Below are 56,027 nucleotides of genomic sequence, written 5' to 3' on the forward strand. Positions count from 1 at the left end.
ATGCGTACGAAGACGCCGTCGTGTACGGGCATCCAGGAGTGTGGGCCGGACTGAGAGAGGCGTGCGTGTTCGGCGGGGTCGGTCACGGTGGTGGCGCGGCCGGTGACGACGACGCTCCAGCCGGAGCGGGTCGCCGCGTCGAACTCGTCGGCCTCGAAGGCGACCACTACGCCGTCGATGGCGTTGACGAGGTCGGAGCCGGCGGAGGTGTGGAGCAGGACGGAGGCGTCGGTGTCCACGGAGAAGTTGACCGGGAGGACGGCGGGCAGCGCCTGCCGGGTGTAGACCACGCGGCCGACCGGCACCTTGGCCAGCAGGCGCAGGCTCTCCTGTCGGTCGAGTGCGCGGAAGGAGGCGTCGTTCTGGAACATCAGTCCATCGTCCCCGCGAGTGCCGGGTGGGGGTAGGGCCGACCGGCCCTACCCCCACGGGCGTGGCGCTCCTCGGCGGCAACACCCCGCGCAAGCCCCGTCAGGCGAGGGGGCGATGCCACGGCCGTTGCCCGCCACCAGCCGTGCCCGCGGCCCGTCGCTGCGGCTGCGGTCGCTCTCCCTCAGGCCGTGGACGGTCGAACGGCGCCCCGGCCCGGGGAATCCCGCGCACACGAGTGAGGGCGGCAAGTGAGGGCGGCAATCCAGGGGCGGGAAGACTCGCCGCACCGGCCGTGCCACGCCCGCTTCCCTGTCGCTGATCGGAATGACCTGTGCGAGACCCGCCTTTCCTCGGCGCCTGGAATCAGTCGCCGATGGACCCGATCACCGTGCAGAAGTTGCCGGTGTTCGACTCGGAGTCGCCGCCGAGGACGGGAGCGTGGACGCCGCCGCCCTCGAAGTCCTGCTGGCATTCAACCTGCTGCGGGTTGTCGACGCTGAAACCGAACGGGTCGTCGCGGTCGTGCCCGCCGTTGGCGCTGGCAACACCGCCGCCGACCATGGCCGCTATGGCCGTGACCTTCTTGAGCGGCCGGTGCGGGGTCGCACAGGCGGGCGCACGCTACGCTCGGGGCATGCGGATCGCCGTCTCCTCCGACATGGACGAACCCGTCGCCCGCCTCCTCGTCGAGGAGTTGCGTCGGCGCGGTCACGAGGTGCGGGCGCACGGTGCGCTGCGGGCCGGTGCGGATCCGCAGTGGGCGGTGTGTTCGGAGACGGCCGCACGGGAGGTGGCCGCCGGGGCGGCGGACCAGGCGGTCGTGTGCTGCTGGACCGGAACGGGCGCCTCTATCGCCGCGAACAAGGTGCCCGGCGTACGGGCCGCCCTGTGCACGGACGCGTACACGGCGGACGGCGCCCGGCGCTGGAACGACGCCAATGTGCTCGCGCTGGGTCTCCGGCTGACCTCCGAGGCGCTCCTGAAGGAGATCCTCGACGCCTGGTTCGGCGCCCGCCCCAGCGAGGATGCCGAGGACCGGGCGAACCTCGCCCATGTGGTGCGGATGGAGGGGAATCCCGTCACTCCCTGACGGGACCCATACGGGTGGACCGCGCTTCCGTGGCGCGTGTCAGTGGGCGCCGAGCCCGCCGCCGCCGAAGGAACCGCTCGACCCGCTGCTCCAGCGCGGCCGGTCCTTCGACTCGCTGGGCCTTGTGTCCTGGTTTCTCAGATCGTACGGGGTGAGGGGGCGGCCGCCCTTCGGTACCACGGGCACCTCCTCGGACTCCCGGTTCTCCCGGACCTCGTGCACGGCGCCGCCGGGTGGCAGGTGCGGCTGCTCCTCCGGGCGCGGACGGGGCGACTCGTTGTACCGGACGCGGGAGGTCAGCCAGAAGCCTCCAGCCAGTACCGCGAGCACGACCACGGCCACAAGGAAGAGGACAAGACTCATGAGGCCGCTCGCGGCGGCCAGCTGCATCGATGCGCTACTCATACCAGGTGAATACCCCTCCATAAAGGGGTGAACCGGACAGATTGCCTGATCTTGTCTTGACGGTGACGGCGCCGTCGGCGACGCGCCGCCCGGGTTTGACCCGGCGGGCCCCGGCTACCCGCCCGGTGTGACACCGACGACGACTTCCCAACAGGAGCTCTACCGGTTCCTGGAGGACCGCTTCGCGTGTGCGCAGGCGTGCACGGAGTGCGCCCGGGCGTGCGCGCTGCGCGCGAGCCTCCTGGACCCGGGCGGAACCGAGGAGCAGGAGAGGGCGCGGCGCCGGGGCATCATGTGCGCCGAGGTGTGCGACGCGACCTGTCGCGTGCTGTCCGAGCAGAACTGCCTGGACGAGACCGGTATCCGTGTCCAGCTGGAGCTGTGCCGAGCGGTCTGCCTGGAGTGCGCGCACGCCTTCGACGCGCAGCACGGCGCCGAGGAGAGCGCGGCGGCCTGCCGGGCGTGCGCGCGGGCCTGCACGGAGTTCATCGCGACGCTGCGCTGAGGGCCGGGTGGCCCGGTGACCCGTACGACTTCCCGGAGGCGATCCATTCCCAATTTCTGAAACACGTTCTACGGTGTGCGCCATCAGGACCGACCCGCCCCCGGGAGCCTGGAGGCCGCCGTGCACCTCGACCACACGCCCGAGCAGCAGCGGCTGCGCAGCGAACTGCGCGCCTACTTCGCCGACCTGGTGCCGGACAACGCCTACGCCCGCTACGCCGACCCCGCCACCCAGAAGCGCTTCTACCGCGAGACGATCCGCCGGCTCGGCACCGACGGCTGGCTCGGCGTGGGCTGGCCGAAGGAGTACGGCGGGCGCGGCATGACCGCCATGGAGCAGTTCATCTTCTTCGACGAGGCCGCGCAGGCCGGCGTCCCCCTGCCCCTCATGGCACTGAACACGGTCGGCCCGACGATCATGCGGTTCGGCACCGACGAGCAGAAGGCGTACTTCCTGCCGCGCGTCCTGTCCGGCGAGATCGACTTCGCCATCGGCTACAGCGAGCCCGACGCGGGCACGGACCTGGCGTCCCTGAAGACGCGCGCGGTACGGGACGGTGAGGCGTACGTCGTCAACGGGCAGAAGATCTGGACGACCAACGGCGACACCGCGGACTGGGTGTGGCTGGCCGTGCGCACCGACCCCGACGCCCCGCCGCACAAGGGCATCACCATGCTCCTGGTGCCGACCTCCGACCCCGGCTACTCCTGCACGGTCATCAACACCCTCGCCTCGCACGACACCACCGCCAGCTACTACGAGAACGTCCGCGTCCCCGTCTCCCGCCGCGTCGGGGCCGAGAACCAGGGCTGGCGGCTGATCACCAACCAGCTCAACCACGAACGCGTCACCCTCGCCGCCCACGGCACCATGGCGATCCGCGCCCTGCACGACGTCCAGCGCTGGGCGATGGAGACCAAGCTCGCCGACGGCCGTCGGGTGGCCGACCTCTCCTGGGTGCGCCGTCTGCTCGCCCGGACCCACACCCGCCTCGACGCCATGAAGCTCCTCAACTGGCAGATGGTCACCGCCGTCCAGGAGGGCACGCTGACTCCCCAGGACGCCTCCGCGGTCAAGGTCTACGGCTCCGAGGCCCGCCGGGACGCCTACGCCTGGCTCATGGAGATCCTCGCCGCCGCCGGGCCGCTGAAGGAGGGGTCGGCGGGCGCGGTCCTGCACGGCGAACTGGAACGCGGCTACCGCTCAGCGGTGATCTTCACCTTCGGCGGCGGCAACAACGAGATCCAGCGCGAGATCATCTCGTGGATCGGCCTGGGGATGCCACGGGTACGGCGCTGAAGCTGTTGTGCTCCGGGTGCTCACACGACCACGCGCCCGAGCCCGGACGGGCACGGCAGGCGGTGCGCAGCGCCCAGTCTGCGGCCTGCAACCGGTCAGGACGGGCGGGATGCTGCGCGAGCAGGGCGACGTCCACCAGGCTGCGCGCTGTGCATCGACGGGGCGGCACAGCGCCGGCGCCGCGCCCGAGCGCCTGACAGTCGAACCCGGGTGCGGGAGATGCTCAACTACCTTGCCGCCGCCCTGCCCGCCGATGTGGGAACTGACACCCGGTTGATCGCCCTGCAGTGCGCATGGACGGTATGTGCCCACCAGACTCCGCTCGCGAGTCGGCGCACCCTGGAAAGGGATGTCTCTTCGGTGGCCCGTGGCCGTCTACTGATCGGCCGGGGTTATGCGACGGCCCGTGAGGCTCGTGGGCCGGATCGACACCCACATCTCGCGTTCACCGCCCGCCCACGGTGTGGTGTGGGCGTGTCGGGCGAGCCTGCGCACGGCCTCGGGGTCGGTCACGACGCTCGCGCGGCCGACGGCGAGCACGCTCCAGCCCCGGCTCAGAGCCTCGTCGACGTGATCGACCTCGAAAGCGACGTCCGTTTCCGCGGCCGCCGCCGCCACGGAGTCGGGCGCGGTCCGGAAGACGATGGCTTCATCGATGACCTCGTAGTTGATCGGGACGACCGCCGGGCGGCCGTCGGACGTCGTCACCGCGATGCGCCCCACCCCATGCGTGGGCGCGAAACTGGAGGCCTGGGAGCGGGCCAAGGCCGAGGGCTCCCGCGCCGAGGAACTGATGTCGCTCCCGCGGTGTGCGCGCGCCCCGAGTGGACTGTGGTCGAGGCCGCTCGCCTCATGGAGGCCCAGCACGTCAAGCGGCTGCCCGTGGTGGACGAGGCGGACCGGCTCCTGGGCATCGTCAGCCGTGGTGACCCGCTACGGGTCTTCCTGCGCCGTGACGACGCCATCCGTGAGGAGATCACGGGGGACGTGTTGCGGCGCACCATGGGCCTCGAACCCCCGGATGTGACGGTCGAGGTGCGCGACGGGCGGGTCGCCCTCGGCGGTTCCGTGGAGTACAGGAGCCTGATCCCAGTCATCGAGCAGCTGTGCCGTGGTGTCGACGGCGTGCTCTCGGTCGCCGCTGACATCGCGTACCGAGCGGACGACGCCCGCCGTTCCTCCACCGGCACCTGACCAGGACCGCCGCCGCGGCTGCTGGGAGGCGCGAGGAAGCCCTGGTTCCATCGGCCTTCGGCTATGGGGCACGGCGCGTGATGCAGTACCGCGTGATTGATCAGGCCCAGTTGCAGACCTCGACGCACGAGGCGCGGGCGGGCACCGACCGACCAGAAGGTCCGCCCCTGATGCGGCTTCCAAGTGTCTGGCGTGCCGGTGCTTCGGTCTTCCAAACCGGGCATCCCGGTGCCTTGTCGACCAGGGCGGAGGCCGCGTCCTCATGCGCCACCTCGCTCGACAGCCGCACGGGGGTGGCGCCCTTTGTGGCACGTGCCGAGGCAGCGCTGATCACGTCGGAGGGTTCATGGTCCCCACCCGCCACGTGCAGGAGGCCCTGTCCACCGGGCCACCGACGGGGCCGAGAAGCGTGGGCCCACCCCGCGCCTGCTGCACGCGTGGCCGCTTCGTCGGCGACCGCGTCTACAAGGTCAAGAAGCAGGTTGATCTTGGGTTCCTGGACTGCACCACGGCATCGGCTCGCCAGGCCGCCTGCGGTCGGCGAGTTCCGCAGCCCTGAACGCGGACCCGGACGTGTGCGCCTGTGCGGAGGGGCTGCCCCATCAACCCGCATCGGCAGGGTTACGGTCGGGCGGGCTCGCGGCCCAGGCGACGGCGTCGTCGAGTTCGGCGTATCCGAACTGCCTTGCCTCGGCTTGGACGAAGTGGTTCGCGATGTGAGGCACGAGGCCGGCGAGCTTGCTGTCGGCCGCCAGCGCGACCCTCCTGACCTTGCGATGATGGTCGCGGACGAAACGTACATGCCGGAACAGGCTTCCGATGTTCTCCCAGCCCGGAAAGTCACGAGAGTGCACCACGACACCGGCCAGTTCGTCGTGGGTCTCGAGCCAGCTGTCGACGGTCTGTGCCAGCGCGTCGAAGTCCTGTGCGCGCAGGGGTTGTTCCACCTCGACCACCAGCACCTTGGACTCGGGCAGGAGCTGGTGGGACACGCCGGGTCCTTCAGGCAGCGAGACGAGCCAGCGCAGGGCCTCATCGCGTTCCTGGCCGCCGAAGACGCGTACCGGACAGGGCATCAGGAATCTCGCGAGCCGGGTCGACTCCCGGATCCAGCCGGTGTCGCTGACGACCGCGCATCCCTCGAACAGGCGCATGGCGCCGAGCCCGACCTTGAGGTCCTCCCACCCGGCTGCAGGGGTGAACGACCGGAACTCCGGGCCGGCTTCCCACAGGAGGCGGATGCGGCGGCCTTCCCTGCGCGCGTCGTCGATGAGCGGCTCGATCACCGCTCTGTAATCGTCCTTCGACACCGTTCCGATCGCCTTCACGGCGTCTACCCCTGGGGGCACGTCCTGGACTCTGTCGAGCATGCCGTTCCTCTCCCGGTGCCGTGCGATGTCGAGCCCCGGCCGACCCGGTCGGTCAGGGGGCTGCGCAGATGACTTCGACGAAATGGCCCACCTGATCCTCGGGGAGGTGACGTGCGAGGTCCGCCTCGCTGATCATGCCGACGAGGCGATGGTTGTCGATCACCGGCAGCCGGCGGATCTTGTGCTCCTCCATGGCCTGAAGGACCCGGCCCGCATCGGCGCCGGCGTCGATCGTGATCGGCTTGCCCTGCTCCAGCTGGCCGGCGGTCATGGTCCCGGGGTCCTTGCCCTTGGCGACACACTTCAGCACGATGTCACGATCCGTGATAATCCCGTGGAGCCGGTCGTCGGGGCCGCAGACCGGGAGAGCTCCGACGTCCAGTTCCTTCATCCTGCGCGCAGCAGCCTCCAGCGTCTCGTTCTCCTGGACGCAGGTCGCACCGGTGTGCATGATCTCTCGGGCAGTGGTCATGGCCATCTCCTTCAGGCGTCGCCGACGGCCGGGAGAGCCATGGAGCCTGGCCCGCCACGGCCGGTACTCCTCAAGACCAGTGTGGATTCATCACCCCCCGTGCGCACGCCGCGGAACAAACGGCCACGTCGCCGCCGGATGTGTCATGGATGCTCTGTGATCCGGCGGGGTTCACAGGGGCCGTCCAGCCGTCTTCTGGGTGCTGAGCCGGGGCGCAGCCATGCCCTGGATGTCGCGCTCCGCGGTCTCCAGCAGCTGGTGAGCGAGGTCGACCATGGCCCTGCCTGCCGCCAGTTCGTCGCCGATCTCCGGCACGTTCGCGTCCGCCGGATGGCAGTGCGCACGTCCGTGGGCGGTGAGCGCCGCGGTACTGGTGTCCAGCACGAGGTGCGCCTTCGTCGTTCCGTCGTCGTCTTCGAAGAGATGGAGACGTACCTTCCATTCAGCCGTGTGCGACATCGATTCCTCCTCACCTCGGTACGGACCGATGGGCTGGTCCCGTCCTTCGACCTGTCGACCAGGAACCGCGTGGCATCCGGCGGCGCGTCGAAAGGCCCAAGGTTGTGTGTGTGCTGCGAGGGCGCCGCGGCGGCGTCCGCCACGAGAGCCGTGACGGTGTTCGTCTCGATGGCTTGTGCGGTCATGGCGGCTTCCCTTCGCTACCGGGGGTGAAAACGACTCACACCCGTGTCGGAACGGCGATGACAGGACAGCGGGCGTGGTGCAGCACACCCTGGCTGACCGACCCCAGAAGCATGCCGGTGAAGCCTCCGCGCCCCCGGGTGCCCACCACCAGGCCCAGCGCGTGGGTCGAGGCCTCGGTGAGGATCTGCACGGGATGGCCGACGACAAGTTCGTGGCGCAGATCCACTTCCGGGTAGCGGGCCTGGCGGCCGGCCACTATTTCGGAGAGCAGCCGGCGGCACTCCTGCTGGGCCGCGTGTTCGTCGAAGATCCTCAACGGTCCGGGCTGCCAGACGTACTGGGCGCGCAGCTCCGCACCGCGCAGGGCGGCCTCCTCGAAGGCCAGGTCGACCGCGGCGGCCGAATGTTCACTGCCGTCGACGCCGACGACGTAGTACTCGGGCTCCTGGGTGACATGCTCCGGTTCCGGCACGACGACCACCGGGCAGTGGGCGTGCGCCATGACGGGCAGGGCTACGGACGCGGAGCTGTACACCTCCTGGGCCCGGCTCAGGTGCTGCGAGCCCAGCACTACGGCCGTGGCCTGGCGGCTCTGCTCGCGCAGCACCCACACGGGGTCGCCCTCGGCGAGCACGGCGTCCACCTCGACCTCGGGATGCCGGGCCGCGACGAAGTCCACGACGTCCGCGAGGACCTGCTTCCCGCCGCGGTGGAGCTGCTCGTTCCACTCCTCCCAGGACGGAGGGACCTCCCGTCCCCGGTAACCCCGGGTCGGTACGCCTTCGGCGCGGACCGGGCGCAGCGGAAGGTGTCGGCGGGCTGCCTCGTCGGCCGCCCAGGCCAGCGCCATCCGCCTGGTCGGGTCGGCCTCGATGCCGACGACGATCGGCCGCCGGTTACTCTGCGTGGACATGGTCGCCTCCAGCCTCCGGCCCACTGGGCGCCGAGAGCGCCTCGGGCGCCGCGTCTTCGTCGGTCCAGCGCACGTCGTAGTGCGGGCTGCCGTCGGGATGGTGGACACCGACGAGTTCACCATCTCGGGTCACGACGCCGGCCGTGGTGCCGCGTACGACGATCTCGTTGCCCGCGCGGGCGTACATCGGGGCGCCGCTCTCCCCGGGACCGGTTCTCGGCGCGGACCGGTTGCTGCGCCGTGACGGCGCGGGCGTGGTCATGATCGTCCTCCTGGCTGCGGTGGCGCGGAGAACACCGCCGCGATCCCATTGCAAGTCCCGGTTCGAACGAGGTGCCAGGGGCCATTGGTCCCGGGGCCAGGCCCGTCGGGCCCACCGTCGACGTGTGCTCGGCGTACGTACGAGCAGTGCGAGGCGCTGGGGGTGGCTCCCGAGAGCATCCGGCGCTCGATGTCCGCGCGCACCCTCGCGGTCAGCTCCTCCAAGGCCTGGGACCGGATGGCCCGGACCGGTACGGGGTCCTCGATCCGGCGTGCCGGGGCCGGCAGGTCGGCGATGTCCTCGCGGAACCGCTCGCGCGCGTGCTGCCAGTGGTCCGGCGGCCCCGTCCGCAGGCCGCCGCGCATCACCGTGTGCAGCAGGTGCCGTGCCGACTGCGGAGGTTCCTCACCGGCCAGGGCGATGACGTCCGGGTGTCCGGTGCGCCGGTGGATCTGCTTGCGGCCGGGGGCCGTGACTTTCGCCGAGGACAGTTTCATCACGGGGCGGCCGTCGTACTCCACGAGCTTGTACGCCGAGTCCAGGTAGGGGGCGTCCGCCGCCACACCCACGCGGGTGCCCACGGCGTACACGTCGATCGGGGCGTCGGCGCGCACCAGCCTGGCCACGCCGTACTCGTCGAGTCCGCCGCTGGCCACGATCCGCACGTCGGCCAGCCCGGCGGCGTCCAGAATGGCGCGTGACCGTCGCGCGAGGGCATCGAGGTCGCCGCTGTCCAGGCGGATTGGCCCATCGCGGGAGAGGGCCCCCGTCATGGCCCGGGAGCCGGGCCGTCCGAAGTCGCTGCCCGCCACCCACACGAACGATGCAATGAGTGCAGCCACCGCGGCGATCAGAACGGTGAGTGGCAGCCAGCGGCCGCGAAGCCGGTTCACCGGGGCCTCGGCCGGTGGGCGGCCAGGTGCTTGAGTGCCTCGTGGTAGGCGTCGGCATCGATCTCGCCGGAGGCGAGGCGGCGGTCGAGGATCTCTTCCGGCGTCTCTCTGGGGGCCCATCCGTGCTCCGTGCCTCCGCCGCGATCGGCGGGGCGCCGGGTGAGGTGGACCACCGCCCACACCACGAGCCCGATCAGCACGATCCACAGCAGCGGCATGAAGGCCATCCAGACCCAGCCGCCGTCCCAGTACATCACCGCAGCTCACCTCCCCAGGAGGCTTCCGGCTTCTCATTGTCCGTGCGTCCCCGGACCGGTGCCAGGGCCGTTCGGCCCTGCCGCAGGACCGAGAGGTGACGGGACGGCGAGCGCGTCGGGGCGGCACCACGGCTCCTCGTCCTGCGTGCGCCCGGTCGAGCCCCTCGGCGCTTGTACGCAGTCCCCCTTCTCGCCATGGTCGAGCGCGGCCATCGCCTGTTCGGTGTTGGTGTGGACGTGCGGCGGTGCCTCATGCGTGCGGCGGCGCCGTGGCTACTGAGGATGCCGTGAGCCGGGAGCCGTCGGCCGACCGGGGCAGGCTCAGGCGCCCAGGTGGATGAACGCTGCCCAGTGACGGGCCTCCGCGTAACAGCGTGTCGCGGGTGGACGGTCCTCGAAGAAGGCGACGGCCGCCTCGAGCCGGTCACGGTGCGGCGGGTCGTCCACCGCGTCCGCGAGGTACCGGCACCACCGGGCGAACTCGGCGGCGGTGGAGTCCCGCAGCCACAGCTGCGCGGACTGCAGGGCCCGGCCGGTGCCGTGGCCGAGCCCGGCGTGGAAACGGGTCGCCAGCAGCATGGTCGCCAGGTCGTCCACGTTCCACAGCGAGGCGATGACCTCGCTCGCCCCTGCCTGCAGCAGGCCGGAGGCCAGCCCGATGGCCTCGTCCGCGACGAACGTGTCGGTGGATGCGGTGCCGCAGGCCGAGGCGAAGACCAGGCGGACACCGCGGAAGGCGCGTTCCGCCATGATGCGGCGCAGCGGCAGACGGCTCCCCGCCGCGAGCACGAAGGCCGACTCCACGGGGTGCGCGGCATCGAAGACGCCGTGGCAGGCGAGGTGGACGTGGGTGGCCCCGCGCAGGTCCGCCTCGAAGACCTCCGGGGTGGCGTCCGCGCCGTGCCGCACCGTCGCGCGGGACCAGGAGCCCAGCGCGGCCGCGGCGGCCACCTCGACCGACGCGTAGCGCAGGTCCGCCGAGGGGTTGCCGACGGCCGCCAGGACCGGAGGGCCGGGCCGGGACGGGTGCCGACGGGCGAGGACGGCCGCCGACGGGGTGAAGGACACCCGGAAGTCGTCCACGAGACAGCGGCCGTCCGAGACCAGGGCGTGCAGCGGCCACCGGCCGACCTGTCCGCAGGCGACGAGTGTGACCTCCTCGGCCGCCAGCTCCCGCAGCCAGGCCGCGAGCGTGCGCGCGAGGTGCTCCTGCAGCGCGGGCACCGCCTCGTCCGCGGCGAGTTCCCGCCCGACGGCGGTGGTGCGGCTCGCCACGTCGAGGCCGCCCTCGCCGTCTCGCCGCACCAGCACCAGGTGGGCTGCCGCGTCGAACACGTACACATAGACCAGCGGACGGTGCGGGGCGACCGCCGCCGACAGTTCGCCGACGCCGGGCGGCTTGAGGAGCTCGGTCACCCCGCTCAGCCGCGCGAGCGCGGCGTCCCGTTCGGCGCGGGCCCGCGCTATCGCCCGCACCAGCGAGAGGTTCAGCCGCTCCACCTCGTGGGGACCGAGACCGGCGACCGGGACCGACCGTTCGGCGCTGCTCAGCGCGGCGAGCCGGTCGGCCGCCGCCCGGAAGGCGGCGAACGTCTCGGGATCCGCCTGCCGCGCCCGGTCGATCCCGTCATGCTCCTGCCCCAGGGCCTCGCCCAACTCCCTGGCACGGCTACGTTCGAGAAGCAGCACCGCGTCGAGCGTGCGGCCCGCCCGGAGCATGACGGTGACGATCTTCGTGAGATCGCGGGACACCGCTCGCTGCTCCATGTGGCGGCTCTCCCGCAGCAGTGCCTCCTGGTAGAGGCTCTCGTGCAGATCGGCCGCCCGCGCGCCGGCGTCGGCGGCGCCCGCCCAGTCCTGCCGTTCGCTCAGCAGCCCTACCTGGACCATCCAGGCCTTGTAGGCATCGCTGCGCCGTCCGTGCTCGGTCAGGACTCTGATCGTTTCCCGGAGGGACACCCGGTCGTCGGCGGGAGCCAGCTGGGCGAGGTTCAACCGCACCGTCGCCCAGTCCCGGGGGCTGTTCTCGAAGCTGAGGACCCGCAGGGCGGCGCGGAAGTGTTCGGCCGCGGCGGTGTGCTGCTCGGCCGGCCCCGACTGCATCCGCATGGCGCCGAGCCACGACTGCGTCAGCGCCCATTCCCAGGGCGAGTCCTCCTCCGTGAACACCTGGAGGCAGGACGTCAGATGGGTGATGGCCTGTCCCGGATCCGGCTGGGCCCGCACCTCGAAGTCGCCCAGGGCCACTCCCAGACCGAACTCGGCGTGCGCCCAGTCGTTGGGATGGTCCCGCAGGGTGAAGACGGACAGGGCCGACATGAACGCGTCGACCGCCAGCCGCTGGGTGGCCTCGACGTCCCTGCCCCGCATCATGCTGTACGCCACGCCCAGGGACGTCTGGGTCATGGCCCAGTCCACGGGCATCGTCTCCTTGGGCTGCGCCACGAGGCACGCCCGGTAGTGCTCGATGGCGCGCCACAGGTTCGCCTCCCGGCCCCCGGCGAGCCGTTCACGGTACAGACGCGCCAAGTTGTGGTGGATGTTCCCTCGTTCCACGGCGTGCCGGACCGGGTCCAGCAGCTCGAGGGCCTGGCGCCCCAAGCCGATCGCCTCCTCGAGGTTCGCCTCCGGGGCTCCGGTCGTCCGCTGGGGCAGCAGCAACGACAGCGAGCCGAGCACACGCGCCCGTGTTCCGGGATCCACGTCCGGGGGCAGGGCGGCCAGGCTGTCGCGGCACAGCGCGATGGCCCGGTCCACCTGCGAGGACTGGCTGCCCCTGCGGTCGTCCCGCACCAGGCGTGCGATGGCGCAGGCCAGGTACGGATGGATGTCGTGACCGGGTTCCACCTCACTGAGGCACTGCTCGAACAGCGCCATGGCTTTGCGCTCGTTCTCCGAGCGATCGCCGGCCCGGCGTCGGCTGTAGGCCATGCCGAGGTTGAACGTCAGCTCCAGCCGGACACGGGACGCGGGGCCGTCGGGCATGTCCAGCGCGGCGCGCAGGGCGGTGATGGCCTCGTCCGTCTCGATCTTCTCGTTGGTGTCCGCCTTGAGGATCTCGTCGGCGAGGGCGACGCACAGCATCACCCAGGCGTCACCCGCCGTTTCGTACGGATTCTGCCGGAGCGCCTCACGGATCCTGCTCACACGCTCCTCGCGGTCGGGAATGTCCGCCAGGCCGTCCACCCACTCGAAGAGGTCGAGCTCTTGCGGTGGACCCGGATCGCTGGGCACGGGGGCGTTCTCGTCGACCCACTCGTGCATCCTGCGGATCCTCCCCGCCAGGTCGATCGCCGTCTGCCGCCTGGGCCCGTCGGGCAGGGCACGGCAGCTCTCGTCGGCGAGCGCCGCGGCACGTGCCGCCACGTCCCGGGAGCCGGCCGGGTCCGTGGGCAGCAGGTTGACGAGTGCGACCGCCAGCGCCAGCCGGAACCAGGCGGTGTCCGAGGCGTCCGAGGCGTCCGACTCCACCAGCAGGCGCTCCAGCACGGTGACGTGCAGCCGCAGCAGGGCGTCGGGCTTGTCACCGGTGTGCCGCTCGACGCGCGCACTCACCCACAGGCACAACGCACGGGCGTCCACCCCGGGTGGCGGCGCGTCCACGAGGCCCCACATCGTGCGACACGCCGTCAGCAGGTCCTCGGCGTCCTGGCTGCGGCGGTACCGGCGTTCCTGCGCCTGGGCCAGGTTGTACCGGCACATGGCCCGCAGCTCGGGGCGCGCGGTGCCGGACAGCCGCACCGCGCTCTCCAGACACGTGAGCGCGCCCGCGAGATCGTCGATCCGGGCATCCGTGTCGTACCTCGCCAGACGTTCGGCACCCAGTTGGGTCAGCGCGTTCCACCGGGCGTCGGGCGGGAGGGCGTCGTAGCCGGGATGCGCCATGACGGCCTCCCAGGCCTCGATGGCGGGGTTCGGATCATCCCCCTGGGACAGCAGGAGGGCGCGTCGGAAGAGCTCGTTCAGCATGGGTCAGCCGCTTTCGGGTGGAGCGAAGGCCTGGTCGGCCCGGCGGGATCCGGCCGTGAGGTACGCGGTGAGGCGCTGGCCCGCGAGGTGCTCGGCGAGCGGGTTCTCCGGCAGCGGCCAGCGCAGGGAGGTGTACAACTGGCGCCGGTACAGGTCGAAGCAGGCCTCGACGAGTTCGGCGTACTGAGCGGCGGCGGACAGCAGGAAACCGCGGTAGGCCGTCACGGCGACCCCCAGGGACAGCGGGATCGCCCAGAGGGACCACACCGACCACACCGCGGACGCCACGGCACACACCCACACCTGGACGCCCAGGTACAGGGACCGGCGGGCGGCGACGACCTCGTTCCTGGCGGTGTCCGGCAGCAGGAACCACAGCCGGGGCCAGCAGACCACGGGATCCAGGCCGTAGTGCGCGCGCACCCGGTCCTCCGAGGCGCGCAGCAGGTTGCCCAGCCGGGTCGGCATTCTGCGGGCGGGATCCAGCGGAGCCGACCGCACCGCGCCGACCAGCCGCCCGCGCACCGCCAGTTCGTCGGCGTCCAGGTCGGAGGCCGGCCGGGCGGCCAGCAGGCGCAGGCGCTCGATGTCCCGCTCGGCGCTTCGGCTCAGCCGCTCACGCAGCAGACGCCTGAGGCTTCGGAAGGTTCCGTAGCCCTCCAGCAGACGTACGGCCAGCCGTGAGAGGAACTGCAGCAGCAGACCGGACAGCGTGAGCAGCACCAAAGAGGCCACCACGGCGAGGCCCTGCACCAGGGCGGGCAGCCCGGTCAGCCCGGCGGTCCAGGTGGTGGCGGCCCCGGTCCAGCCCTTCTCGCGGACCGTGCTCCACCCCGGGCCGTGCAGCCAGGCGAGCGCGCCCGCGCACCAGAAGAGACAGGCGGGCGAGAACAGCGCGGTCAGCCAGCGCTCGGCGAGCTTCCCGCCGAGCCCTTTCCAGAAGTCACCCAGCATGAGGCCGCCAACCGGCCGGGCGGAACTCCAGATCCGCGTGGCACCGCGGGCAGCGGTCCGGCGCGGTCACCGGGTCGCCCACGTCCAGCAGGGGCCACGCGTAATCACCGTGGGGGCACACGACACGGTCGAAGTCGGCGAAGGCGTCACCCGCCAACCCCTCGAACCCACCGGGCCCGGAGCGCTCGGCCCGGTCCCGCTCCTCGTCGTCCTCCGAAGGCCCCAACGACAGTCCCCCCGCCGCGCCGCTCATCTCTCCTTCACGACACTCCCCATACCGGGGCCGGTCCAGCCATGGAATCCGAACTCCCCCACTTCGCACCGAGATCGACCGGCAGAGTCCGGGTTCGATCGCCGAGGATCCTGTGTTGCCCCGGCCATTTACGGAAACGGCCGGTTCGATGTGTGCCATGGTGGTCTCACCGAAGCCTCCGGAGGTGACCCGTGAGCGCGGCCGACCCGGGACTGTTCACCCCGTCCTCCGTGACCTGGCAGATGCACGGCGACCCCATGATGTGGGTCGCCGGGATCCGGGCGCTCTACCTCCAGGCGCTGCACCCGCGCGCGGTGCGCGGTGTCATGCAGAACTCCGACTTCCGGCGGGACGCCTGGGGGCGGCTGATGCGCACCGCGCACTTCGTCGGGACGACGACGTACGGGACGACCGAGGCCGCCGAGCGGGCCGGTGCCCGGGTGCGGAAGATCCACCGGATGCTGACGGCGACGGACCCGGACACGGGAGAGCGGTACGGCGTCGACGAGCCGGAGCTGCTGCTGTGGGTGCACTGCGCGGAGATCGACTCCTACCTGCACGTGCTGCGCCGCTCGGGATTCCCCCTCACCGACGCCCAGGCCGACCGCTACATCGCCGAACACCTGGTCAGCGCACGCCTGGTGGGCCTCGACCCAGGGGCCGTGCCCGCCGACAGCACCGAGATGGCCGCCTACTTCGAGAAGGTGCGACCACACCTGGCGGCGGGAGCCGAGGCACGCGCGGTGGACGACTTCCTGCTCCGCCCCCCGACGCACCCCCTGCTGGTCCCGGTGCGCGAGGTGCTGTGGCGGCGCGTGGCGCATCTGGCGTACGCCTCTCTGCCGCCGTACGCCCACGAGCTGTACGGCAGACCGGCCCCCGCACCCGACACCGTCACCCGGCGGCTGCGCGCCACGGGCACCCTGCTGCGCGGCGTTCCCGCACGTCTGCGCTGGCAACTGCCGCCCAAACACGTCCTGCGCGCCATGGCGAGGCTCGGACCGGACGCGCGTCCGGCACCGTACAAAGTCGGGCGATAGACCGCCATACTGGACGGGCTGGGGGTTGTCACGGATCGGGCCGACTGCGCGCGGCCACACCTTGACGCCATCCCCAGGGGGAGGGCGGGGCGAGCAGCGACGGGGGCGACGGCGCGCGATGGCTGACACCAGGCTGATCCAGGGCCGGTACCGGCTGCTGGACCTGATCGGGCGGGGCGGGATGGGCGAGGTGTGGCGCGCCCGGGACGAGTCCCTCGGCCGGCATGTCGCCGTCAAGTGCCTCAAGCCGCTCGGCCCGCAGCACGACCAGGCCTTCACCCGCGTCCTCAGGGAGCGGTTCCGCCGCGAGGCCCGGGTGGCCGCCGCGCTCTCGCACCGCGGGGTGACCGTCGTCCACGACTTCGGCGAGTCCGGCGGCGTCCTCTACCTGGTGATGGAACTCCTCCAGGGCCGCAACCTCAGCCAGCTCCTGGAGGACAACAGGCATCATCCGCTGCCCGTCGCCGACGTGGTCGACGTCGCCGATCAGGTCGCCGCCGCCCTCGCCTACACCCACGAGCAGGGCATCGTGCACCGGGACCTGAAGCCGGCGAACATCGTGCGGCTGACCGACGGCACGGTGAAGATCTGCGACTTCGGCATCGCCCGCCTCGGCCACGACATCGGCTTCACCTCCCGGCTGACCGGCACCGGCATCGCCATGGGCACCCCGCACTACATGTCCCCGGAACAGATCGGCGGCGACGAGGTCGACCAGCGCAGCGACCTGTACTCGCTGGGCTGCGTGCTGTACGAGCTGGCCACCGGGGCGCCGCCGTTCGACCTCGACGACGCCTGGGCGATCCTGATCGGCCACCGGGACACCCCGCCCCGGCCGCCCCGCGGCCACCGCGCCGAGCTCCCCGTCTACCTGGAGAGGATCATCCTGGACCTGCTGGCCAAGCTGCCCGAGCAACGGCCCCGCGACGCGGGGGAGCTGGGCCGCCGGATCGCCGCGGGCCGCGCCGGGTACGTGCCGACGGTCGTCACCCCCCAGCCGCGGGTGTCCGAGCCGGTCTCCCGCGACACGCGCCTGCCGTCCTGGACCCGGGGCATGACCACCGGCCACAAGGCGGCCGGCGCCGGACTGTCCGGGCCGCCCGCCGACCCCGGGGCCGGGCTCACCGGCGAGTGGACCGCCCGCCCCGTCACCGTCCTCCCGCGGCTCCCTTCCGGCCCGCCCCCTCAGGCTGTCACCGCGCTCGCCGGGCGGCACCGGGCGGGCCTCGGCCTGGGCCGGCTCGGCCGCTGGGCCGAAGCGGGCGACGTGCACCGGACGGTCGCCGCCGAACGCGCGCGGCTGCTCGGCCCGGACCACCCCGACACCCTGGCCAGCCGCTACGAACTGGCCTTCACCCTCAGCCGCACCGGCCGCGCCGCCGACGCGCTGCGCGAGTACACCGAGGTCGCCGGGGCGAGAGAGCGGGTGCTGGGCCCCGACCACCCCGACACCCTCGCCGCCCGCCAGGAGGTGGCGTACGTGCTCGGCCAGCTCGGCCGCCACTTCGACGCCCACCAGGCGTACACGTCCGTCCTGACCGCCCGGGAACGCGTCATGGGCGCCGACCACCCCGACACGCTGCGCTGCCGTCACAACCTCGCCTTCAACCTCAGCAGGCTCGGCCGCCTCGACGACTCCTACCGCATGGCCCGCGAGGTGGCCGCCGCCCGCGCCCGGGTGCTCGGCCCCGACCACCCCGACACCCTGGTCACCCGGTACGAAGTCGCCTACGCCTTGGGCCAGTTGGGCCGCTGGGAGGAGGCCCTGCGGAACTATCGCGAGGTCGCCGAGGCACGCGCCGAGGCCCTCGGCCCCGACCACGCCGACACCCTCGCCGCCCGCTACGAGGTCGGCATCAGCCTCGGCCGCCTCGGCCACAGCGCCGAAGCCCTCCGCCTCTACCGCGACCTGATCGACGACCGCACCCGCGTCCAGGGCCCCGCCCACCCCGAGACCCTGCGCGCCCGGCACGGCCTCGGCGTCAACCTCGGCCGCCTCGGCCGCTGGGAGGAGGCCCTCGCCGAGTCCCGCGACGTGTGCGCCCTGCGTGAGCGTGTCCTCGGCCCCGACCACCCCGACACCCTGGTCAGCCGTCGCGAGGTCGCCGTCGGCCTCGGCTGGCTGGGCCGCTGGTCCGACGCGCTGACCGAGTACCACCGCGTCGCCGCCGCCCGCGAGCGCGTCCTCGGCCCCGACCACCCCGACACCCTCGCCAGCCGCAACGACGAGGCCCACTGCCTGGAACAACTCGGCCGCGGCGCGGAGGCGGTCGAGCTGTACCGACGGGTGGCGGTCCTGCGGCAGCAGCGGGCGTCCGGGGGACAGTGAGCGGACGCGGGGGACCGCGCGGTGAGCACCGAGAACAGGCCCTGCCCGCGCCGGTCCGCCTGACGGCGGTGAACCGCCCGTTCGAGTGCGGCGCCGGGGGTGTGGGTCAGCTCGGTCGGGCAGGCCTGGCGCAGGTTCGGGCGGTCCGGTGCGGCTCGGTCGCCGTGGCTGAGGCGGGGGCGACCCGGAACCGCCCGGCCTGGTGAGTCCGGTTCGGCGCATCGGGCCCGCCTCGACGCACCCCCGCGTGGAGCGCCCGGCACGCCTCTGGCCGTCGTAGATCATCACGTGTTACGAAGAACCCATGCCTGCACGCGAGGAACACCGCACCTACGACGCCGTCATCGTCGGAGGCGGCCACAACGGTCTGGTCGCCGCCGCCTACCTGGCCCGGGCCGGCCGCTCGGTGCTGGTGCTGGAGCGACTGGACCGCACGGGGGGCGCCGCCGTGTCCACGCGGCCGTTCGCCGGGGTCGACGCCCGGCTGTCGCGCTACTCCTACCTGGTCAGCCTGCTGCCGAAGAAGATCGTGCGCGACCTCGGCCTGAACTTCCGTGTCCGGGGGCGCGACATCTCGTCGTACACCCCCGTCGAGCGGGCCGGGCGCTCCACCGGACTGCTGGTCGGCGGCGGCGAGCGGCGCACCCGGGAGGCTTTCGCCCGGCTGACCGGCGGCACCCGCGAGTACGAGGCGTGGCAGCGCTTCTACGGCATGACCGGCCGGCTCGCCGGGCGGGTCTTCCCCACTCTCACCGAACCGCTGCCCACCCGCGAGGAGCTGCGCCGCCGCATCGACGACGAGTCCGCCTGGCGGGCGCTGTTCGAGGAGCCGATCGGAGCCGCGATCGAGGAGCGGTTCACCGACGACCTGGTGCGGGGCGTGGTCCTCACCGACGCCCTGATCGGCACCTTCGCCGACGCCCACGACGCCTCCCTGGCGCAGAACCGCTGTTTCCTCTACCACGTCATCGGCGGCGGCACCGGAGCCTGGGACGTCCCCGTCGGCGGCATGGGCGCCCTGACCGACGCGCTGTCCACCGCCGCGCACCAGGCGGGCGCGGTGCTCGCGACCGGGCACGAGGCGGTGCGCGTCGAGACCGACGGGCACTCCGCCGAGGTCACCTACCGCACGGCCGACGACGAGGGCACCGTCACCGCCCGGCACGTCCTCGTGGGCGCCTCCCCGCAGGAGCTCGCGGTCCTGACCGGCGACCCGGCCCCGACACCCGCCGAGGGCGCCCAGCTGAAGGTGAACATGCTGCTCAAGCGGCTGCCGAGGCTGCGCGACACCGACGTCGACCCGCGTGAGGCCTTCGCAGGCACCTTCCACATCGCCGAGGGCTACGAACAACTGTCCACCGCGCACGCCCAGGCCGCGTCCGGTGAACTCCCCGCGGCGCCGCCCTCGGAGATCTACTGCCACTCCCTCACCGACCCCACCATCCTCGGCCGCGAACTGGTCGAACGGGGCTACCAGACGCTCACCCTCTTCGGCCTGCACACGCCCGCCCGGCTCTTCGCCCGGGACAACGACGCCGTACGCGACGAACTCCTGAAGTCGACCCTCGCGCAGCTCGACGCCCACCTCGCCGAGCCCCTCGCCGACTGCCTGGCGACCGACGCCGACGGCCGGCCCTGTATCGAGGCGAAGACCCCGCTGGACCTGGAGCGCGACCTGCGCCTGCCCGGCGGCAACATCTTCCACCGCGCCCTCGCCTGGCCGTACGCCCAGGAAGACACCGGCCGCTGGGGCGTGGAGACGCGGCACGCCAACGTCCTGCTGTGCGGGGCCGGCGCGGCGCGCGGGGGAGGGGTGAGCGGGGTGCCCGGGCACAACGCGGCGATGGCGGTGCTGGAGCGGGACTGACGAGAGTCCGGCCAGAAAATCTGACGGAGCATCAGAAAGGGCCTTCCGTCCTCCGGGGGACTGCGGCATCCTGCGCCCCATGCAGACGGAGCTGAGCAAGAAACTGGGAGTCGAGCACGCCGTCTTCGGCTTCACGCCGTTCCCCGCCGTCGCCGCGGCCATCAGCCGGGCCGGCGGCTTCGGAGTGCTCGGCGCGGTCCGCTACACCGCCCCCGACGACCTCAAGCGCGACCTCGACTGGATCGAGGCACACGTCGGGGGCAGGCCCTACGGGCTGGACGTCGTCATGCCCGCCAAGAAGGTCGAGGGCGTGAGCGAGGCCGACGTCGAGGCGATGATCCCCGAGGGCCACCGGCAGTTCGTCACGGACACCCTCGCCAAGTACGGCGTGCCCGAACTCGCCGAGGGCGAGGCGTCCGGCTGGCGTATCACCGGCTGGATGGAGCAGGTCGCCCGCACCCAGCTCGACGTCGCCTTCGACTACCCGATCAGACTGCTGGCCAACGCCCTCGGCTCGCCTCCGGCCGATGTCGTCGCCCGCGCCCACGACCAGGACGTCCTGGTCGCCGCGCTCGCGGGCAGCGCCCGGCACGCCCGCAAGCACCGGGACGCGGGGATCGACATCGTCGTGGCGCAGGGCTACGAGGCGGGCGGCCACACCGGCGAGATCGCCTCCATGGTGCTCACACCCGAGGTGGTCGAGGCCGTGGCCCCGCTGCCCGTGCTGGCCGCGGGCGGCATCGGCAGCGGCCGGCAGGCGGCGGCCGCACTGGCCCTCGGCGCCCAGGGTGTGTGGCTGGGCTCCATATGGCTGACCACCACAGAAGCGGATCTCCACTCACCCGCCCTGACCCGCAAGCTCCTTGCGGCCGGGTCCGGCGACACCGTGCGCTCCCGCGCCCTGACCGGAAAGCCCGCACGCCAGCTCCGTACCGAATGGACCGACGCCTGGGACGACCCGGCCGGCCCCGGCACCCTGCCCATGCCGTTGCAGGGTCTGCTGGTCGCCGAGGCGGTCTCCCGCATCCAGAAGTACGAGGTCGACCCGCTGCTCGGCACCCCCGTCGGCCAGATCGTCGGCCGGATGAACAGCGAACGCGGCGTACAGGCCGTCTTCGACGACCTCACCCGCGGCTTCGAGCAGGCCGTCGACCGTCTCAACCGCATCGCCGGAAGGAGCGGCCAGTCATGAGCACACCCCCCACCGGCTTCTGGGCCCAGGCCACCGCCGACCCCGACCGCACGGTCCTCATCGCCCCCGACGGCACGCACTGGAGCGCCGGGCGCCTGCACGCCGCCGCCAACCGCCTCGTCCACGGCCTGCGCGCGGCCGGCCTGGAGCGCGGCGACGCCTTCGCGGTCGTCCTGCCCAACGGAGTCGAGTTCTTCACCGCGTACCTGGCCGCCACCCAGGCCGGGTTCTACCTCGTCCCCGTCAACCACCATCTCGTCGGACCCGAGATCGCCTGGATCGTCTCCGACTCCGGCGCCAAGGTGCTCGTCGCCCACGAGCGGTTCGCCGCCGCCGCCCGCCACGCCGCCGACGAGGCCGGCCTGCCCGCCACGCACCGGTACGCGGTCGGGGCGGTCGAGGGCTTCCGTCCGTACGGCGAACTCCTCGACGGACAACCGGAGTCGGCGCCCGCGGACCGCGAGCTCGGCTGGGTCATGAACTACACCTCGGGTACGACCGGACGCCCCCGCGGCATCCGCCGCCCGCTGCCCGGCAAGCTGCCCGAGGAGGCCTACCTCGGCGGCTTCCTCGGCATCTTCGGCGTCAAGCCGTTCGGCGGCAACGTACATCTCGTCTGCTCGCCGCTCTATCACACCGCCGTGCTGCAGTTCGCGGGGGCGTCCCTGCACATCGGGCACCGCCTGGTGCTGATGGACAAGTGGACGCCCGAGGAGATGCTCCGCCTCATCGACGCACACAAGTGCACCCACACCCATATGGTCCCCACCCAGTTCCACCGGCTGCTGGCCCTCCCCGGGGACGTACGGGCCCGGTACGACGTCTCCTCCATGCGCCACGCCATCCACGGCGCCGCCCCCTGCCCCGACCACGTCAAGCGGGCCATGATCGACTGGTGGGGCGACTGTGTGGAGGAGTACTACGCGGCCAGCGAGGGCGGTGGTGCCTTCGCCACCGCCGAGGACTGGCTGAAGAAGCCCGGCACGGTCGGCAGGGCCTGGCCGATCAGCGAACTCGCCGTCTTCGACGACGACGGCAACCGCCTCCCGCCCGGCGCGCTCGGCACCGTGTACATGAAGATGAGCACCGGCGGTTTCGCGTACCACAAGGACGAGGCCAAGACCCGCAAGAACCGCATCGGCGACTTCTTCACCGTCGGCGACCTCGGCTACCTCGACGAGGACGGCTACCTGTTCCTCCGCGACCGCAAGATCGACATGATCATCTCGGGCGGGGTCAACATCTACCCGGCCGAGATCGAGTCCGTGCTGCTCGCCCACCCGGCCGTCGCCGACGCCGCCGCCTTCGGCATCCCGCACGACGACTGGGGAGAGGAGGTCAAGGCGGTCGTCGAACCGGCCCCCGGCCACGAGCCCGGCCCCGCCCTCGCCGCGGGCCTCCTCGAACACTGCGCCGAGCGGCTCGCGGGCTACAAGCGCCCCAAGAGCGTCGACTTCATCACCGAGATGCCCCGCGACCCCAACGGCAAGCTGTACAAGCGGCGACTGCGCGACCCGTACTGGGAGGGCCGCACGCGACCCGTATGACCGCTGTCACGCCGGACGCCTGTGATCCGCCCCGGTCCTTGACCTCTCTCCCGGGCGGGCCGAGGATCATGTGCCATGACGCAGGGACAGGGCAGCACGGTGGACGGGGTGCTGCGGCGCAGCGCCCGCCGCACCCCGGCGCGCGTGGCCGTGGAGTACGGCGAGCGCGCGTGGACGTACGCGGAACTCGACGACGCCGTCTCCCGCGCGGCGGGCGTGCTCCTCGGGCAGGGCCTCGCCAAGGGCGACCGGGTCGGCGCCTACGGCCACAACTCCGACGCCTATCTGATCGCCTTCCTCGCCTGCGCCCGCGCGGGCCTGGTCCATGTGCCGGTCAACCAGAACCTCACCGGCGACGACCTCGCGTACATCGTCGGCCAGTCGGGCAGCGGCCTGGTGCTCGCCGACCCGGACATCGCCGGGCAACTCCCGGACGGTGTACGGGTGATGCCGCTGCGGGACGCCGACGACTCGCTCCTCGCGCGGCTCGCGGCCACACCGCCGTACGACGGTCCCGAACCGCGCACCGAGGACCTGGTGCAGCTGCTGTACACCTCGGGGACCACGGCCCTGCCCAAGGGCGCGATGATGACCCACCGGGCCCTGGTGCACGAGTACCTGAGCGCGATCACCGCCCTAGATCTGAGCGCCGGCGACCGGCCGGCGCACGCGCTGCCGCTGTACCACTCGGCCCAGATGCACGTCTTCCTGCTGCCCTACCTCGCCGTCGGCGCGACCAACATCATCCTCGGCGCGCCGGACGGGGACCGCCTCTTCGACCTGGTCGAAGCGGGCCGCGTGGACAGCCTGTTCGCGCCGCCCACGGTGTGGATCGGCCTGGCGAACCGGCCCGACTTCGCCACCCGCGACCTGAGCGGCCTGCGCAAGGCGTACTACGGGGCTTCGGTCATGCCGGTGCCGGTCCTGGAGCGGCTGCGCGAACGGCTGCCGAAGCTGGCCCTCTACAACTGCTTCGGCCAGAGCGAGATCGGCCCCCTCGCCACCGTGCTCGCACCCGACGAGCACAAGGGCAGGCTCGACTCCTGCGGTCGCACCGTGCTGTTCGTGGACGCGCGCGTGGTCGACGAGGACGGCGCGGACGTGCCCGACGGCACGCCCGGCGAAATCGTCTACCGCTCCCCGCAGTTGTGCGAGGGCTACTGGGACAAGCCCGAGGAGACCGCCGAGGCCTTCCGGGACGGCTGGTTCCACTCGGGGGACCTGGCGGTACGGGACGCGCACGGCTACTTCACCATCGTCGACCGGGTGAAGGACGTCATCAACTCCGGTGGTGTCCTGGTCGCTTCGCGGCAGGTCGAGGACGCGCTGTACACGCACGAGGCCGTGGCCGAGGCCGCCGTGATCGGCCTGCCCGACGAGCGGTGGGTCGAGGCCGTCACGGCGGTCGTCGTCCGGCGCGGGGAGGTCACCGAGGAGGAACTGATCGCCCTCGCGCGCGAGAATCTCTCCCCCTTCAAGGCCCCCAAGCGGGTGCTGTTCGTGGACGAGCTGCCGCGCAACGCCAGCGGGAAGATTCTCAAGCGCGAGCTGCGGGACCGGTTCAGCGGCTGACGGGGGCGTCCGCCGGCAGCAGAGCCTCGCCGAGCCGACGCCAGTGGGGCATCGCGGACCGGCCCGGCTCCACACCGATCACCTGCACGGCGACGTGGTCGGCGCCCGCCTCCAGGTGTCCGCGCAGCTTCGCCACGACCAGGTCCACATCGCCCCAGAACACGAGGTCGTCGACCAGCCGGTCGCTGCCCCCGCAGGTGATGTCGTCCTCGGTGTAGCCGAGCCGGCGGAACTTGGCGATGTTGTACGGGGTGTTCAGGTAGGGGTCCAGATGCTCGCGCGCGAGGGCCCGGGCCCGGCCGGGGTCGGACTCGAACAGCACCGGGTGCTCGACCGCCAGGAACGCGTCCGGGCCGAGGATCTCCCGCGCCCGCGCGGTGTGGGCCGTGGTCACGTGGTAGGTGTGGGCCCCGTCGGCGCGGTCACGGGCCAGCTCCAGCATCCTGGGCCCGTACGCGGCCAGGACGCGGCGGGCCGGGGTCCGGGGCGCCGGGTTGGGCGTCTGTGCCGTGTCCAGCGCGTCCAGGTACTCGGTCATCGCGGCGACGGGCCTGGTCCCCGGTCGCGGCTGACCGCCGAAGCCCAGCCCGAGTACGTGCCGGCCCGGATAGGCGTCGGCCAGCAGGAGCGCGCCGCCGTGCGCCCACCGCGCCTCGCGCGACCAGATCCGGGCGATGCCGTTGACGACGCGCAGGCGCTCGGTGCGGGAGAGCAGATAGCCGGCGTGGGTGAGCGCGTCCCGTCCGAGCAGCTCGGGGATCCAGAGTGCCGGCCAGCCCTGCTCCTCCAGCTCCTGGACCGACTCGCTGATCCGGGCGGCCGGTTGGTGCTCGAAGTCGAAGGTGTAGATGCCGAACGTGCCGAGATCCAGGTGGTGTGTGCCGCTCATCGCGTGTCCCCTCGTGAACCGAATCACCTCATGAACCGAATCACTATCGCATCGAAATATCGCAGAATCTCGATATGAAGCCCAAGGGGGTGAGTGAACTTGCCGAAAGTGGCCGGATCTGATCGCTACAGCGTGCGCCCCAGGTCCGCGACGAGCTGGGTGATGCGCTCCTCGTCACGCTTGTAGTGAGTCCACTTGCCCACGCGCGTCGCCCGCACCAGGCCCGCGCGCTGGAGTTCGGCCATATAGGCCGACACGGTCGACTGGGCCAGTCCCGCCTTGGCCTGGATGTGGCTCACGCACACACCGACCTCCGCCGGGTCGGCGATCGCGGCCTCCATCGGGAAGTGCCGCTCGGGATCGCGCAGCCACAGCAGCAGCTGCAACCGCACCGGGTTGGACAGCGCACGCAGCGCGCCGACCAGGTCCGGGTCCGGTGTGGTCGCGGTGTCCGTCATGGACCCGGAGTATAGGCGGGACCGCTAACGCGGGCGCAGGTCCACGATCCGGCGGATCTTGCCCACCGACCGCTCCAGCGACTCCGGCTCGACGATCTCGACGGTGACGGAGACGCCGATGCCGTCCTTCACCGCCGCCGCGATGTCCCTGGCCGCCGCGTCCCGTGCCCCGGGCGTGGCGCCGGGGCGGGCCTCGGCCCGCACGGTGAGCGCGTCCAGGCGGCCCTCGCGGGTGAGGCGCAGCTGGAAGTGCGGGGCGACGGCCGGGGTGCGCAGCACGATCTCCTCGATCTGGGTGGGGAACAGGTTCACCCCGCGCAGGATCACCATGTCGTCGCTGCGGCCGGTGATCTTCGCCATCCGCCGGAACACCCGGGCCGTGCCCGGCAGCAACCGGGTCAGGTCACGGGTGCGGTACCGGATCACCGGCATGGCCTCCTTGGTGAGGGAGGTGAACACCAGCTCGCCCTCCTCGCCCTCCGGCAGCACCTCGCCGGTGATCGGGTCGACCACCTCCGGGAAGAAGTGGTCCTCCCAGATGTGCAGGCCGTCCTTGGTCTCCACGCACTCCTGGGCCACCCCCGGGCCGATCACCTCGGAGAGCCCGTAGATGTCGACCGCGTCGATCGCGAACCGCTCCTCGATCTCGCGCCGCATCTCCTCCGTCCACGGCTCGGCGCCGAACACCCCGACGCGCAGGGAGGTGGAGCGCGGATCCACTCCCTGCCGTTCGAACTCGTCGAGCAGTGTGAGCATGTAGGAGGGCGTGACCATGATGATCCCGGGCCGGAGATCCTGGATCAGCTGGACCTGCCGGGCCGTCATACCGCCGGACGCCGGGACGACCGTACAGCCCAGGCGTTCGGCACCGTAGTGGGCGCCCAGGCCACCGGTGAACAGCCCATAGCCGTAGGCCACATGCACCGTGTCGCCGGGCCGGCCGCCCGCCGCCCGGATCGAACGGGCCACCATGTCGGCCCACATGGAGAGGTCGCTCTCTGTATAGCCGACCACTGTGGGACGTCCGGTGGTGCCGCTGGAGGCGTGGATGCGGCGGATCCGCTCGCGGGGCACGGCGAACATCCCGTACGGGTAGTTCTCCCGCAGGTCGGCCTTGGTGGTGAAGGGGAAGCGGGCCAGGTCGGCCAGTGAGCGGCAGTCCTCCGGGCGGACTCCCGCCTTGTCGAAGGACTCCCGGTAGAAGGGCACATGGGCGTAGGCGTGCCGAAGCGACGCCCGCAGCCGCTCCAGCTGCAGTGCCCGCAAGGCCTCCGCGTCGAGCCGTTCTCCCGCGTCGAGCAGGTCCCTCGCATCCGCCATGGGACTTCTCCCTCGCCAGCGTCTCTTCCCGTCGACCGATCGTTCGGTCGAGCCGTTCGGGATCAGTAACGCAGGCGACGTCGTCCCGGGCAAGGGGTCTGCCCGCGATTCCCGGGACGCTGGGACACTGGCGTACCTTCGGCGCCATGCCGATGTTCACCGCACCCGACGGGACCGAGCTCGCCCACCACGTCCACGGTGAGGGCGAACCCCTCGTCGTCGTGCCGGGAGGGCCCATGCGGGCCTCCGGCTACCTCGGCGATCTGGGCGGACTGGCCGCCCATCGCCGACTGATCCTGCTCGATCTGCGCGGAACCGGCGACTCCGCGGTGCCGGAGGATCCGGCGACGTACCGGTGCGACCACATGGTCGACGACGTGGAGGCATTGCGTGCCCATATGGGGCTGGAGCATATGGATCTGCTCGCGCACTCGGCGGGCGGGAGCCTGGCGATGCTGTACGCGGCGCGGTACCCGGCACGGGTGCGGCGGCTGGCGCTGATCACCCCCAACCCGTCGGCTCTCGGCATGCGGGCCACCGCCGACGACCGGCTGGCAGCGGCCCGGTCGCGCGCGGACGAGCCGTGGTTCGAGAAGGCGTTCCCGGCGCTGGAGGCCTGGCTGACGGGGGAGGGCGAGTTCGACGAGGCGTGCATGCCCTTCTCCTACGGCCGGTGGGACGACACCGCCCGCGCCCACGCCGCGTCCGACGAGGAACAGACCAACGAGGAGGCGGCCGACCGGTACTTCGGCGCCGGCGCCTTCGCCTCGGACGCCACCCGGGCCGCCCTCACCGCACTGACCGCCCCGGTCCTCGTCCTCGCGGGCGAACGCGACGGCGGCCCCCGCCCCGACCTCGCCCGACGTATCGCCGACGCCTTCCCGCGGGGCGAACCGGCCGTACAACCCGGCGCCGGCCACTACCCGTGGCTGGACGACCCGGCGTGGTTCGTACGCCGGGTCGCCGCCTTCCTCGACGGCGGTGGAACGCTTCCTGAGTGACGACCGCACCGCTCCTGGCGGTGCCGGAGCCGTACGGCGAACGCCTGAGCGCGCTCAGCCCGCCTGCGGGCCGTACGCCGTCATGAAGCGGTCGCGGAACTTGTTCATGCTCCACTCCGGGGCGTTGTCCGCGGGCTTGAGCCCCTCCGTCCAGCCCCAGTCGGCGACGCGGTCCAGCACCTTCGGGTCGTGGGCGACGATGCTGACCGGCACGTCCCGGTTGGCGCTGCCCCCGGTGACTGTCGGGACGGGCTGGTGGTCGCCGAGGACGACGAGGACGGTGTCGTCGTCGCCGTAGCGCTGCATCCACTGGGTCAGGCTGTCCAGGGAGTACTGGATGGCCTTGCGGTACTCGGTCCGCACGCGCTTCGCGCTCTTCCAGACCTCCGTCGGGTTCGTGCCCTCCTCCTTGATCTTGTAGAAGACCTTGCCGTCCCCGAGGTCCTTCCAGTCGATCACGTGGGCGATGGGGGACCAGGGGTTGTGGCTGGAGGCGAGGATGATCTCCGCCATGATCGGGTCGCGGTTCTTCTTCCCGTGCTCCAGCTTCTGGAACGCCTCCAGGCTGAACTGGTCCGGCACCGGCGTCCAGCTGAAGTACGGACCCTGGTAGCCGAGGTGCGTGGAGTCGTAGATGTGGTCGAGGCCGAAGTACTTGCCCTCGGGCCAGGCCTTGCGCACGCCCGGGACGATGCCGACCGTGCGCCAGGCGCCGGTCTTCTGGAAGTAGCTGGTGAGGGTGGCGCGGTCACTGGTGGTCAGGGTCCGGTACCGCTGCTGGTTCTTGATCCACAGGCCGGACAGGAACGTAGAGTGGGCGAGCCAGCTGCCGGCGCCCGTCACGGGTGACCTGAGCCAGCCGCTGCGCGCCGCGAAGCCGGCCGACCTGAGCCTGGCGTCGCCCTCCTTGAGCGTCGCGTCGACCTCCGGTGCCATCGCCGGATCGTCGATCGCCACCCGGCCGTAGCTCTCGATGAAGGTGAACAGCACGTCCTTGCCACGCAGTCCGGTCAGCAGCTGGTCGGACGGGGTGCCGGCGAAGGCGTCGACGGCCATCTGCTTCTTGAAGACGTCGGCGTCACCGAGGCCCTCGCGGACGTACTGCACCCGGTTGTCGAGGTACTGGGCGTAGCCCTTGGTGGCGACCGTGACACCGCCGAACTGCACACCCATGGTGAAGCAGATGATCCACACGGTGCCGAGGACCAGCGTGCCGCGTATGGCCACGGGACGGTGCCGGGCCATCACGTCCGCCAGCCGCACCACCGCGAGCGCGGTCAGCACGAGCACCAGGATGACCAGGACGACGGCCCCGACGATCGCGAGCACCTCACCCGAGCGCCCGAACGAGTCCTTCACCCAGTCCGCCCCGTCGCTCAGCAGAACCCAGTCGAAGACCAGGTCGAACGGCCGGGCCAGAGTCTGGCGGAAGCCCATGTCGAGGCACTTCAGGATGGCGGACAGCCCGAGGAACGCCCCCAGGACGACGGCCGTGATCCGCCGTGCCCTCGACGGCAGCGCGAGCAGGACCGCCGCGAGGAAGATCTCCTCGACGGGGAGGCGGAGGAAGGACTGGAGATCGATCCGGTCGAGGCGGTTGGGCACGACGAGCACGACGAACACCAGCGCACCGGCGAGGACACTCGTACCCACCCGCACGGCACGTGCGGCGCGGGGGTAGCGCCGCCGCCAGCCGAACCAGCCGGGGCGTGCGGCAAGGGCCTGCGGGGGAGCCGCTTCGCTACCCTCGGCGGCCTCCGTCTCCTCCGCCTCCGGATCCTTCCCGGTGTCCGGCAGTTGACTGGGCGGAGTGTGGTGCGACACCCGAAGGTCCTTCCGTACGTGTCCCTGTGCTGGTGCGACGGCCCCGGCTCGGGAGGCCGGACCGTCATCACCCGTACGGCCGGCCGCCACCTTCTGTTCAATGCCGAGGCCGACGTGCGCAAAGGGTACGCCAGGGCCGGAGGGCTACCGGTCCGCGGCCACCGCCACCTCCCGTGCCCACCGGTAGTCCGCCTTGCCGCTGGGCGACCGCTGGATGGACTCCGCGATCACCAGTTGGCGCGGGACCTTGTATCCGGCGAGCTGGGTACGGCAGTGGGACTGGATGTCCGCCAGGGACGGCCGCGCCGCGCCCTCGCGCAACTGCACCACCGCGGCCACGTGGTTGCCCCAGGTGGTGTCCGGCACTCCGGCCACCAGCGCGTCGTACACGTCCGGGTGCGACTTGAGCGCCTGCTCGACCTCCTCCGGGTAGACCTTCTCGCCACCGGTGTTGATGCACTGGGAGCCGCGGCCGAGGACGGTGACGACGCCCTCCTCGTCGACGGTCGCCATGTCGCCGAGCAGTACCCAGCGCCGGCCGTCCTTCTCGAAGAAGGTCTCGGCTGTTTTCCGTGGATCGTTGTAGTAGCCCAGGGGTACGTGGCCGCACTGCGCGACCCGGCCGATCTCGCCGGGCTCGACCGGCTCGTAGGTGGCCGGATCCACCACCGTGGTACGGGAGTTGACGCGGATGCGGAAGCCGCGCCCGGGGCCGGAGTCGTCCGTCGCGGTGCCGTTGAAGCCAGACTCGGAGGAGCCGAAGTTGTTCAGCAGCATGGCGTTCGGGACCAGCTCCCGGAACTGCCGGCGCACCGTCTCCGACATGATCGCGCCGGACGAGGAGACGCTGAACAGGGAAGAACAGTCCGCGCCCTTCAGCGGCCCGTTCAGCGCGTCGATCAGCGGGCGCAGCATGGCGTCGCCGACCAGGGACATGCTGGTGACACGCTCCTTCTCGACGGTCCGCAGCACCTCCTCGGGCACGAACTTGCGGTGGATCACGACCCGTTGCCCGAAGTTGAAGCCGATGAACGCGGTGAGGGTGGAGGTGCCGTGCATCAGCGGGGGAGTGGGGAAGAAGGTGATTCCGGAGCCGCCCGCGGCCACCCGCTCGGCGAGCTCCTCCGGCTTGTGCACGGGCTCGCCGGTCGGCGCGCCGCCACCGAGCCCGGAGAAGAAGAGGTCCTCCTGGCGCCACATCACACCCTTGGGCATACCGGTGGTCCCGCCGGTGTAGATGATGAACTGGTCGTCGCCGGAGCGCGCCGGGAAGCCTCGCCCCGGCGACCCGCTCTCCTCGGCCTGCCCGAACGGCAGCACGGCCGCCCCGGGCACCTCGGCCGCCCCCGCGGCCGGTGAGCCCACCCGCAGCAGGTGCCGCAGCCTCGGGGAACGCGGCACCGCCGCCGCCACCCGGTCGGTGAACTCCGCGTCGAAGACCAGCGCGACGAGATCCGCGTCCCGGTAGAGGTAGACCAACTCCTCTTCCACGTAACGGTAGTTGACGTTGACCGGAACGATCCGTGCCTTCAGGCAGCCGAGCACCGTCTGCAGGTACTCGACGCCGTTGTAGAGGTGCAGCCCGAGGTGTTCGCCAGGGCGTATCCCGCTGTCGGTCAGATGGTGGGCGACGCGGTTGGCGGACGCGTCCAGCTCCGCGTACGTCAGGCGGCGTTCCTCGCCCGTGCCGGGGTGGTCGACGTAGACGAGCGCCTCACGGTCCGGGACCACGTCGACGACCGACTCGAACAGATCGGCAAGGTTGTACTCCACCGCTCCTCCTGACCCCGGCGACCCGGCGGCACTCGGCGGAGAAAGGCGCGTCCGCCGGTTTCGCCGGTCATCAGAGCAAAGGGCGCGCCAACTGTGAAGGGTCCGCGCGAAAGAATCTGACTGTCTGTCAGAAAACCCTTGAAGTGCCCCCTCCGCTACTGCAACCTGTTCTCGTTCTGTCAGAGGGGAGCTGGGTGATGGATGGAACCGAACATCTGACCGTGCAACGCGAGGGCGCCACACTGGTGCTCACGCTCAACCGGCCCGAGGCCAGGAACGCGCTCTCGTTGCCGATGCTGGTCGGCCTGTACGACGGCTGGCTGGAGGCCGACGAGGACGACGCGGTCCGTTCCATCGTGCTCACCGGCGCCGGAGGCGCCTTCTGCGCCGGAATGGACCTCAAGGCGCTGGCCGGAAAGGGCATGGAGGGGCAGCACTACCGGGACCGGCTCAAGGCCGACCCCGACCTGCACTGGAAGGCGATGCTGCGCCACCACCGCCCGCGCAAACCGGTGATCGCCGCCGTCGAGGGCGCCTGCGTCGCGGGCGGCACCGAGATCCTGCAGGGCACCGACATCCGGGTCGCGGGCGAGTCCGCGACCTTCGGCCTGTTCGAGGTCCGGCGCGGACTGTTCCCGATCGGCGGCTCCACGGTCCGGCTGCAACGCCAGATCCCGCGCACCCACGCGCTGGAGATGCTGCTCACCGCACGGCCGTACACCGCTCGCGAGGCCGCGGGCATCGGCCTGGTCGGGCACGTCGTCCCCGACGGCACGGCACTCGCCAGGGCGCTGGAGATCGCCGAACAGATCAACGCCTGCGGCCCGCTGGCCGTCGAAGCCGTCAAGGCATCGGTGTACGAGACCGCCGAGATGACCGAGACGGACGGGCTGGCCGCCGAGCTGAAGCGCGGCTGGCCGGTCTTCGACACCGCCGACGCCAAGGAAGGCGCCCGCGCCTTCGCGGAGAAGCGGCCCCCCGTCTACAAGCGCGCCTGACTTCCGAGGAGAGCCTTCGATGCCAGCAGTCCTCAAAGCGCCACTCGTCGTCGAGTTTCCCTTCACCCGCTCCCTCGGCCCGGTCCAGAGCGCCTTCCTCACCGGACTGCGCGAACGCGTCGTCCTCGGGGTACGGACCGGTGACGGACGCACCCTCGTCCCGCCGGTCGAGTACGACCCCATGACCGCCGAGGAGATCCGCGACCTGGTGGAAGTCGCGCCCACCGGCACCGTCACCACCTGGGCCTGGAACCACGAACCCCGCCGCGGCCAGCCCCTCACCACCCCCTTCGCCTGGGTCCTGGTCCGGCTCGACGGCGCCGACACCGCCCTGCTGCACGCCCTCGACGCCCCCGGCCCCGGCGCCGTGCACACCGGCATGCGCGTCCGGATCCGCTGGGCCGGGGAACGCTCCGGCGCGATCACGGACATCGCCTGCTTCGAGCCGTACGACGGCGAGGAAGCCTCGACCACCGGCCACACCGGGGAGTTCGCGGACCCCGTCACCGGCATCGTCGCCCCCGCCCGCCTCGACTACACCTACTCGCCCGGCCGCGCCCAGTCCGCCTACATCAACGCCCTGTCCGGCCGGCGCACCTTCGGAGAGCGCTGCCCCTCCTGTCGCAAGGTGTACGTCCCGCCGAGGGGTGCCTGCCCCACATGTGGGGTCGCCACATCCGAACAGGTCGAAGTGGGGCCCCGCGGCACGGTCACCACCTACTGCGTCGTCAACATCAAGGCGAAGAACCTCGACATCGAGGTGCCCTACGTCTACGCGCACATCGCCCTCGACGGCGCCGGCCTCGCCCTGCACGGCCGCATCGGCGGCATCCCCTACGACCAGGTGCGCATGGGCCTGCGCGTGGAGCCGGTGTGGACCGACGGAGCCCGCTACCCCGACCACTACCGGCCCACCGGCGAACCAGACGCGGACTACGAGACGTACAAGGAGCTGCTGTGACCCGGGACATCGCGGTCGTCGCCTTCGCCCAGACCGACCACCGGCGCACCAGCGAGGAGCTCTCCGAGGTGGAGATGCTCATGCCGGTGCTGCACGACGTCCTCGGGCAGACCGGCCTGAAGACCGCTGACATCGGCTTCACCTGCTCCGGCTCCAGCGACTACCTGGCCGGCCGCGCCTTCTCCTTCACCCTCGCCCTCGACGGTGTGGGCGCCTGGCCGCCGATCTCCGAGTCGCATGTGGAGATGGACGGCGCCTGGGCGCTGTACGAGGCATGGACCAAGCTGCTCACCGGGGACGCCGACACCGCGCTGGTCTACTCGTACGGCAAGTCCTCGCCCGGCCCGCTGCGCGACGTGCTGACCCGGCAGCTCGACCCGTACTACGTCGCCCCGCTCTGGCCGGACTCCGTCGCCCTGGCCGCACTCCAGGCGCAGGCGCTCATCGACGCGGGGGAGGCCGACGAGCCCGCGCTCGCCGCGATCGGGGCGCGCAACCGGGCGGACGCCACCGGCAACCCCCACGCCCAGCTGCGGGGGCCGCTGCCACGAGGGGAGTACCGGGTACGTCCGCTGCGCACCGGCGACTGCCCGCCCATCGGCGACGGCGCCGCCGCCGTGATCCTGGTGGCGGGCGACCGGGCCCGGGAACTGTGCGCGCGGCCCGCCTGGATCCGGGGCATCGACCACCGCATCGAGGCCCACGGCCTAGGCGTACGCGACCTGACCGACTCACCGTCCACCCGGCTCGCCGCCGAGAAGGCCGGAGCCTTCGAACGGCCTGTCGACACCGCCGAGTTGCACGCGCCGTTCACCTCCCAGGAGGTCGTGCTCCGCAAGGCGCTGCGGCTCGGCGACGACGTCGCGGTCAACCCCTCCGGGGGAGCCCTCGCCGCCAACCCGGTCATGGCCGCCGGGCTCATCCGCATCGGCGAGGCCGCCGCCCGCATCCACCGCGGCGACTCCGACAGGGCGCTCGCCCACGCCACCTCCGGCCCCTGCCTGCAACAGAACCTGGTCGCCGTACTCGAGGGGGATCCCCGATGAGCAAGGAGCCCGTGGCCGTCACAGGGATCGGCCAGACCAAGCACGTGGCGGCCCGCCGGGACGTGTCGATCGCCGGCCTCGTCCGGGAGGCCGCCCGGCGCGCCCTCGACGACGCCGAGCTGACCTGGGCCGACATCGACGCCGTGGTCATCGGCAAGGCGCCCGACTTCTTCGAGGGCGTGATGATGCCCGAGCTCTACCTCGCCGACGCGCTCGGCGCGGTCGGCAAGCCGATGCTGCGGGTGCACACGGCCGGATCCGTCGGCGGCTCGACCGCCCTCGTCGCCGCGAACCTGGTCGCCGCCCGGGTCCACGGCACCGTCCTCACCCTCGCCTTCGAGAAGCAGTCGGAGTCGAACGCCATGTGGGGACTGTCCCTGCCCATCCCCTTCCAGCAGCCGCTGCTGGCCGGCGCGGGCGGTTTCTTCGCCCCGCACGTGCGCGCCTACATGCGGCGCAGCGGAGCACCCGACACGGTCGGATCCCTGGTCGCCTACAAGGACCGGCGCAACGCCCTGAAGAACCCCTACGCCCACCTCCACGAGCACGACATCACCCTGGCGAAGGTCCAGGCCTCCCCGATGCTGTGGGACCCGATCCGCTACTCGGAGACCTGCCCGTCCTCCGACGGCGCCTGCGCGATGGTCCTCACCGACCGGGCCGGAGCCGCCCGCGCCCCCCGGCCGCCCGCCTGGATGCTCGGTGGCGCCATGCGCAGCGAGCCCACCCTGTTCGCCGGGAAGGACTTCGTCTCCCCGCGGGCCGGCAAGGACTGCGCCGCCGACGTCTACCGGCAGGCGGGCGTCACCGACCCGCGCCGGGACATCGACGCCGTCGAGATGTACGTGCCCTTCTCCTGGTACGAGCCCATGTGGCTGGAGAACCTCGGCTTCGCCGAGGAGGGCGAGGGCTGGAAGCTCACCGAGGCCGGGGTGACCGAGCTCGACGGGGACCTGCCCGTGAACATGTCGGGCGGCGTGCTGTCCACCAACCCGATCGGCGCCTCCGGCATGATCCGCTTCGCGGAGGCCGCCCTCCAGGTGCGCGGACAGGCCGGGGAACACCAGGTGGAGCGGGCCCGCAGGGTGCTCGGGCACGCCTACGGCGGCGGGTCGCAGTTCTTCTCCATGTGGCTCGTGGGGTCCGAGCCCCCCGACTCCTGAAAGGTCCCCCTCACGTGGCCTGTTGGCCGTCCGGACCGATCGCTAGGCTGGCCGCGGACGACGAACCGGGAGGAGCACGGACGTGGCCGAGAGCATCACCCAGCAGAAGCCGCTCATGGGCTGGGACAAGCCCGAGCTGGACCTGAGCAAGGCCGAGTGGCAGTCCAGCAGCCGAGGCCTTGGGGATGTGCAGATCGCCTTTGTCGAGGGATTCATCGCGATGCGCAACAGCGACCGCCCGGAGAGCCCTTCCCTGATCTTCACACCCGCCGAATGGGGCGCGTTCGTGTCGGGGGCGAGGGAGGGAGAGTTCGACCTCACCTAGGCCCCGCCGGGACCGCCGTCGGGACCGGACTCCACCGCGCGCGTGTTGGTGCTCGGGTCGGGCGGCCCCGCCGACGGGCCCGGGCCTCCGGTGGTCGCCGCCCGCCCCTGGCCTGACCGGACGGCGGTCGGTGCGGCCACCGGCGATCCCGTGCCGCACCCGGTCCGCGGACCCGCCCGCCCGGCGCCGCGGCTCGCCCGGGCGGCCCCGTATCCCGGGCGGCTCCGGAAGGCCACCCGGTCGGACGGTAGCGGTACCGGAAGAGACGCTGCCCACACGTCACCGAGGACGCCCGGGCACGTACCATGGCCGCATGTCGTTCCTCCGCCGCCGCAGCGCCACCCCCGCCGGGCCCGACTTCGACGTACTGGCCATGGACCCGGGTGACTGGCCCGGCAACCTGGGCGCCGGACTGCTGCCCGCCCCCGACGGGAGCTGCCAGGGCGTCTTCCTGCGCTACGACCTGTTCGGCGGCCGAGGCCCCGCCATGATCATCGGCAACCTGCCGGAGGGCTCCCCGGCCCGTGAGGTCGCCGACGGCGAGATCCCCTTCGAGGTGGCCCAGCTGCTGCTGGCGCTGGAGAACGACGAGGAGGTGACCGTCACCGACACCGAGGACATGCCGGTGCTGCAGGGTGACAACCTCCTGATCGTGCGCCGTCTGAAGCTTTCCGAGAGCCGGATCTCCTGCGTACAGTTCGACCGCAGCGACGGCGTCCTGGTCACCATCGCCGCCTGGGACCGCCCCATCACCGACGACTTGTACGCCCTGCTGAAGCCGCTCCCGGCGGAGCTTTTCCAGCAGGGCTGACACCGCTACCCGGCCGACAGCTCCACCCGGACGTCCGCGGCGCGCACGAACGCCACCCGGTGGCCGTACTGGATCTCGTAGTACAGGTCCTTGCCGATCACGACCCGGTGCGAGTCGGTGGTGAAGGTGACCGCGTAGTAGTACTCGCCCGGCACCACGTCACCGAGCACGTACCGCTGGCCCGCCGGCAGCGTGTACGGCAGCGGTGACACCGCCTGGGCGGGCACCCCGGCCGGGTACGCCTCCTTCTCGGGGTAGGCGCGGCCGTACACCGGAACGCTGCTCGGACCGTCCTTCGGCGTGACGACCAGGCCGATGGCGTTCACCGCCGTCGGCTCCTTCTCCGGGTTGCGGAACCAGGCCTTCTGGCCCAGGTACCAGATCGCCGTCCAGTCGCCCCAGCGGTCGGCCACCGCGTACTGCTGGCCGGTCGACACCCGCGAGGACAGATCGTTCACCCCGGTGGTCGGGGCCGTGCCCAGGCCGATGTCCTTGATCAGGGCCGAGGTCTCGTCGTGGTCGGAGTAGAGCCGGACCTCGCCGGAGCCGTGCGCCGCGCACGGCTCGCCCTTGGCGGCGCAGCCCGTGTACACCGGCTGGTTCGCCGTGTAGTCCGGCCGGATCGTCACCAGCCCGCCCCACTTGCCCGCGGTGCGTTTGAAGGGATGGCCCAGCAGCTCGAAGTAGTGCCGCCAGTCCCAGTACGGGCCGGGGTCGGTGTGCATGCCGGGGACGGTGGAGGTGGTCGGGCCGGGCACGTTGTCGTGGCCGAGGATGTGCTGCCGGTCCAGCGGGATGCGGTACTTGCCCGCCAGGTACCTCACCAGCCGTGCCGAGGACCGGTACATCGCCTCCGTGTACCAGGCGTCCGGCGCGGCGAGGAAGCCCTCGTGCTCGATGCCGACCGACTTGGCGTTGACGTACCAGTTGCCCGCGTGCCACGCCACGTCCTTCGCCTTGACATGCTGGGCGATCAGTCCGTCGGTGGAGCGGATGGTGTAGTTCCAGGACACATAGGTGGGGTCCTGGACCAGGTTCAGCACCCCGTCCCAGGTGCCCTCCGTGTCATGGACGACGATGTACTTGATGCTCTGCGACACCGGGCGGTCGCCCAGGTCGTGGTTGCCGTAGTCGTTGTCCCCGAACTCCTCGTACGGCGCCGGGATCCACTCGCAGGACACCTTCTTCGGGCACTCCGTGCCGTCGTCGGAGACCGTGCGCAGCCCCGCGCGTTCCAACTGGGCCGTGTCCGGGCTGAGGTGCGGCCGGGCGGCCAGGGTGACCAGCTGGCCGGCGTCCGTGCTGCGCTCCTCGCCGGTGCGCAGCACGTCGTACACGTCGTTCGCGTACGCCGCCGCCGTCGCCGTGTCGTCCGCGCCGGAGAAGCGGGCCACCGCCCCGTACCAGTCGGCCGGGTCGGTGCTCAGCGGCTCGCCCAGGTCCTTCTGGGCGGCGGCGAGCAGGGCGGCGCCGCCGGTCACGTTGGCCGCCGGGTCGGTGCGCAGTTTCGCGGCGGGGATCCCGGTCAGCTCGGCCGCCCTCGGCAGCGTCTTCAGCCGGGCCGGCAGCGCGGAGTCCGCCGGGATCTCCGCATCGGGGCGCAGGGCCGGGCGGGCGCCGTCACCGCGGGCGTCCTCGGTGCCCTCGCTGTGGTGCGGCAGCGTGGCGAGGGCGGTGTGCGCGTCGGTGAGGTGCATCGGGCCGTAGCCGCCGGTGACGCTCGGCGCTCCCTCGTGCGTGTCCCAGCGGGACTGGAGGTAGGAGACGGCCAGCAGGACGCTCTGCGGCACGTGGTACTCGGCGGCGGCGGAGGTGAACGCCTGCTGCAGCTCGCCGGTGGAGGACCCGGCGCTCTGGGAAGGGGCCGCCCCCAGCAGCGGGAACAGCAGGGCGGCGGAGGCGACGGCCACGGTCGTCGCACGGGTACGTCTGCTGCGGAGGGCGGGCGTCGGGGCGGTGGCGGATCCTCGCAATGCAGCCTCCTGGCAAGGGCGAGCGTGGCGGGGCGTGCGGGGCCGAGCGGTGGGTCAGTGGTACCGGCTGGCCGACGATCCGTCAATCATGCCCGGGAGGAGGGGATTTCCCCTGTCATGACGAGCCCCGGACACACGAAGGTCCGCGGTGCGCCGCCGCTGAAGGCGCACCGCGGACCTCGCGTCCCCGTCAGCGAGTGCCGACCGCCGCGCGCACGGCCCTGCGGGCCAGCTGGCAGTCGTCGTGCAGCCGCCTGAGCAGCAGCCGCTGTTCCTCGCCGGACGGCGCAGCGCCCGGGTGGGCCATGCCCGGTGCCGCCGGGGCCGCGTCGTGCATCGAGCGCTGCACGGCCGTCTCGTACGTACGGATCTCACGGGTCAGGACGAGCATCAGGTTCACCAGGAAGGCGTCTCGCGAGGCCGGTCCCGCCGCCTGGGCGAGCTGGCTGATCTGCCGCCGGGCCACCGGCGCGTCCCCGAGGACGGACCACAGCACCGCCAGGTCGTAGCCCGGCAGGTACCAGCCCGCGTGCTCCCAGTCCACCAGCACTGGACCGGCCGGTGACAGGAGGATGTTCGACAGCAGCGCGTCGCCATGGCAGAACTGCCACATGCCCTGGCGCCCCGCCGTGTGCGCGATGCCGTGCATCAGCTTCTGCAGGTCGCCCAGGTCCCGGTCGGTGAGCAGCCCCAACTCGTGATACCGGGTGATGCGGGCCGCGTATTCCAAGGGCCGGTCGAAGGTGCCCGCGGGGGGCCGCCAGGCGTTCAGCCGGCAGATCGCGCCGAGGGCCGCCCGGATGTCCGCCCGCTGCGGTGCCTCCGCCGGGTGCCGCTGCAGCGCCGCCACCCGTCCGGGCATGCGCTCGATCACCAGGGTGCAGTTGTCCGGATCCGCCGCGATCAGCCTGGGCACCCGGATCGGTGGCCGGTGCCTGACGAACGAGCGGTATGCGGCTATTTCGTGCCGGATCCGCTCCGCCCAGGCGGGGGAGTGGTCCAGTAAGCACTTGGCGACGGCCGTGTTGCGCCCCGTCGTCCCGACAAGGAGCACGGACCGTCCGCTGCGGCGCAGCACCTGCACCGGAGCGAACTCCGGACAGATCCGGTGCACCGACGCGATCGCGGTGCGCAGCTGCGCGCCCTGGGGGCCGGACAAGTCGAGTCTCCCGCTGAGCGGCTGGGTGCCGGGACCTCCGGCGCGCCGCGGCCGGCCCGCACCGAGCACGGCGGGTCCCGGACGCGCGCCGGGGTCCAGATAGGGTCCGCCGCCCGCCGGGCGGGGACGCAGCGGCCGGGGAGGGGCGGACACGGAGGACGATGCTGCGTACATGGGAGATACAGATCCCTTCGTGTGCCTGCGGTGCCTGCCTGTGATGCCTTGCGCACAACCCGGCCCGGCAGCCCGGGTGCACCCTGGGGAATGCACCTGTCATATGAAGCGGCGACCGGGTCGGGGTGGCGCGTTCCTACCCGACACCCGATGACCAGTGGCACACCATCTGGCGCACCCTGGCGAACCCTGGCGAATAGTCGCCCGGCAACCTCCCCCGGGCTACTGTCAACTCAGCCGAGAACCTGGGGGCTTGACGTGAGCGGACAACCCAACACCCGTCTTGCGGACCTGTTCGGCCTGGCCGGCTGGTCCAAGGGCGAACTCGCGAGGCTGGTCAACCGGCAGGCGGCGGCCATGGGCCACCCCCAGCTGGCGACCGACACCTCCCGGGTGCGGCGTTGGATCGACACGGGAGAGATCCCGCGTGATCCGGTGCCGCGGGTGCTGGCGGCCCTGTTCACCGAGCGTCTCGGCCGTGTCGTGACCATCGAGGACCTCGGTCTGGTACGGCACGGGCGTGCGGGAAGACGGCCTGGCGGCGGGAGTGCGGAACATCCCGACGGCGTGCCGTGGGCGCCCGAACGGACCGCCGCGGTCCTCACCGAATTCACGGGAATGGACCTCATGCTCAACCGACGCGGCTTGGTGGGCGCGGGTGCAGCGCTCGCCACGGGATCAGCTCTCAGCAGTGCCATGCACGACTGGCTGCACACCGACCCCACCCTGAAGGCCGACGCCCCAGTCCTCGACGATCCCCTGCACGCCGACCCCGCCGGGTTCGACCGCTACGAGGCCGCCCCCATCGGGTCGCAGGAGATCGAGGAACTGGAGCGCTCGGTGGAGGTGTTCCGGGCCTGGGACGCCGCCCGCGGTGGCGGGCTCCAGCGCAAGGCGGTGGTGGGCCAGCTCAACGAGGTGGGCGGCATGCTCGCCTACCGCCACCCCGACCACCTCCAGCGGCGCCTGTGGGGCGTCGCCGCCAACCTCGCCGTCCTCGCGGGCTGGATGTCGCACGACGTCGGCCTGGAACCCACGGCCCAGAAGTACTTCGTCATCGCCGCCCACGCGGCCCGGGAGGGCGGCGACCGCCCCCGGGCCGGGGAGGCGCTCTCCCGGGCGGCTCGCCAGATGGTGCACCTCGGCCGGCCCGACGACGCGCTCGACCTGATGAAGCTCGCCCGGACCGGCTCGGGCGACGAGGTCCTGCCGCGTACCAAGGCGATGCTGTACACGATCGAGGCCTGGGCGCAGGCGTCCATGGGCAAGGGGCAGGCGATGCGCCGCACCCTCGGCCAGGCGGAGGACCTCTTCGTCTCCGACAGGGGCGACGTGCCGCCGCCGAGCTGGATGCAGATGTTCAAGGAGGAGGACCTGTACGGCATGCAGGCCCTGGCCTATCGCACGCTGGCCGAGCACGACCCGAACGCGGCCGTGCACGCCCAGCACTACGCGGAGAAGGCCCTGGCCCTGCGGGTCGACGGACGTCAGCGGTCGAAGATCTTCGACTTCCTGTCCATGGCCTCCGCCTGCTTCATCGCGGACGACCCCGAACAGGCGGACCGGTACGCGCGGCTGGCCCTGATGTCGATGGGCTCCAACTCCTCCCACCGCACCTGGGACCGGCTGCGCGAGATGTACCGGCTCACCGCCGAGTACGCGAGCTATCCGAAGATCCACGAGCTGCGGGAGGAGATCAGGCTAGCCCTGCCGAAGACCAAGGGCCGGGGCACCAGCACCGCACGGGCATAGCGCCTGGTCTCTCTCAGGCGCTCACCTTCGCTCAGACACCCACCTTGGCGATGAGTACGCAGGCGTCGTCCTGCCGCTCGGTCTCGCCGCATTCCTCCACGACCGTACGCAGGCAGTCCTGTGCGCCGCGCGCCGTGCCGAAGCGCGGGGCGAGGTCCAGGAGGCGGTCCACGGCTGCCGTGCTGTCGGCTCCGGTCACCAGTCCGCCCGTGTGCAGCAGGAGCAGGTCGCCGGGTTCGAGGGTCACTTCGGCCTGTCCGTAAGTGGCCGCGGTGGTCGCGCCGAGCAGGACTCCGTCGGGGGCGTGCAGCGTGTGCCCCGTCCCGTCGCGGAACAGCAGCGGGGCGGGGTGGCCTGCCTGTGCCCACACCAGGGTGCGGGTGGCGGGCCGGTAGCGGCAGCAGACGGCGCTGCCGAGGGCCGGTTGCACGGTGGTGTCGAGTAACCGGTTGAGCCAGGCCATCAGCTGTCCGGGCTGGGTGCCCGCCATCGCCATGCCGCGCAGGGCGCCCAGCAGCATCGCCATGCCCGAGGTGGCGGCGACCCCGTGCCCGGTGAGGTCGCCGACGCTCAACAGCGTTTCACCGTCGTCCAGTTCGAGCGCGTCGTACCAGTTGCCGCCGATCAGCGAGCTCGTCGCGGAGGGCAGGTAGTGGGCCGCCAGGTCGAGGGTCCGAGGTCCTCGGCGTGGGAGCCGCAGGGAGCCGCGCCAGGGTGGCAGCACGGCTTCCTGCAGCTCGACCGCGAGCCGGCGCTCGGTCTGCGCCTGCTGCCGGTGGAGCCGCAACGAGTCACGGGTCTCGCGCACCGTCCGCCGGTGGCGGCGCAGTTCGCTGACGTCCCGCAGCACGGCCCACATGGAGGCGGTGCCGCCGTCGGCGTCGAGCACGGGCTCGCCCATCATGTGCACGGTCCGCACGGTTGCGTCCGGCCGTACGACGCGGAACTCCCCGTCGATCGGTTTGGCGTCGACGAGGCAGTCCGTCACCATCGCCGTCAGCCGCGGGCGGTCCTCGTCGAGGACCAGGGACGGCAGTTCGTCCAGCGTGAGCGCGGGGGCCGCGGGGTCGCGGCCGAGGATCTGGTAGAGCTCGCCGGACCAACTCGCCTCGTCCGTCAGCAGGTTCCACTCCGCGCTGCCGACCCGGCTCAGCAGCGACTCGGGCGGGGCGGTGACGCCGCGCGCCGGGTGGACCGTGTGCGCGTCCTCCTCCGGCGCGGACGGCGTGGCCGGCGCGGGCGCCGGGCCGTCCCGCAGCTGCGCCAAGTGCTCGTCGAGGTCGTTGAGTTGGTGCAGGGCGAGGTCGCACAGGGCGCGCTGCCACCGCTCCTCCGGGTCCGAACCGTCGCCCCGAGTGTCCCGCCGCACCGCGTCCACGTCGCCCTTGAGCCGCCGGGCCTGCGATATCAGCGCCTCGACCGAACCGCGGCCGGGCGGCTGGGCGGCGGGGCGGTCCGCGGAGAGATGGGACGGCATGACGCACTCCGATGCGGGGACGGTACGGCCAGGGCCGGGGGAAGAACCGTTACGACTGTTGCACAGCCCGCGACGCCCTGTAAGGGATTTGGCAACACACGATACGGTGGTGCTTCTGGCATATGCCAGAGTCTTTAATTCGAGGTCGACCGGCCTGAATGGCGTAGGTGGACGGTCCCGGCGAGTCGTAGGCGGACTACGTGACTTGACCGACACCGAAGGCTCTTCATGTAGCGCCCAAGCGGATGTTCGACGTGCCTGTGTTCTATGGTGCCGCGCGGTTGGGGAACGGACCCGGCCACGGTGCGCGGGCGCGGATGAGACTCCTGGGGACGCGGGTGACGTGGCGGGGTGGTGATGGCGGGCGGAGTCGCCGGTCGGGGCGCGGCGCCCGGCCCCGGGAGATCGTGGCGGAAACTTTGCCGCCCTCGCCCGCGAAGTGACGCAGGTCACACTTAATGGGTCCCCGTTTCGCGTACTGCGAGCGCCCTCTGCGAGGTCGTAAAGGCATGGACATCACCTTCGCGCAGCCCGCCCACGCCCGGCTGATCACCGCCGGGGACCACGAGGTCTCCGTCGCCGCCACCCTGCGGTACACCACCGAGGACCCACTCGCCGTGTTCGTCGACTTCCCGGCCGAGGCGACGCTCGACGGTGAGGACGTCACCTGGACCTTCGCGCGCTCCCTGCTGGACGAGGGGCTGGGTGCCCCGGCCGGACGGGGGGACGTGCAGATATGGCCGTGCGGGCGGGGGCGTACGGTGCTGGAGTTCCACTCGCCCTACGGCGTCGCCCTGCTGCACTTCGGCACGCCCGCCCTGCGCCGGTTCCTGCTGCGCACCTACGCCGTGGTGGCGCCCGGGCAGGAGGACGTCGACGCGGTGGTCGAGCGGGGCCTGAGCGCCCTCTTCGGCGGTGTCTGACCGCTTGCGGCCCGTCGCCGCCCTCGGCTCTCGCCGCGCGACGTCAGCGGCCGGACTCGCGGTACGGCTCCGGGCGCGGGGCGAGTTCCACGGGCACCCGGCGCCCGCTCTCCAGTGCCCGGACCCCGGCCTCGGCGACGACGGACGCGGCATAGCCGTCCCAGGCGCTCGGGCCGGTGACCCGCCCCCGCCGGGTGGCGTCGACCCAGGCCTGCACCTCGCGGTCGTAGGCGTCGGCGAACCGCACCAGATAGTCCTGCGCCACCTCCTCGCGGGCGCCGCCCCGCGCGGTGACCACCATGGTGTGATCGTCGCCGATCCGGGCGCTGCCCGCCTCGCACACGGCCTCGCAGCGCACCTGGTAGCCGAAACCGCAGTTGACGAAGACCTCGACGTCCACCAGGGCACCGCCGTCCGTCTCGAAGAGCACGAACTGCGGGTCGGCCAGACCCGCCGGAGCGCCCGCCGAGGAGGCCGGCCGCAGCACGGTCACCGCGGTCAGCTCCTGGCCGAGCAGCCAGCGGGCCGCGTCGATCTCGTGCGAGACGGAGCTGTTGATCAGCATGGCGCTGGTGAAGTCGGGCGGGGAGGAGACGTTGCGGTGGACGCAGTGCAGCATCAGTGGCCGTCCGAGGCCGCCCTCGTCGAGCAGGGCCTTCAGACGCCGGTACTCGGCGTCGTAGCGGCGCATGAAGCCGATCTGGGCCAGCCGCCGCCCCAGGCGTGCCTCCGCCTCCACCACCCGCAACGCCCCGGCGGAGTCGGGCACCATGGGCTTCTCGCACAGCACCGGCAGGCCGCGCGCGAAGGCCGCGAGCAGCGCCTCCTCGTGCGCCGGGCCGGGCGAGGCGATCAGCACGGCCCGCACACCGGGCGCGGCGAGCGCCGACTCGGGGTCCGTGTGCACAAAGACCCCGTCCAGGCCGGCGACCGCCGCCTCGGCGCGCCCGGTGTCCGGATCGGCCACGGCGGCGACCCTGGCCCCGCTGACCACGCGGTCGAGGCGACGTATGTGGTCGGCACCCATGTGCCCGGCCCCCAGCACGGCCACGCCCAGCAGGTCACCCACGTGCGCCCTCCCTCTCCGCGACGATCACGCCGTAGCGTAGACGCCGGTACGGGCGCCGTGGGCGGCCCGGTGGGTCAGTAGCGCAGCACCCCGGCGATCCCGGCCTCGTCGCCCAGGGCGCCGTCCGGGACGAAGCGGACGTCGGCGCCGGTCTCCAGGCACTGCTCGACGATCTCGTCCACGATGTCCTCGCGGGCGCCGAGTTCGCCGCTCGCGGCCGGTACGAGGTGGTCGCCGCCCACGTCGCGGACGGTCACGCGGTAGTTCTCCTCCACGACCAGCAGCCGCACCCGGCCTTCCCGGGCGCTGCGCCAGACCTCGTCGACGCCGGCCGCGAACGTGCGGTGTCCGCGCGCCGAGTCCAGCTCCCGGGTCACGGTGGCGGCGTCCCTGCGGGCCTGGGCCTCGTGCACCGGCCGCACCGCCTGCCACACCGCGTCGGGCCCGGCGTGCGCCAGGCCGCCGTGCCGCACGTGCACGGCACCCTCGGCGACGCTGCCGACCTCGTCCAGCAGGGACAGGGCCGCCTGCTCGCCGGTGACGTACAGCGGGCGGGGCTGCTCGCGCAGGACGGAGGCCAGCGCGGCGTCCGCCTCGCGCAGGAACTGGCGGGTGCCCTCGTCACGGAAGGCGCTCTTCAGGTCGCCGATCCGCTCCTGTCGCTCGGCGTCGAAGTTCTCCTGGTTACGGGTCAGCGGGAAGCCGCCGGAGCGGTCCTCCACCACCCGGTCGGCGCCGCCGCTCCACAGCGTGACGCGGTCCGCGGAGACCACCAGCGCCCAGAACGGCCGCTCGGCGCTCTGCGCGGAGACGAGGTTGCGGGTCAGGAAGGTGTCCGAGAGCACCACCCGCTCGGGCACCGGACGGGCGAGCGACCACACCTGGTGCTCACCCGGCGCGGCGAAGATCACCAAGCCGTCCTCGGCGTGTGCCAGATCGACCTCGGCGAGGGCCCGGTCGAGCTGCTCGACGACGGCGGAACGCCGATCCCGGGTGACCGCCGGGTCGGCCTCCAGCTTCTTCTTGGCCTCGGCCACCACATTGCGCAACCGGACCGGATCCTGGGTGTTGTAGGGCTCGCGCCGATGCGTCGGCGTCAGTACGGAGACCGCGGGGTAGGGGCGCGGGCGGCGCAGCTCGGCAAGGGTCGCGGGACTGAGTGCGTGCTCCATGACAGCACCATAGGACTGATTCCCTTGTCGGGCATTCGGGGTAATTCACCCAAGGGGGTCCGGTGGTGCGAGGAGGTGGCCCACGTGGCCCGACTGGTTCTCGACGAGGGCGAGGTGGTCGTCCGTCTCACCCCGTGGGAGCGGCTGTGGGCCCGGCGCCGTGAGGTCCGGGTGCCGCTCGCCGCCGTGCGGGCGGTGGCGGTCGAGCCGGACTGGTGGCGGGCGCTGCGCGGTGAGCCGTGTGGCGGCCGCCGGTTGCCCGGGCGGTTCTGCCTCGGCGAGTGGCGGCACGCCCGGGGCCGGGACTTCGTCGCCGTGCGCGAGCGCGGGCCGGCCGTCCTGGTCGACCTCCGGCCGTCCGCCGGCGGCTATGCCCGGCTGGCGGTCTCCGTGCCCGATCCCGAGGCCGCTGTGCGGGCCCTCGGGCAGCGGGGCGACGGGCTCGCCGGACTTCCTGCTCGAACAGCGGTGACGCGGGGCCGTGCGGCCGGTTAACCTACCGGTCGGTAACCCGACCGCACCCCAGGAGACGCCCCATGCCGCAGCTCGAGGTCGACGGCGCAGCGCTGACGTACGACGACGAAGGCCCCCGCGACGGCGACGGCGTGCCCCTGGTGTTCGTGCACGGCTGGACGGCGAACCGGCACCGCTGGGACCACCAGATCGCGCACTTCGCCGAGCGGCGCCGGGTGATCCGGCTGGACCTGCGCGGGCACGGCGAGAGCGGCGGGGCCGGGGTGCCCACGATCGAGGAACTGGCGCGGGACGTCCTCGCCCTCCTCGACCACCTCGGGGTCGAGCGCTGCGTGCTGATCGGTCACTCCATGGGCGGGATGATCTCCCAGACCATCGCCCTCGCCCACCCCGAGCGGGTCGAGCGCCTGGTCCTGGTCAACTCCATCAGCCGGATGGCCTTCAGTCGGGGCCGGGGCCTGCTGATGGCCGCCTCCACCCTCGTGCCCTTCAAGCTGTTCGTCGCCGCCAACATCCAGCGGGCCTTCGCCCCCGGTTACCCCCGTGAGCGGATCCGGGAGTACATCCGGGCCTCGGCCGAGACCCCGCGCGAGGTGGTCATGACGCTGTACGGCGCCATGCGGGCCTTCGACGTCCTCGACCGGGTGGGCGAGATCCGCACGCCCACCCTGCTGGTGCACGGCTACCACGACATCCAGCTCCCGGTGAAGCAGATGCTCCGCATGGCGACGGCCTACCCGGACGCGGTGATCCGCATCATCGACGCCGGCCACGAACTGCCGGTGGAGAAACCGGCCGAACTGACCGCCGCGCTGGACGGGTTCGTCAAACCCGCGGCCTAGACTCCCGGTCCGCCCCGCAGGAACTGCCGCTGGCCGGCAGGGAGCCGTACAGCAGGAAGTCGTCGACCTTGCGGTGCACGCACTTGGAGGAGGCGTAGCCGGTGTGGCCCTCGCTCCGGTTGTCGAGCACCACGGCCGAGGGGCCGAGCCGCGCGGCCGTCTCCACGGTCCAGCGGTACGGCGTCGCGGGGTCGCCCCGGGTCCCGATCAGGAGCATCTTCGGCGTGTGGACGTCCTTGACCCGCTCGCGGATGAAGTCGGTGCCACGGGGGCGGCCGTAGCACATCAGCAGCTGGGTGAGCCGGTAGTCGCCGAAGACCGGTGACGCCTCCTCGTACGCGCCGCGCAGCCGCCGAAGTTCCTTCATGAGCTGCCCGGCGGCGGGCCGGTCGGGGTCGTCCGCGCAGTTGATCGCCATCAGGGCGGCCGGGAGGTTGTCCACGGGGACGTCGTCCTCGTCGACCAGCCCGCCGCCCGTCCGGACGGCCGGACCGCTCAGGCCGCCGGAGGCGAGCTGCTCCACCCCGCGCGTGTCCCCGTCGTCCACCAGCTCGGCAAGGGCCCGCTCCAGCAGCGGCCAGAGGTCCCTGCTGTAGAGCGCCTGCCCGATGGCGCCCACCAGGTCCTGGCCGGAGAACGGCTCGCCGAAGGCCGTGGGCACCGGATCCTCGTCCAGCGAGCGCACGACCCGCAGGACCTGGTCCCCGGCCGTGCGCCGGTCCTGCCCGAACGGGCAGCCGACGTCCGTGACACACCAGTCCAGGAAGGCGTCCAGCGCCGTCTGCTGCCCCGCGGCGCCCGCCACGCCCTGCTCGGCCAGCGGTTCGGTCAGGGTGTCCACACCGTCCAGCGCAAGCCGGCCGACCTTGTCGGGGAACTGGGCCGCGTACACCGCGCCCAGCCGCGTCCCGTAGGAGAAGCCCAGGTAGTTGAGCTTCTTGTCACCGAGCGCCTGGCGCATGACGTCCAGGTCCCGGGAGACGTTGATGGTGCCGATGTAGGGCAGCACGGGGCCGGAGTGCCTGGCGCACTCGGCCGCCGCCTTCCGTACGCGCTCCAGGACGGCCCGCGGGTCCTTGAGGTCCGCGCTGTTCGCCACGGCGGTCGAGACCGGGTCGGTCGCCTCGCCGCAGCTGACGGGGGAGGAGCGGCCGACGCCGCGCGGGTCGAAGGTGACCACGTCGTACCCGTTGGTCAGGCCCATGAAGTCCTTGCCGCCGGCGGCGAGTTGGGCGATGCCCGCGCCGCCGGGGCCGCCGAAGTTGAGCAGCACCGAGCCCCGGGAATCGCCCGTGGCCCGGTAGCGGGCCAGCGCCACGTCCAGCGTGCCCGCGCCGGGCCGCGCGTAGTCGAGCGGGACGGTGACCTTGCCGCACTGCAGGTCCTTGGGCATGCCCGAGCCCTCGCATGCCGACCACGTGACCTTCTGCCGGTAGAAGCGGGACAGGTCGGGCTGGGGCGGGTCGGCCGCCGTCGCGGCGGGCAGTCCGGCTCCCAGCAAAGCCAGGGTGAGGGCACCGACGCCCGCGCAGCGCCGGACGGCGGCCCGTGTGGACAGCTTGGCCAGCATCGATGCCTCCAGAAACGCCCCGCCGAGGAGCGGGGACAGCGCCTCACGCTCACCCTAAGCGGGCCCCGGAAGGCACGCCTCCGGGCCGGTGGAACGGCCCGTGATGACGTACCATGCGCACCCTCCGTGACCATTCGACGACTTTGCGTACGGTTCGATAACCGGGCCACTCGATGGGGTGAAAGGCCGATAAGCCATAACTCGGATGGTTCACCCGCGTTGAATGCGGTGCGAGCGAGCGCTCGCGACCATGTCTGGAAGGCGAGGAACCTATGAGACGGGTGACCCGAAACGGTGTGATCGCCGTCGCCGCCGCCTCCGGCGCGATGGCGGTGACGATGCCGGTGTTCGCGGCCGACGGCGCCTCCGCCAGTGGCTCGGCGGCCGGCTCGGCCGGGGTGATCTCCGGCAACACCGTCCAGTTGCCGGTGCATGTACCGGCGAACGTGTGCGGGAACACCGCGAACGTGGTGGGGCTGCTCAATTCCGCGGTCGGCAACGCCTGCGCCAACGCGGGAGGTGCCGACGCGAGCGGCTCGGACGGGACCGGCGACGCGGCGTCCGGCGACACGGCCTCCGGTGGCGCGTCCGCGCAGGGCGGCGCGCAGGACTCCACGGGCGTGCTCTCCGGCAACGGCGTGCAGATCCCCGTGGACCTCCCGGTGAACGTCAGCGGCAACACGGTGAACGGGGTCGGCATCGGCAACGCGGCCGAGGACAACGAGTCGGTGAACGCCCCCGGCGACCAGGCCGGCCCGCCGTCGCGGCCCACGCCCCAGGCCTCCCGGCCACCGGCCCCGGCCGAGGCTCCGGCGTTGCACCCCGCCCCGGCGGGGGCCACGTCCGCCCTCGCCCACACGGGAGCGGACATCGTCGCGCCCGCCGTCGCCGCGAGTGCCGCGCTCCTGCTGACCGGCACGGTCCTGCACCGGCGTTTCCGCTCCCGCCCGGAGCGCTGACACCGGCCCGCACTGCCATCCCCCAAGGCCCCACCGGACTCCCGACCGGTGGGGCCCGGCCGTTACGTCGGCGCCCGCCGTGCCCAACGTCCCTACGGCGGCCAGCGATTGAGGCGGCCAACGGCTCGATCCCGGCGTGGCGGATCCACGGGTGATCGGGAAGGATGCTGCGGGCGCGACCGGTCATCGCGCCGCACGGCACCACCCACGGACCCCACGCCCACGGAACGGAGCGCACCGATGACTTCTGCGGCCCCCCAGGATCTCGTCATCACGCAGGCCGCCCTCGAGGACTGGCCGCTGATCAGCGGGTGGGCGGCGGACGAGGGCTGGAACCCGGGGCTGTCCGACGGACCCGCCTTCTTCGCCCAGGACCCCGAGGGGTTCTTTATCGGCCGGATCGACGGCGAGCCGGTCTCGGCCATCTCCGTGGTCAACCACGGCGCCGACTTCGCCTTCCTGGGCTGCTATCTGGTCCGCCCGGACCTGCGCGGTCGCGGCCACGGCATCACCACCTGGAAGACCGCCCTGGCGCACGCCGGGAACCGTACCGTCGGCCTGGACGGCGTGGTGGCCCAGCAGGACAACTACCGCCAGTCCGGCTTCGAACTCGCCCACCGCACCATCCGGTTCGCGGGCCCCGCCCCCGAGACCGAGGTGCCCGCGGACGTCCGCCCGGCCGGCCCCGCCGACATGGCGGCCATCACCGCCTACGACAGCGCCTGCCACCCGGCCGACCGTCCGCGCTTCCTGGCCGAGTGGCTGACCGCCCTCGGCCACCGGACCGTCGTCCGCCACGACGGCGCACGCCTCGCCGGCTACGGCGTGCTCCGCCCCGCCCGCGACGGCCTGCGCATCGGCCCCCTCTTCGCGGACAGCGCCGAGGACGCCCGGGCCCTGTTCGCCGCGCTCACCGCCGAGGCGGCCGGCGACGACGTCGCCATCGACGTGCCGGAGACGAACGCGGCGGGCGTCGCGCTGGCCGAAGCGGCCGGGTTCACACCCTCCTTCGAGACGGCCCGCATGTACACCGGCCCCGTGCGCCCGTACGCGACGGAGCGCGTGTTCGGCGTGACCACGCTCGAACTCGGTTAGGGCCCTGCCCGCAATCCCGTTGCCCCGCTCCGCCCCGGATGCTGGAGTGGGCCCATGGATCATGCCGCGGTGCTCGCCCTCTACGACCGGGACATGCGCGCGGGCGCGCACCCCGACGGTCCCGGCGCCCGGGTCGAGCGCACCGGCGGCGTGGTGCGCCAGGTCGCGGGCGCCGATGGCTGGAACGGGGTCCTCTGGTCCGACCTGGACCACACCACCGCCGACGCGGTGATCGCCGCACAGATCGCGTACTTCACCGGTCTGGGCGTCGACTTCGAGTGGAAGCTGCACGGCCACGACCTCCCGGCGGACCTCGGAGCGCGGCTCGGCGCGGCCGGGTTCACCCGCGAGCCGGAGGAGACGCTGATGGTCGCCGAGGTGGGGGAGGTGACCGCCGACGCCGGACCGCCCGACGGCGTCCGCATCGTGCCCGCCACCGACCGGGCCGACATCGACCTCGTGGTGGCCGTGCACGAGAAGGCGTTCGGCACCGACGGCACCCGGCTGCGCCACCGGCTGCTCGCCCGGCTCGCCGCCGCCCCGGACACCGTCCTCGCGGTCGTGGCGCTGGCCGGCGAGGAACCGGTCAGCGCGGCCCGGATGGAGTTCGTGCCGGGCACGCGGTTCGCCGGACTGTGGGGCGGCGGCACGGTCGAGGGCTGGCGGGGGCGGGGAATCTACCGCGCCCTGGTCGCCCACCGCGCCCGCGTCGCCGCCACCCACGGCTACCGCTATCTCCAGGTCGACGCCTCCGCCGACAGCCGCCCCATACTGGAGAGCCTGGGCTTCCACCCGCTGACCACGACGACGCCGTACGTGTACGGGGCGTAGGGCGCCGCCGGGCCTCCCGCGAACCTGTGGATTGCCGGGACTTTCTGTTCACCGACCCGATATGCCATGTACCTTTCAATCGATCGACGCGTGTAGAACCCTCAACTCGGTTCTACGCGCGCAGACTTGGCGCCCGCACCGCCTCTACCCCACCCCAACGGAGGTTCGCCGGATGCTTGGATCCAGGAGATTCCGCCGCAGACTCACGACCGCCCTGGCCGGACTCGGGCTGCTCGTCACGGGAGCCGCCCTCCAGGTCAGCACCAGCGCCACGCCCGCCCACGCGGCCACCACGCACCGCGTCCTGTTCGACAACGCCCACGCCGAGACGGCCGGCAACGCCGACTGGATCATCTCCACCAGCCAGCCCGACCCGCTCGGCCAGGACACCTCCCCGTCCGCCGAGACGGACTGGACCGGCGCCCTGTCCTCGTGGGGCGTCGCCCTCCAGGAGACCGGCGGCTACAGCCTGAAGACGCTGCCCTCGGGCTCCAGCCTCAGCTACGGCGGCTCGTCGGCGACCGACCTGTCGAACTTCGACACCCTGGTCCTGCCGGAGCCGAACACCCTCCTCACCACCGCCGAGAAGACGGCGATCATGAACTTCGTCAAGAACGGCGGCGGACTGTTCATGATCTCCGACCACACCGGCGCCGACCGCAACAACGATGGTGAGGACGCGGTCGAGGTCCTCAACGACCTGATGACCAACAACAGCGTCGACTCCACCGACCCGTTCGGCTTCTCCATCGACTCGCTCAGCATCAGCTCCGGCTACCCGGCGGCCATCAGCGACAGCACCGACCCCGTGCTGCACGGCTCGTTCGGCACCGTCACCAAGAGCCTCATCGCCAGCGGGACCACCGCCACGCTCAAGCCCGCCGACAACTCCAGTGTCAAGGGGCTGCTCTACCGCTCGGGCTACTCCGGCAACACCGGCGCCTTCTTCGCCACCAGCACCTTCGGCAGCGGTCGCGTCGCCTTCTGGGGAGACAGCTCGCCCATCGACGACGGCACCGGCCAGTCCGGCAACACCCTGTACGACGGCTGGAACGACTCCGGCGCCACCAACGCGCCCCTCGCCCTCAACGCCACCGCCTGGCTGGCCGGTTCGGGCACCAGCGGCGGAGGCGGCGGGGGCTCCTGCACGGCCGCCCAGCTGCTGGGCAACAACGGCTTCGAGTCGGGCAACAGCACCTGGAGCGCCGGCAGCGGCGTCATCACCGACTCCAGCGGCGAGTCGGCCCGCACGGGCTCGTACTACGCCTGGCTCGACGGCAACGGCACCGCCACCACCGACACCCTGTCCCAGTCGGTGACCATCCCCTCCGGCTGCTCCGCGACGCTCAGCTTCTATCTGCACATCGACACCGCGGAGACCACCACCAGCACCGCCTACGACACGCTCAGCGTGCAGGTCCTCAACAGCTCCGGCACGGTTCTGGGCACCCTGGCGACGTACTCGAACCTCAACGCCGCCTCCGGCTACACCCAGCGCAGCTTCTCCTTGAGCGGTTACGCCGGGCAGACCGTGACCCTGAAGTTCACCGGCACGGAGGGCTCCAAGCTCCAGACGTCGTTCGTCGTCGACGACACGGCGCTCAACGTGAGCTGACGCCCCCGGGGCCCGGCCCGAGGCCGGGCCCCACCGGATCACTCCGCCGGGACGGTCCGCTCCGGCGTGTTCCAGCCGGAGATCCGCACCCGCGGCGCCGAGCCGTGCAGGTCCGCCGTCCGGTAGGTGGCGGTCAGCGTCACCGACTCACCCGGCCACAGACCGACCTCGTTGTCCGACCAGCGCACCGGCAGCACCGGCTTGCCCGCCGCGTCCACGAGATGGACGTCCGTCAGCAGCGAAGGGGTCTTCCCGCTCCCCGTGGCGCGCAGGGTCACCGTCGTGGTCGACGTTCCGTCCGAGGACCGGGTCGACGCCGTCGCCGACACCGGCGCCTGCGCCATGGAGGCCAGCCCCTTCAGGTTCGCGTAGCTCGTCGTCGGCGTGTAGTACCAGTCGGTCTTGTCCCAGTCGAGCGTGTCCGGCTCGGTGGAGAGCCAGTACACGTTCCGGCTCACCTCCTTGCCGGCGGAGTCGGTCAGGGTCAGCCGCGCCAGGTACGTCTTCGACAGCCCGCTCACCGACGAGGGCAGCGTGAGTACGGTGCTGTGGGCACCGTCCCCGTTCACCGTCACCCCGGTGACGGTCTTGTCGTACTTCTGCGTGCCGTCCGGGTTGAACAGCGTGGCCCGCACGGTGAGTCCGGAGGCGGCGGTGTGCCGGTTGCCGACCACGACGACCGAGCGGTTGTCGTAGGAGTACTGCACGTGCAGCGGCTCGTTCGCCTTCTTCGCCCCGAAGTAGGCGCCGCCCTGGTCGAGATAGCGGTCCATCAGCTGCCAGTGCAGGGAGGTCCAGCCGCTGTTGAACATCCAGTGGATCACGCCGGTGGACGGCTTCGAGGAGTCGGTCGCGTTGCGCCCGTACGCCTCGAACTGGGCGCGGACGGCCTCGTACTGCGCGAGCTGCGCCTTGCGCACATAGTCGGTGAGGCTCGTCGGGGCGCCGTAGCGGCCGGTGAGGGCCTCGCCGTAGATCTTGAGGGTGCCGAAGACGGAGGACGGGGAGCGGTGGTACTGCTTGGCGGCCGGGTCCTTCCAGAGCGTGTCCAGCTCGGCCGGTGTCATCATCCGGCGCAGTGTGTCGAGGGTGGGGATGTCGGGGCCGGCGCTGGTCTCGGAGTTGAAGCCGGTGGCTCCGCCCTCGCGCTTGGCGTACCAGTAGTTCGGCGGGATCCAGTCGTAGGGGCCGGTCATCTTCATGCCCGAACTGCCGAGCTGGGGCGAGGACTTGTCGGAGGCGGCGGCGACCACCGGGGCCGGCCAGTCGGCGGCCTTCAGCGCGTCCAGGTAGTTCTTCTCGATCGTCGCGTCGGGTGCGAAGTCGCTGCCGATCAGGAAGGAGATCACGCTCGGGTGGTCGCGCAGCCGGGCGGCCTCGGCGGTCATGGAGGCCTTGGCGACGGGATAGTCGGCGGAGGTCCACTTGTCGCCGGACTCGCCGCTGCCGTTGACCTGCCCCTCCCACTTGTCGCAGCACTCCCAGCCCGGCAGTGTGAGGATGCCGTACCGGTCGGCGAGGTCGAAGAACTCGTCCGGTTCGATGTGGCCTTCCAGCCTGATGGTGTTGAGGCCGAGGTCGAGGGCGTACTTCAGCCGGTCCTCCACGTAGGTGGCGTCCCAGCGCAGGAACTCGTCCGGTGACCAGCCGCCGCCCTTGATGAGCAGTTCGCGGCCGTTGATCCGGTACTGGCGGGCGCCGTCGGAGTTCAGCGGCGCCCGTACGTCGCGGATGCCGAAGCTCTCGTGCGCGGTGTCCGACACCTTGCCCGCGACGGACGCGCTGAGGTCCAGCCCGTACAGGGGCTGCCCGCCCATGCCAGCGGGCCACCACACCTTCGGGGACGTCAGGTGCAGGCCGGGGACGTCGGCGGGGGTGAAGGTCATGGTCTTCGTCTCGTGCGCCGCGAGCGCGACCGTCCTGGTGAAGGAGATCCCGCCGATGCTGCCGCCGACCTCGGCCGTGACGGCCGC

At 72.0% G+C, this 56,027-nt stretch carries 48 protein-coding genes and 3 pseudogenes (2 of these 51 running past the window's edge); 25 read left to right on the forward strand and 26 right to left on the reverse strand.

The annotated features are described in order from the left end of the window. A protein-coding gene (locus tag ACZ7L0_RS22385; protein WP_471244255.1) for a pyridoxamine 5'-phosphate oxidase family protein crosses the window boundary here: on the reverse strand, nt 1-371 show its 5' portion. 55 nt of this gene lie to the left of the window's left edge; only the first 371 of its 426 coding nucleotides appear in the window; its start codon is at nt 369-371; the stop codon falls past the left edge of the window. Nucleotides 372-735: 364 nt separating this feature from the next. After that, nucleotides 736-933 carry a hypothetical protein gene (locus tag ACZ7L0_RS22390; RefSeq protein ID WP_471244256.1) on the reverse strand — a complete coding sequence of 66 codons (198 nt, stop codon included), beginning with the start codon at nt 931-933 and terminating at the stop codon, nt 736-738. A gap of 73 nt (nt 934-1,006) precedes the next feature. Here ACZ7L0_RS22390 and ACZ7L0_RS22395 point away from each other — a divergent pair, with 73 nt between their 5' ends. Continuing rightward, a complete protein-coding gene (locus tag ACZ7L0_RS22395) occupies nt 1,007-1,462 on the forward strand; it encodes an RpiB/LacA/LacB family sugar-phosphate isomerase (protein ID WP_471244257.1) in 456 nt (151 codons plus the stop codon). 39 nt (nt 1,463-1,501) lie between these two features. Here ACZ7L0_RS22395 and ACZ7L0_RS22400 read toward each other — a convergent pair whose 3' ends face one another. After that, nucleotides 1,502-1,867 carry a DUF6479 family protein gene (locus tag ACZ7L0_RS22400; protein ID WP_471244258.1) on the reverse strand — a complete coding sequence of 122 codons (366 nt, stop codon included), beginning with the start codon at nt 1,865-1,867 and terminating at the stop codon, nt 1,502-1,504. A 127-nt stretch (nt 1,868-1,994) separates the two neighbouring features. Here ACZ7L0_RS22400 and ACZ7L0_RS22405 point away from each other — a divergent pair, with 127 nt between their 5' ends. Both ACZ7L0_RS22405 and ACZ7L0_RS22410 read left to right on the forward strand, forming a co-directional pair. Continuing rightward, nucleotides 1,995-2,372: a four-helix bundle copper-binding protein gene (locus tag ACZ7L0_RS22405; RefSeq protein ID WP_471244259.1), complete on the forward strand. Its 378-nt coding sequence runs from the start codon at nt 1,995-1,997 to the stop codon at nt 2,370-2,372. Between the two features lie 120 nt (nt 2,373-2,492). After that, entirely contained in the window at nt 2,493-3,671 is a 1,179-nt protein-coding gene (locus ACZ7L0_RS22410) for an acyl-CoA dehydrogenase family protein (RefSeq protein ID WP_471244326.1), read from the forward strand. Between the two features lie 375 nt (nt 3,672-4,046). Here ACZ7L0_RS22410 and ACZ7L0_RS22415 read toward each other — a convergent pair. After that, nucleotides 4,047-4,403, reverse strand: a pseudogene (locus ACZ7L0_RS22415) (pyridoxamine 5'-phosphate oxidase family protein); the annotation flags it as partial. 10 nt (nt 4,404-4,413) lie between these two features. Here ACZ7L0_RS22415 and ACZ7L0_RS22420 point away from each other — a divergent pair. Next, nucleotides 4,414-4,865 (forward strand): annotated as a pseudogene (locus ACZ7L0_RS22420) (CBS domain-containing protein); the annotation flags it as partial. Nucleotides 4,866-5,467: 602 nt separating this feature from the next. Here ACZ7L0_RS22420 and ACZ7L0_RS22425 read toward each other — a convergent pair. The 10 genes and pseudogenes from ACZ7L0_RS22425 to ACZ7L0_RS22470 all read right to left on the reverse strand — a co-directional run bounded on the left by ACZ7L0_RS22425 (nt 5,468) and on the right by ACZ7L0_RS22470 (nt 14,853). After that, nucleotides 5,468-6,235: a SpoIIAA family protein gene (locus ACZ7L0_RS22425; RefSeq protein WP_471244260.1), complete on the reverse strand. Its 768-nt coding sequence runs from the start codon at nt 6,233-6,235 to the stop codon at nt 5,468-5,470. Between the two features lie 52 nt (nt 6,236-6,287). Beyond that, nucleotides 6,288-6,707 (reverse strand): CBS domain-containing protein, encoded by a 420-nt coding sequence (locus tag ACZ7L0_RS22430; protein ID WP_471244261.1) that lies wholly within the window; start codon nt 6,705-6,707, stop codon nt 6,288-6,290. 171 nt (nt 6,708-6,878) lie between these two features. Then, the gene (locus ACZ7L0_RS22435) at nt 6,879-7,166 is read right to left on the reverse strand and encodes a DUF1876 domain-containing protein (protein ID WP_471244262.1); all 288 of its coding nucleotides are present in this window, start codon (nt 7,164-7,166) and stop codon (nt 6,879-6,881) included. 220 nt (nt 7,167-7,386) lie between these two features. Further along, nucleotides 7,387-8,265, reverse strand: coding sequence for a universal stress protein (locus ACZ7L0_RS22440; protein WP_471244263.1), 879 nt, complete (start codon nt 8,263-8,265; stop codon nt 7,387-7,389). Then, nucleotides 8,249-8,527: a DUF1918 domain-containing protein gene (locus ACZ7L0_RS22445; RefSeq protein ID WP_471244264.1), complete on the reverse strand. Its 279-nt coding sequence runs from the start codon at nt 8,525-8,527 to the stop codon at nt 8,249-8,251. Before ACZ7L0_RS22445 ends, ACZ7L0_RS22440 begins: the two co-directional genes overlap by 17 nt. 167 nt (nt 8,528-8,694) lie before the next feature. Then, nucleotides 8,695-9,270: pseudogene (locus ACZ7L0_RS22450) on the reverse strand (beta/alpha barrel domain-containing protein); the annotation flags it as partial. 146 nt (nt 9,271-9,416) lie between these two features. Further along, entirely contained in the window at nt 9,417-9,677 is a 261-nt protein-coding gene (locus ACZ7L0_RS22455; RefSeq protein ID WP_471244265.1) for an SHOCT domain-containing protein, read from the reverse strand. A gap of 321 nt (nt 9,678-9,998) precedes the next feature. Further along, a complete protein-coding gene (locus ACZ7L0_RS22460; protein ID WP_471244266.1) occupies nt 9,999-13,646 on the reverse strand; it encodes a CHAT domain-containing protein in 3,648 nt (1,215 codons plus the stop codon). A gap of 3 nt (nt 13,647-13,649) precedes the next feature. Continuing rightward, complete coding sequence (locus tag ACZ7L0_RS22465) at nt 13,650-14,600, reverse strand: hypothetical protein (RefSeq protein ID WP_471244267.1); 951 nt, start codon at nt 14,598-14,600, stop codon at nt 13,650-13,652. Next, on the reverse strand, nt 14,590-14,853 hold the full coding sequence (locus ACZ7L0_RS22470; protein WP_471244268.1) for a hypothetical protein: 264 nt from the start codon (nt 14,851-14,853) through the stop codon (nt 14,590-14,592). Before ACZ7L0_RS22470 ends, ACZ7L0_RS22465 begins: the two co-directional genes overlap by 11 nt. A 242-nt stretch (nt 14,854-15,095) precedes the next feature. Between ACZ7L0_RS22470 and ACZ7L0_RS22475 the strand changes: the two genes are divergently transcribed. The 6 genes from ACZ7L0_RS22475 (at nt 15,096) to ACZ7L0_RS22500 (ending at nt 24,400) form a co-directional block, all read left to right on the forward strand. After that, nucleotides 15,096-15,893 (forward strand): oxygenase MpaB family protein, encoded by a 798-nt coding sequence (locus ACZ7L0_RS22475; protein WP_471244327.1) that lies wholly within the window; start codon nt 15,096-15,098, stop codon nt 15,891-15,893. Nucleotides 15,894-16,011: 118 nt separating this feature from the next. Then, entirely contained in the window at nt 16,012-18,222 is a 2,211-nt protein-coding gene (locus ACZ7L0_RS22480) for a serine/threonine-protein kinase (RefSeq protein WP_471244269.1), read from the forward strand. Nucleotides 18,223-18,526: 304 nt separating this feature from the next. Then, complete coding sequence (locus ACZ7L0_RS22485) at nt 18,527-20,089, forward strand: phytoene desaturase family protein (RefSeq protein ID WP_471244270.1); 1,563 nt, start codon at nt 18,527-18,529, stop codon at nt 20,087-20,089. Nucleotides 20,090-20,168: 79 nt separating this feature from the next. Continuing rightward, entirely contained in the window at nt 20,169-21,281 is a 1,113-nt protein-coding gene (locus tag ACZ7L0_RS22490) for a nitronate monooxygenase (protein WP_471244271.1), read from the forward strand. After that, a complete protein-coding gene (locus ACZ7L0_RS22495; protein WP_471244272.1) occupies nt 21,278-22,828 on the forward strand; it encodes an acyl-CoA synthetase in 1,551 nt (516 codons plus the stop codon). Before ACZ7L0_RS22490 ends, ACZ7L0_RS22495 begins: the two co-directional genes overlap by 4 nt. Nucleotides 22,829-22,903: 75 nt before the next feature. Continuing rightward, nucleotides 22,904-24,400, forward strand: a complete 1,497-nt coding sequence (locus ACZ7L0_RS22500) for an acyl-CoA synthetase (RefSeq protein ID WP_471244273.1) — start codon at nt 22,904-22,906, stop codon at nt 24,398-24,400. Here the strand turns inward: ACZ7L0_RS22500 and ACZ7L0_RS22505 are convergent. The 3 genes from ACZ7L0_RS22505 to paaK all read right to left on the reverse strand — a co-directional run bounded on the left by ACZ7L0_RS22505 (nt 24,390) and on the right by paaK (nt 27,067). Beyond that, the gene (locus tag ACZ7L0_RS22505; RefSeq protein ID WP_471244274.1) at nt 24,390-25,289 is read right to left on the reverse strand and encodes a TIGR03620 family F420-dependent LLM class oxidoreductase; all 900 of its coding nucleotides are present in this window, start codon (nt 25,287-25,289) and stop codon (nt 24,390-24,392) included. The genes ACZ7L0_RS22500 and ACZ7L0_RS22505 overlap by 11 nt on opposite strands. A gap of 125 nt (nt 25,290-25,414) precedes the next feature. Further along, on the reverse strand, nt 25,415-25,747 hold the full coding sequence (locus ACZ7L0_RS22510; protein ID WP_471244275.1) for an ArsR/SmtB family transcription factor: 333 nt from the start codon (nt 25,745-25,747) through the stop codon (nt 25,415-25,417). 24 nt (nt 25,748-25,771) lie between these two features. Continuing rightward, entirely contained in the window at nt 25,772-27,067 is a 1,296-nt protein-coding gene (gene paaK, locus ACZ7L0_RS22515) for a phenylacetate--CoA ligase PaaK (RefSeq protein WP_471244276.1), read from the reverse strand. 146 nt (nt 27,068-27,213) lie between these two features. On the opposite strand from paaK, the gene ACZ7L0_RS22520 reads away from it, so the two are divergent. Further along, nucleotides 27,214-28,068 carry an alpha/beta fold hydrolase gene (locus tag ACZ7L0_RS22520; protein WP_471244277.1) on the forward strand — a complete coding sequence of 285 codons (855 nt, stop codon included), beginning with the start codon at nt 27,214-27,216 and terminating at the stop codon, nt 28,066-28,068. Nucleotides 28,069-28,122: 54 nt separating this feature from the next. On the opposite strand, the gene ACZ7L0_RS22525 is transcribed toward ACZ7L0_RS22520, so the two are convergent. Together ACZ7L0_RS22525 and ACZ7L0_RS22530 are read right to left on the reverse strand one after the other, a co-directional pair. Then, nucleotides 28,123-29,892, reverse strand: a complete 1,770-nt coding sequence (locus ACZ7L0_RS22525) for an alkaline phosphatase family protein (protein WP_471244278.1) — start codon at nt 29,890-29,892, stop codon at nt 28,123-28,125. 144 nt (nt 29,893-30,036) lie between these two features. Further along, nucleotides 30,037-31,665: an acyl-CoA synthetase gene (locus tag ACZ7L0_RS22530; RefSeq protein ID WP_471244279.1), complete on the reverse strand. Its 1,629-nt coding sequence runs from the start codon at nt 31,663-31,665 to the stop codon at nt 30,037-30,039. Nucleotides 31,666-31,862: 197 nt separating this feature from the next. On the opposite strand from ACZ7L0_RS22530, the gene ACZ7L0_RS22535 reads away from it, so the two are divergent. The 6 genes from ACZ7L0_RS22535 to ACZ7L0_RS22560 all read left to right on the forward strand — a co-directional run bounded on the left by ACZ7L0_RS22535 (nt 31,863) and on the right by ACZ7L0_RS22560 (nt 36,969). Beyond that, nucleotides 31,863-32,663, forward strand: coding sequence for a crotonase/enoyl-CoA hydratase family protein (locus ACZ7L0_RS22535; RefSeq protein WP_471244280.1), 801 nt, complete (start codon nt 31,863-31,865; stop codon nt 32,661-32,663). A gap of 19 nt (nt 32,664-32,682) precedes the next feature. Beyond that, nucleotides 32,683-33,624: a Zn-ribbon domain-containing OB-fold protein gene (locus tag ACZ7L0_RS22540; protein ID WP_471244281.1), complete on the forward strand. Its 942-nt coding sequence runs from the start codon at nt 32,683-32,685 to the stop codon at nt 33,622-33,624. After that, complete coding sequence (locus tag ACZ7L0_RS22545) at nt 33,621-34,670, forward strand: thiolase domain-containing protein (protein ID WP_471244282.1); 1,050 nt, start codon at nt 33,621-33,623, stop codon at nt 34,668-34,670. The genes ACZ7L0_RS22540 and ACZ7L0_RS22545 overlap by 4 nt, the downstream gene beginning before the upstream one ends. After that, on the forward strand, nt 34,667-35,833 hold the full coding sequence (locus ACZ7L0_RS22550; protein WP_471244283.1) for a thiolase domain-containing protein: 1,167 nt from the start codon (nt 34,667-34,669) through the stop codon (nt 35,831-35,833). Before ACZ7L0_RS22545 ends, ACZ7L0_RS22550 begins: the two co-directional genes overlap by 4 nt. Before the next feature lie 82 nt (nt 35,834-35,915). Then, nucleotides 35,916-36,158: a DUF397 domain-containing protein gene (locus ACZ7L0_RS22555; protein WP_471244284.1), complete on the forward strand. Its 243-nt coding sequence runs from the start codon at nt 35,916-35,918 to the stop codon at nt 36,156-36,158. A gap of 313 nt (nt 36,159-36,471) precedes the next feature. After that, nucleotides 36,472-36,969, forward strand: coding sequence for a hypothetical protein (locus ACZ7L0_RS22560; protein WP_471244285.1), 498 nt, complete (start codon nt 36,472-36,474; stop codon nt 36,967-36,969). Between the two features lie 5 nt (nt 36,970-36,974). Here ACZ7L0_RS22560 and ACZ7L0_RS22565 read toward each other — a convergent pair whose 3' ends face one another. Beyond that, on the reverse strand, nt 36,975-38,942 hold the full coding sequence (locus ACZ7L0_RS22565; RefSeq protein WP_471244286.1) for an N-acetylmuramoyl-L-alanine amidase: 1,968 nt from the start codon (nt 38,940-38,942) through the stop codon (nt 36,975-36,977). 190 nt (nt 38,943-39,132) lie between these two features. After that, nucleotides 39,133-40,275: an aminoglycoside phosphotransferase family protein gene (locus tag ACZ7L0_RS22570; protein WP_471244287.1), complete on the reverse strand. Its 1,143-nt coding sequence runs from the start codon at nt 40,273-40,275 to the stop codon at nt 39,133-39,135. 258 nt (nt 40,276-40,533) lie between these two features. Between ACZ7L0_RS22570 and ACZ7L0_RS22575 the strand changes: the two genes are divergently transcribed. Then, nucleotides 40,534-42,027 (forward strand): DNA-binding protein NsdB, encoded by a 1,494-nt coding sequence (locus tag ACZ7L0_RS22575; RefSeq protein ID WP_471244288.1) that lies wholly within the window; start codon nt 40,534-40,536, stop codon nt 42,025-42,027. Between the two features lie 31 nt (nt 42,028-42,058). On the opposite strand, the gene ACZ7L0_RS22580 is transcribed toward ACZ7L0_RS22575, so the two are convergent. Further along, complete coding sequence (locus tag ACZ7L0_RS22580) at nt 42,059-43,504, reverse strand: PP2C family protein-serine/threonine phosphatase (RefSeq protein ID WP_471244289.1); 1,446 nt, start codon at nt 43,502-43,504, stop codon at nt 42,059-42,061. A gap of 509 nt (nt 43,505-44,013) precedes the next feature. On the opposite strand from ACZ7L0_RS22580, the gene ACZ7L0_RS22585 reads away from it, so the two are divergent. Further along, nucleotides 44,014-44,427 carry an SsgA family sporulation/cell division regulator gene (locus tag ACZ7L0_RS22585; protein ID WP_471244290.1) on the forward strand — a complete coding sequence of 138 codons (414 nt, stop codon included), beginning with the start codon at nt 44,014-44,016 and terminating at the stop codon, nt 44,425-44,427. A 43-nt stretch (nt 44,428-44,470) separates the two neighbouring features. On the opposite strand, the gene ACZ7L0_RS22590 is transcribed toward ACZ7L0_RS22585, so the two are convergent. Together ACZ7L0_RS22590 and ACZ7L0_RS22595 are read right to left on the reverse strand one after the other, a co-directional pair. Continuing rightward, on the reverse strand, nt 44,471-45,496 hold the full coding sequence (locus ACZ7L0_RS22590) for a Gfo/Idh/MocA family protein (protein WP_471244291.1): 1,026 nt from the start codon (nt 45,494-45,496) through the stop codon (nt 44,471-44,473). A gap of 74 nt (nt 45,497-45,570) precedes the next feature. After that, on the reverse strand, nt 45,571-46,668 hold the full coding sequence (locus ACZ7L0_RS22595) for a baeRF3 domain-containing protein (protein ID WP_471244292.1): 1,098 nt from the start codon (nt 46,666-46,668) through the stop codon (nt 45,571-45,573). Between the two features lie 84 nt (nt 46,669-46,752). Here ACZ7L0_RS22595 and ACZ7L0_RS22600 point away from each other — a divergent pair, with 84 nt between their 5' ends. Next, nucleotides 46,753-47,163: a hypothetical protein gene (locus tag ACZ7L0_RS22600; RefSeq protein ID WP_471244293.1), complete on the forward strand. Its 411-nt coding sequence runs from the start codon at nt 46,753-46,755 to the stop codon at nt 47,161-47,163. Nucleotides 47,164-47,204: 41 nt separating this feature from the next. Then, complete coding sequence (locus ACZ7L0_RS22605; RefSeq protein ID WP_471244294.1) at nt 47,205-47,984, forward strand: alpha/beta fold hydrolase; 780 nt, start codon at nt 47,205-47,207, stop codon at nt 47,982-47,984. On the opposite strand, the gene ACZ7L0_RS22610 is transcribed toward ACZ7L0_RS22605, so the two are convergent. After that, nucleotides 47,968-49,554, reverse strand: a complete 1,587-nt coding sequence (locus ACZ7L0_RS22610) for an alpha/beta hydrolase (protein WP_471244295.1) — start codon at nt 49,552-49,554, stop codon at nt 47,968-47,970. The two genes, ACZ7L0_RS22605 and ACZ7L0_RS22610, sit on opposite strands and share 17 nt — an antisense overlap. Nucleotides 49,555-49,826: 272 nt before the next feature. On the opposite strand from ACZ7L0_RS22610, the gene ACZ7L0_RS22615 reads away from it, so the two are divergent. The 4 genes from ACZ7L0_RS22615 (at nt 49,827) to ACZ7L0_RS22630 (ending at nt 54,054) form a co-directional block, all read left to right on the forward strand. Then, the gene (locus ACZ7L0_RS22615) at nt 49,827-50,513 is read left to right on the forward strand and encodes a chaplin (RefSeq protein WP_471244296.1); all 687 of its coding nucleotides are present in this window, start codon (nt 49,827-49,829) and stop codon (nt 50,511-50,513) included. A gap of 240 nt (nt 50,514-50,753) precedes the next feature. Next, nucleotides 50,754-51,608, forward strand: coding sequence for a GNAT family N-acetyltransferase (locus tag ACZ7L0_RS22620; RefSeq protein ID WP_471244297.1), 855 nt, complete (start codon nt 50,754-50,756; stop codon nt 51,606-51,608). A gap of 54 nt (nt 51,609-51,662) precedes the next feature. Beyond that, nucleotides 51,663-52,439: a GNAT family N-acetyltransferase gene (locus tag ACZ7L0_RS22625; protein WP_471244298.1), complete on the forward strand. Its 777-nt coding sequence runs from the start codon at nt 51,663-51,665 to the stop codon at nt 52,437-52,439. A gap of 172 nt (nt 52,440-52,611) precedes the next feature. Then, nucleotides 52,612-54,054, forward strand: a complete 1,443-nt coding sequence (locus tag ACZ7L0_RS22630; RefSeq protein WP_471244299.1) for a hydrolase — start codon at nt 52,612-52,614, stop codon at nt 54,052-54,054. Nucleotides 54,055-54,092: 38 nt separating this feature from the next. On the opposite strand, the gene ACZ7L0_RS22635 is transcribed toward ACZ7L0_RS22630, so the two are convergent. Continuing rightward, nucleotides 54,093-56,027, reverse strand: the 3' portion of a protein-coding gene (locus ACZ7L0_RS22635; protein ID WP_471244300.1) for a glycoside hydrolase family 2 protein. It continues 792 nt past the right edge of the window; 1,935 of the gene's 2,727 nt are visible here — the last part of the coding sequence; the start codon falls outside the window, past its right edge; it ends in the stop codon at nt 54,093-54,095.

The sequence above is a fragment of the Streptomyces sp. NPDC039424 genome (assembly GCF_055639495.1).

What these genes read in the sequence shown, in the direction of transcription:
- ACZ7L0_RS22390 (WP_471244256.1), bottom strand. Translation starts at nt 933, where the DNA reads ATGGTCGGCGGCGGTGTTGCCAGCGCCAACGGCGGGCACGACCGCGAC.
- ACZ7L0_RS22395 (WP_471244257.1), top strand. Translation starts at nt 1,007, where the DNA reads ATGCGGATCGCCGTCTCCTCCGACATGGACGAACCCGTCGCCCGCCTC.
- ACZ7L0_RS22400 (WP_471244258.1), bottom strand. Translation starts at nt 1,867, where the DNA reads ATGAGTAGCGCATCGATGCAGCTGGCCGCCGCGAGCGGCCTCATGAGT.
- ACZ7L0_RS22425 (WP_471244260.1), bottom strand. Translation starts at nt 6,235, where the DNA reads ATGCTCGACAGAGTCCAGGACGTGCCCCCAGGGGTAGACGCCGTGAAG.
- ACZ7L0_RS22430 (WP_471244261.1), bottom strand. Translation starts at nt 6,707, where the DNA reads ATGACCACTGCCCGAGAGATCATGCACACCGGTGCGACCTGCGTCCAG.
- ACZ7L0_RS22435 (WP_471244262.1), bottom strand. Translation starts at nt 7,166, where the DNA reads ATGTCGCACACGGCTGAATGGAAGGTACGTCTCCATCTCTTCGAAGAC.
- ACZ7L0_RS22440 (WP_471244263.1), bottom strand. Translation starts at nt 8,265, where the DNA reads ATGTCCACGCAGAGTAACCGGCGGCCGATCGTCGTCGGCATCGAGGCC.
- ACZ7L0_RS22445 (WP_471244264.1), bottom strand. Translation starts at nt 8,527, where the DNA reads ATGACCACGCCCGCGCCGTCACGGCGCAGCAACCGGTCCGCGCCGAGA.
- ACZ7L0_RS22460 (WP_471244266.1), bottom strand. Translation starts at nt 13,646, where the DNA reads ATGCTGAACGAGCTCTTCCGACGCGCCCTCCTGCTGTCCCAGGGGGAT.
- ACZ7L0_RS22465 (WP_471244267.1), bottom strand. Translation starts at nt 14,600, where the DNA reads ATGCTGGGTGACTTCTGGAAAGGGCTCGGCGGGAAGCTCGCCGAGCGC.
- ACZ7L0_RS22470 (WP_471244268.1), bottom strand. Translation starts at nt 14,853, where the DNA reads ATGAGCGGCGCGGCGGGGGGACTGTCGTTGGGGCCTTCGGAGGACGAC.
- ACZ7L0_RS22475 (WP_471244327.1), top strand. Translation starts at nt 15,096, where the DNA reads ATGCACGGCGACCCCATGATGTGGGTCGCCGGGATCCGGGCGCTCTAC.
- ACZ7L0_RS22480 (WP_471244269.1), top strand. Translation starts at nt 16,012, where the DNA reads ATGGCTGACACCAGGCTGATCCAGGGCCGGTACCGGCTGCTGGACCTG.
- ACZ7L0_RS22485 (WP_471244270.1), top strand. Translation starts at nt 18,527, where the DNA reads ATGCCTGCACGCGAGGAACACCGCACCTACGACGCCGTCATCGTCGGA.
- ACZ7L0_RS22490 (WP_471244271.1), top strand. Translation starts at nt 20,169, where the DNA reads ATGCAGACGGAGCTGAGCAAGAAACTGGGAGTCGAGCACGCCGTCTTC.
- ACZ7L0_RS22495 (WP_471244272.1), top strand. Translation starts at nt 21,278, where the DNA reads ATGAGCACACCCCCCACCGGCTTCTGGGCCCAGGCCACCGCCGACCCC.
- ACZ7L0_RS22500 (WP_471244273.1), top strand. Translation starts at nt 22,904, where the DNA reads ATGACGCAGGGACAGGGCAGCACGGTGGACGGGGTGCTGCGGCGCAGC.
- ACZ7L0_RS22505 (WP_471244274.1), bottom strand. Translation starts at nt 25,289, where the DNA reads ATGAGCGGCACACACCACCTGGATCTCGGCACGTTCGGCATCTACACC.
- ACZ7L0_RS22510 (WP_471244275.1), bottom strand. Translation starts at nt 25,747, where the DNA reads ATGACGGACACCGCGACCACACCGGACCCGGACCTGGTCGGCGCGCTG.
- paaK (WP_471244276.1), bottom strand. Translation starts at nt 27,067, where the DNA reads ATGGCGGATGCGAGGGACCTGCTCGACGCGGGAGAACGGCTCGACGCG.
- ACZ7L0_RS22520 (WP_471244277.1), top strand. Translation starts at nt 27,214, where the DNA reads ATGCCGATGTTCACCGCACCCGACGGGACCGAGCTCGCCCACCACGTC.
- ACZ7L0_RS22535 (WP_471244280.1), top strand. Translation starts at nt 31,863, where the DNA reads ATGGATGGAACCGAACATCTGACCGTGCAACGCGAGGGCGCCACACTG.
- ACZ7L0_RS22540 (WP_471244281.1), top strand. Translation starts at nt 32,683, where the DNA reads ATGCCAGCAGTCCTCAAAGCGCCACTCGTCGTCGAGTTTCCCTTCACC.
- ACZ7L0_RS22550 (WP_471244283.1), top strand. Translation starts at nt 34,667, where the DNA reads ATGAGCAAGGAGCCCGTGGCCGTCACAGGGATCGGCCAGACCAAGCAC.
- ACZ7L0_RS22560 (WP_471244285.1), top strand. Translation starts at nt 36,472, where the DNA reads ATGTCGTTCCTCCGCCGCCGCAGCGCCACCCCCGCCGGGCCCGACTTC.
- ACZ7L0_RS22570 (WP_471244287.1), bottom strand. Translation starts at nt 40,275, where the DNA reads ATGTACGCAGCATCGTCCTCCGTGTCCGCCCCTCCCCGGCCGCTGCGT.
- ACZ7L0_RS22580 (WP_471244289.1), bottom strand. Translation starts at nt 43,504, where the DNA reads ATGCCGTCCCATCTCTCCGCGGACCGCCCCGCCGCCCAGCCGCCCGGC.
- ACZ7L0_RS22585 (WP_471244290.1), top strand. Translation starts at nt 44,014, where the DNA reads ATGGACATCACCTTCGCGCAGCCCGCCCACGCCCGGCTGATCACCGCC.
- ACZ7L0_RS22595 (WP_471244292.1), bottom strand. Translation starts at nt 46,668, where the DNA reads ATGGAGCACGCACTCAGTCCCGCGACCCTTGCCGAGCTGCGCCGCCCG.
- ACZ7L0_RS22605 (WP_471244294.1), top strand. Translation starts at nt 47,205, where the DNA reads ATGCCGCAGCTCGAGGTCGACGGCGCAGCGCTGACGTACGACGACGAA.
- ACZ7L0_RS22610 (WP_471244295.1), bottom strand. Translation starts at nt 49,554, where the DNA reads ATGCTGGCCAAGCTGTCCACACGGGCCGCCGTCCGGCGCTGCGCGGGC.
- ACZ7L0_RS22615 (WP_471244296.1), top strand. Translation starts at nt 49,827, where the DNA reads ATGAGACGGGTGACCCGAAACGGTGTGATCGCCGTCGCCGCCGCCTCC.
- ACZ7L0_RS22620 (WP_471244297.1), top strand. Translation starts at nt 50,754, where the DNA reads ATGACTTCTGCGGCCCCCCAGGATCTCGTCATCACGCAGGCCGCCCTC.
- ACZ7L0_RS22625 (WP_471244298.1), top strand. Translation starts at nt 51,663, where the DNA reads ATGGATCATGCCGCGGTGCTCGCCCTCTACGACCGGGACATGCGCGCG.
- ACZ7L0_RS22630 (WP_471244299.1), top strand. Translation starts at nt 52,612, where the DNA reads ATGCTTGGATCCAGGAGATTCCGCCGCAGACTCACGACCGCCCTGGCC.